Source organism: Flavisolibacter ginsengiterrae DSM 18136 (genome assembly GCF_059568575.1).
In genome coordinates this window covers 1-42,051 of record NZ_JCANTR010000027.1, presented here as the reverse complement: position 1 = coordinate 42,051, position 42,051 = coordinate 1, and the positions used below count along the sequence as shown (strand labels likewise).

The 42,051-nt window shown below is 42.4% G+C and carries 41 protein-coding genes; 14 read left to right on the top strand and 27 right to left on the bottom strand.

Annotated elements, in window-relative coordinates; all coding sequences use genetic code 11:
• Nucleotides 1-705 precede the first annotated feature (705 nt).
• Nucleotides 706-951 carry a hypothetical protein gene (locus BP74_RS19850; RefSeq protein ID WP_496376972.1) on the top strand — a complete coding sequence of 82 codons (246 nt, stop codon included), beginning with the start codon at nt 706-708 and terminating at the stop codon, nt 949-951.
• Here the strand turns inward: BP74_RS19850 and uvrA are convergent.
• On the bottom strand, nt 932-3,514 hold the full coding sequence (gene uvrA / locus BP74_RS19845) for an excinuclease ABC subunit UvrA (protein WP_496376970.1): 2,583 nt from the start codon (nt 3,512-3,514) through the stop codon (nt 932-934). The genes BP74_RS19850 and uvrA overlap by 20 nt on opposite strands.
• Nucleotides 3,515-3,826: 312 nt before the next feature.
• On the opposite strand from uvrA, the gene BP74_RS19840 reads away from it, so the two are divergent.
• Complete coding sequence (locus BP74_RS19840; RefSeq protein ID WP_496376968.1) at nt 3,827-4,072, top strand: hypothetical protein; 246 nt, start codon at nt 3,827-3,829, stop codon at nt 4,070-4,072.
• A gap of 25 nt (nt 4,073-4,097) precedes the next feature.
• Nucleotides 4,098-4,331 (top strand): hypothetical protein, encoded by a 234-nt coding sequence (locus BP74_RS19835; RefSeq protein WP_496376966.1) that lies wholly within the window; start codon nt 4,098-4,100, stop codon nt 4,329-4,331.
• Between the two features lie 136 nt (nt 4,332-4,467).
• On the opposite strand, the gene pepE is transcribed toward BP74_RS19835, so the two are convergent.
• Both pepE and BP74_RS19825 read right to left on the bottom strand, forming a co-directional pair.
• Nucleotides 4,468-5,193: a dipeptidase PepE gene (gene pepE / locus BP74_RS19830; RefSeq protein ID WP_496376964.1), complete on the bottom strand. Its 726-nt coding sequence runs from the start codon at nt 5,191-5,193 to the stop codon at nt 4,468-4,470.
• Between the two features lie 62 nt (nt 5,194-5,255).
• Entirely contained in the window at nt 5,256-5,660 is a 405-nt protein-coding gene (locus BP74_RS19825; protein ID WP_496376962.1) for a tetratricopeptide repeat protein, read from the bottom strand.
• Between the two features lie 275 nt (nt 5,661-5,935).
• On the opposite strand from BP74_RS19825, the gene BP74_RS19820 reads away from it, so the two are divergent.
• Nucleotides 5,936-7,147, top strand: a complete 1,212-nt coding sequence (locus tag BP74_RS19820) for a hypothetical protein (protein WP_496376960.1) — start codon at nt 5,936-5,938, stop codon at nt 7,145-7,147.
• A 43-nt stretch (nt 7,148-7,190) separates the two neighbouring features.
• Here the strand turns inward: BP74_RS19820 and BP74_RS19815 are convergent, their stop codons facing one another.
• The 4 genes from BP74_RS19815 to BP74_RS19800 form a co-directional block, all read right to left on the bottom strand.
• Nucleotides 7,191-8,147 (bottom strand): ABC transporter ATP-binding protein, encoded by a 957-nt coding sequence (locus tag BP74_RS19815; RefSeq protein ID WP_496376959.1) that lies wholly within the window; start codon nt 8,145-8,147, stop codon nt 7,191-7,193.
• A gap of 130 nt (nt 8,148-8,277) precedes the next feature.
• Nucleotides 8,278-9,057 carry a LytR/AlgR family response regulator transcription factor gene (locus tag BP74_RS19810; protein ID WP_496376957.1) on the bottom strand — a complete coding sequence of 260 codons (780 nt, stop codon included), beginning with the start codon at nt 9,055-9,057 and terminating at the stop codon, nt 8,278-8,280.
• Complete coding sequence (locus tag BP74_RS19805; RefSeq protein WP_496376955.1) at nt 9,038-10,102, bottom strand: sensor histidine kinase; 1,065 nt, start codon at nt 10,100-10,102, stop codon at nt 9,038-9,040. The genes BP74_RS19810 and BP74_RS19805 overlap by 20 nt, the downstream gene beginning before the upstream one ends.
• A 31-nt stretch (nt 10,103-10,133) precedes the next feature.
• Nucleotides 10,134-10,559 (bottom strand): hypothetical protein, encoded by a 426-nt coding sequence (locus tag BP74_RS19800; protein WP_496376953.1) that lies wholly within the window; start codon nt 10,557-10,559, stop codon nt 10,134-10,136.
• Nucleotides 10,560-10,760: 201 nt separating this feature from the next.
• Between BP74_RS19800 and BP74_RS19795 the strand changes: the two genes are divergently transcribed.
• Nucleotides 10,761-11,402: a cytochrome b/b6 domain-containing protein gene (locus BP74_RS19795; protein WP_496376951.1), complete on the top strand. Its 642-nt coding sequence runs from the start codon at nt 10,761-10,763 to the stop codon at nt 11,400-11,402.
• A gap of 629 nt (nt 11,403-12,031) precedes the next feature.
• Nucleotides 12,032-13,009: an SDR family oxidoreductase gene (locus BP74_RS19790; RefSeq protein ID WP_496376949.1), complete on the top strand. Its 978-nt coding sequence runs from the start codon at nt 12,032-12,034 to the stop codon at nt 13,007-13,009.
• Nucleotides 13,010-13,109: 100 nt separating this feature from the next.
• Here BP74_RS19790 and BP74_RS19785 read toward each other — a convergent pair whose 3' ends face one another.
• The 5 genes from BP74_RS19785 to BP74_RS19765 all read right to left on the bottom strand — a co-directional run bounded on the left by BP74_RS19785 (nt 13,110) and on the right by BP74_RS19765 (nt 16,624).
• Nucleotides 13,110-13,331: a hypothetical protein gene (locus tag BP74_RS19785; RefSeq protein WP_496376947.1), complete on the bottom strand. Its 222-nt coding sequence runs from the start codon at nt 13,329-13,331 to the stop codon at nt 13,110-13,112.
• Between the two features lie 164 nt (nt 13,332-13,495).
• On the bottom strand, nt 13,496-13,711 hold the full coding sequence (locus BP74_RS19780) for a hypothetical protein (RefSeq protein ID WP_496376945.1): 216 nt from the start codon (nt 13,709-13,711) through the stop codon (nt 13,496-13,498).
• 189 nt (nt 13,712-13,900) lie between these two features.
• Nucleotides 13,901-14,491 carry a hypothetical protein gene (locus BP74_RS19775; protein WP_496376943.1) on the bottom strand — a complete coding sequence of 197 codons (591 nt, stop codon included), beginning with the start codon at nt 14,489-14,491 and terminating at the stop codon, nt 13,901-13,903.
• 80 nt (nt 14,492-14,571) lie between these two features.
• Nucleotides 14,572-15,957 carry a hypothetical protein gene (locus tag BP74_RS19770; RefSeq protein ID WP_496376941.1) on the bottom strand — a complete coding sequence of 462 codons (1,386 nt, stop codon included), beginning with the start codon at nt 15,955-15,957 and terminating at the stop codon, nt 14,572-14,574.
• Between the two features lie 64 nt (nt 15,958-16,021).
• Nucleotides 16,022-16,624, bottom strand: a complete 603-nt coding sequence (locus tag BP74_RS19765; protein WP_496376939.1) for a YceI family protein — start codon at nt 16,622-16,624, stop codon at nt 16,022-16,024.
• 638 nt (nt 16,625-17,262) lie between these two features.
• Here BP74_RS19765 and BP74_RS19760 point away from each other — a divergent pair.
• Nucleotides 17,263-17,541 carry a hypothetical protein gene (locus BP74_RS19760; RefSeq protein ID WP_496376937.1) on the top strand — a complete coding sequence of 93 codons (279 nt, stop codon included), beginning with the start codon at nt 17,263-17,265 and terminating at the stop codon, nt 17,539-17,541.
• 76 nt (nt 17,542-17,617) lie between these two features.
• Here BP74_RS19760 and BP74_RS19755 read toward each other — a convergent pair whose 3' ends face one another.
• Nucleotides 17,618-17,950 carry a hypothetical protein gene (locus BP74_RS19755; RefSeq protein ID WP_496376935.1) on the bottom strand — a complete coding sequence of 111 codons (333 nt, stop codon included), beginning with the start codon at nt 17,948-17,950 and terminating at the stop codon, nt 17,618-17,620.
• A 207-nt stretch (nt 17,951-18,157) separates the two neighbouring features.
• Between BP74_RS19755 and BP74_RS19750 the strand changes: the two genes are divergently transcribed.
• Together BP74_RS19750 and BP74_RS19745 are read left to right on the top strand one after the other, a co-directional pair.
• Nucleotides 18,158-18,643: a hypothetical protein gene (locus tag BP74_RS19750; protein WP_496376933.1), complete on the top strand. Its 486-nt coding sequence runs from the start codon at nt 18,158-18,160 to the stop codon at nt 18,641-18,643.
• A gap of 399 nt (nt 18,644-19,042) precedes the next feature.
• Nucleotides 19,043-19,243: a hypothetical protein gene (locus BP74_RS19745; RefSeq protein ID WP_496376931.1), complete on the top strand. Its 201-nt coding sequence runs from the start codon at nt 19,043-19,045 to the stop codon at nt 19,241-19,243.
• A gap of 34 nt (nt 19,244-19,277) precedes the next feature.
• On the opposite strand, the gene BP74_RS19740 is transcribed toward BP74_RS19745, so the two are convergent.
• From BP74_RS19740 to BP74_RS19730, 3 genes are all read right to left on the bottom strand, one after another.
• Nucleotides 19,278-19,676 carry a response regulator gene (locus BP74_RS19740; protein ID WP_496376929.1) on the bottom strand — a complete coding sequence of 133 codons (399 nt, stop codon included), beginning with the start codon at nt 19,674-19,676 and terminating at the stop codon, nt 19,278-19,280.
• 174 nt (nt 19,677-19,850) lie between these two features.
• Nucleotides 19,851-22,289, bottom strand: coding sequence for an outer membrane beta-barrel protein (locus BP74_RS19735; protein ID WP_496376927.1), 2,439 nt, complete (start codon nt 22,287-22,289; stop codon nt 19,851-19,853).
• Between the two features lie 227 nt (nt 22,290-22,516).
• Nucleotides 22,517-23,503, bottom strand: a complete 987-nt coding sequence (locus BP74_RS19730) for a metallophosphoesterase family protein (protein ID WP_496376925.1) — start codon at nt 23,501-23,503, stop codon at nt 22,517-22,519.
• Nucleotides 23,504-23,922: 419 nt separating this feature from the next.
• Between BP74_RS19730 and BP74_RS19725 the strand changes: the two genes are divergently transcribed.
• Nucleotides 23,923-24,699 (top strand): tetratricopeptide repeat protein, encoded by a 777-nt coding sequence (locus BP74_RS19725; protein ID WP_496376923.1) that lies wholly within the window; start codon nt 23,923-23,925, stop codon nt 24,697-24,699.
• A 90-nt stretch (nt 24,700-24,789) separates the two neighbouring features.
• On the opposite strand, the gene BP74_RS19720 is transcribed toward BP74_RS19725, so the two are convergent.
• Genes BP74_RS19720 through BP74_RS19705 form a run of 4 tightly spaced genes read right to left on the bottom strand, consistent with a single transcriptional unit; the run spans nt 24,790 to nt 27,924 of the window.
• Nucleotides 24,790-25,275: a hypothetical protein gene (locus BP74_RS19720; protein WP_496376922.1), complete on the bottom strand. Its 486-nt coding sequence runs from the start codon at nt 25,273-25,275 to the stop codon at nt 24,790-24,792.
• 57 nt (nt 25,276-25,332) lie between these two features.
• Complete coding sequence (locus tag BP74_RS19715) at nt 25,333-25,944, bottom strand: hypothetical protein (RefSeq protein ID WP_496376920.1); 612 nt, start codon at nt 25,942-25,944, stop codon at nt 25,333-25,335.
• Nucleotides 25,931-27,196, bottom strand: coding sequence for a glycerophosphodiester phosphodiesterase (locus BP74_RS19710; protein WP_496376918.1), 1,266 nt, complete (start codon nt 27,194-27,196; stop codon nt 25,931-25,933). Before BP74_RS19710 ends, BP74_RS19715 begins: the two co-directional genes overlap by 14 nt.
• On the bottom strand, nt 27,193-27,924 hold the full coding sequence (locus tag BP74_RS19705) for a hypothetical protein (RefSeq protein ID WP_496376916.1): 732 nt from the start codon (nt 27,922-27,924) through the stop codon (nt 27,193-27,195). Before BP74_RS19705 ends, BP74_RS19710 begins: the two co-directional genes overlap by 4 nt.
• 443 nt (nt 27,925-28,367) lie before the next feature.
• On the opposite strand from BP74_RS19705, the gene BP74_RS19700 reads away from it, so the two are divergent.
• A complete protein-coding gene (locus tag BP74_RS19700) occupies nt 28,368-29,234 on the top strand; it encodes a YitT family protein (protein WP_496376914.1) in 867 nt (288 codons plus the stop codon).
• A gap of 87 nt (nt 29,235-29,321) precedes the next feature.
• Entirely contained in the window at nt 29,322-29,663 is a 342-nt protein-coding gene (locus tag BP74_RS19695; protein WP_072835225.1) for an RNA recognition motif domain-containing protein, read from the top strand.
• 68 nt (nt 29,664-29,731) lie between these two features.
• Here BP74_RS19695 and BP74_RS19690 read toward each other — a convergent pair whose 3' ends face one another.
• On the bottom strand, nt 29,732-30,685 hold the full coding sequence (locus BP74_RS19690; RefSeq protein WP_496376912.1) for an alpha/beta fold hydrolase: 954 nt from the start codon (nt 30,683-30,685) through the stop codon (nt 29,732-29,734).
• 52 nt (nt 30,686-30,737) lie between these two features.
• Complete coding sequence (locus BP74_RS19685; RefSeq protein ID WP_496376910.1) at nt 30,738-31,463, bottom strand: hypothetical protein; 726 nt, start codon at nt 31,461-31,463, stop codon at nt 30,738-30,740.
• Nucleotides 31,464-31,574: 111 nt separating this feature from the next.
• Here BP74_RS19685 and BP74_RS19680 point away from each other — a divergent pair, with 111 nt between their 5' ends.
• The gene (locus BP74_RS19680; RefSeq protein ID WP_496376908.1) at nt 31,575-33,527 is read left to right on the top strand and encodes a beta-N-acetylhexosaminidase; all 1,953 of its coding nucleotides are present in this window, start codon (nt 31,575-31,577) and stop codon (nt 33,525-33,527) included.
• A gap of 305 nt (nt 33,528-33,832) precedes the next feature.
• On the opposite strand, the gene tnpA is transcribed toward BP74_RS19680, so the two are convergent.
• The 5 genes from tnpA to BP74_RS19655 all read right to left on the bottom strand — a co-directional run bounded on the left by tnpA (nt 33,833) and on the right by BP74_RS19655 (nt 41,321).
• Nucleotides 33,833-34,291: an IS200/IS605 family transposase gene (tnpA, locus tag BP74_RS19675; protein ID WP_496376906.1), complete on the bottom strand. Its 459-nt coding sequence runs from the start codon at nt 34,289-34,291 to the stop codon at nt 33,833-33,835.
• A gap of 773 nt (nt 34,292-35,064) precedes the next feature.
• A complete protein-coding gene (locus BP74_RS19670; protein WP_496376904.1) occupies nt 35,065-38,304 on the bottom strand; it encodes a WD40/YVTN/BNR-like repeat-containing protein in 3,240 nt (1,079 codons plus the stop codon).
• 93 nt (nt 38,305-38,397) lie between these two features.
• A complete protein-coding gene (locus BP74_RS19665; RefSeq protein ID WP_496376902.1) occupies nt 38,398-39,345 on the bottom strand; it encodes a DNRLRE domain-containing protein in 948 nt (315 codons plus the stop codon).
• 101 nt (nt 39,346-39,446) lie between these two features.
• Nucleotides 39,447-40,340 (bottom strand): hypothetical protein, encoded by an 894-nt coding sequence (locus tag BP74_RS19660; RefSeq protein WP_496376900.1) that lies wholly within the window; start codon nt 40,338-40,340, stop codon nt 39,447-39,449.
• An 84-nt stretch (nt 40,341-40,424) separates the two neighbouring features.
• Nucleotides 40,425-41,321 carry a hypothetical protein gene (locus BP74_RS19655; protein WP_496376898.1) on the bottom strand — a complete coding sequence of 299 codons (897 nt, stop codon included), beginning with the start codon at nt 41,319-41,321 and terminating at the stop codon, nt 40,425-40,427.
• Nucleotides 41,322-41,766: 445 nt separating this feature from the next.
• Here BP74_RS19655 and BP74_RS19650 point away from each other — a divergent pair.
• On the top strand, nt 41,767-42,051 hold a 285-nt coding region (locus tag BP74_RS19650), incomplete at its 3' end, for a hypothetical protein (protein WP_496376896.1).

Below are 42,051 nucleotides of genomic sequence, written 5' to 3'. Positions count from 1 at the left end.
GGTATCCACACCTGGCTTTTCCCTTGCCAGGTAATCTCCTTTTTCCTGGTAGAAGTTAATACCGTCAACGGTGCCTATGGCTTTAATGGAGCTTATTTGTCTTGGCATAAGATATCGGATTTAGAAAGGCAAAATACTAAAATAATTAGCATTGCAAAAGCCCCCTTGTGAAATATTTATCCACAGTCATCCCTATGCGCTTCCATGTCTTAGCCATAGCTAAAGCATAACAACGGTATAGCAACTCCCTATCTACGGTATGGATACTCCGTGCGGGTACGGAGTATGGTGGGCTTAAGTAGGGCTTTCCCAGGGCTTTGATAGGGAGTAGCTATAAGGTATGCAGGAAGGAGAACCAGGTAGAACTAAGATTTATAGGATTTGAAGGATTATGGAGGAGGTGGGAATTAGTCGGAAGTACGGAGTTCGGAGTCCAGAGTCTGCAGTCTGGAGTCGAGCCCGTTCAGGATGGAGAAACTGTATGTGGTTCTGGCATATTATAGATTAATGGAAATGAATGGTCAACACTTAATTTTCAATTTTCAGAGTAAGAAAAGTTAGGATCTAAAGGGTTAAGAGATGTAAGTGTTGAGCTTTCAATTGGTTGCCTGGTCAGGCAAAGTACCTGGGAGAGGAATGCGGCTTTAATTGCAGTTAACATTTAAAACCGGTTAACAATGGTACCTTACAAAGAAATTCACCCTCATGCTCCTGAATCTCTCCAAAGCTTTTAGTTTCGATAATGATAATGACAATTTTAAGGTCGATTATATTTTCATAAAGAACACTTCTGAAGCAACTCCACAATTATGGCTGGTATTTAATGTTTCTATGAATGATTCGGAAAAAAGAGAATACCGCCTGGGAATGACCCAATCCACATTGTATCAAAATAATGAGACCATTGAAGCCATGATCAAAAAGGAAACACTTATGACGCAGGCTGTTTAAACCTGGTGTCTGTAATTTCCTTTACTTGTTTATGATTTCCCATAAAACGGGATAAATACATGGCTGTACGGCTTTCCTTAGAACTTTTAATTTTTGCAGGAGGCCCCTCGGCAACGATACGACCACCCTCTTCCCCGGCACCCGGACCCATATCTATTATCCAATCGCTAGCAGCTACTACGGCCATATCATGTTCAACCACTATTACAGTATTACCGGCATCAACCAAACGGTTCAGCTGGGTGATCAGTTTTTCTACATCAGAGGGATGCAGCCCTGTAGTAGGTTCATCAAGAATATAAAGGGTATTGCCACGGCCAGCCCTTTGCAGTTCAGTAGCCAGCTTGATGCGCTGTGCTTCGCCACCTGATAATTCAGTTGCTGGTTGCCCTAACCGCAGGTAACCCAAACCAACTTCATGTAAAACCGATAAAGACCTGCTCACCGTTGCATCTTCAGCAAAAAAATCAATTGCTTCATCCACTGTAAGGCCCAGTACCTCCGCAATATTCTTATCCCTGTATCTGATCTCCAATGTTTTTGCATTATACCGGGTTCCTCCGCAAACAGGGCAAGGCGCATATACGCTGGGAAGAAAAAGCAGTTCCACCATTACAAAACCTTCTCCTTCACAATTCTCACACCTTCCTTTTCCCACATTAAAAGAGAATCGTCCGGCATCATAATGACGGGCACGGGCAGATTTGGTGGCGGTAAAAAGTTTCCGCACATGATCAAAAAGACCGGTATAAGTTGCCAGGTTGGATCTTGGCGTTCGCCCGATAGGCTTCTGGTCAACCCTTACCAGGCGTTTGATATTTTCCATACCAGAGATAATATGTCCTCCGGCAGTTGCAGGTTCCTCAGCAAGCGGAAGTTCTCCTTCCTCCTCCTCCGCAGGCAACTCATGTCCCAAATGTTCGGCTACCAGTTCTACCAGCACCTGGCTAACAAGGGTTGATTTTCCTGATCCGGACACACCTGTAATGGCTGTTAAAACAGAAAGGGGGAAAGAAGCATCGAGGTTCCCGAGATTGTTACGTGTTACGCCTCCCAGTTTCAACCACCCTGAAGGCGTTCGGGGTTCAGCACTGTAAACTCCATTGTATTGAAATAAATGGCGGCGTGTTTGAGAAAACTCCACCTTTTCCAATCCTGCAGGAGGTCCGCTGTATAAGATCTGCCCTCCTTTTTCTCCAGCTGCCGGACCTACATCTACGATCCAGTCCGCATGCCGGATCACATCGATTTCGTGCTCAACAACAAAAAGTGAATTACCGGAAGCTTTTAGCCGGTCCAGTGCTCTCAATAAAGCTTCTGTATCTGCAGGATGCAAGCCGGCCGATGGTTCATCCAGCACATACACTACCCCAAAAAGATTGGAGCGTACCTGTGTTGCCAGGCGAAGTCTTTGCAATTCTCCAGGTGATAGTGTGGGTGTACTTCTTTCCAGGGATAAGTAGCCAAGTCCCAGGTCAAGGAGGATATTCAACCGGGCAACTAGGTCTTCAGCAATACGTTGAGTCACCATTACTTTTTCCTGGTGATCCTTTGCCAGCTTTGTCAATTCCAGTGCACTTCCATCGGCATATGGCTGGAATATCTTCAGCAAACGGGCAAGGGGCAGGCGTGACAGCTCAGTGATGTCAAGGCCTGCAAACTTCACGGATAGAGATTCCCTCCTCAGCCTTTTTCCCCCGCAGGTAGGACATTCACTGCTCAACATATATTGCGCTACCCTTTTTTTCATCAGGGCGCTTTGTGTATTGGCAAAGGTGTGCATCACATAACGGCGGGCACCTGTAAAAGTTCCCATGTAACTGGGTTCTTCTTTTCTTTTGATCGCTCTTTTTACCTCTTCCCTGCTGAAGCCTGCATACACGGGAACAGTAGGTTGTTCATCCGTAAATAATATCCAATCCCTGTCTTTCTTTGGCAGGTCTTTCCAGGGAATGTCCACGTCATATCCCAGTGTAGTTAAAATGTCCCTGAGATTTTGACCCTGCCATGCTGAAGGCCAGGCAGCAATAGCCCGCTCCCTGATTGTAAGCGAATCATCAGCCACCATTGATTTTTCCGTAACCTCGTATACCCTTCCCAAACCATGACATTGAGGACATGCTCCTTCCGGCGTGTTGGCAGAAAAAGATTCAGCATATAACAATGGCTGGTTTTTTGGATAGGTGCCCGCCCTGGAATACAACATCCTTAGAAGATTGGACAATGTGGTCACACTTCCCACTGAAGAACGGGTGGTGGGTGAACCCCTCTGTTGCTGCAAGGCCACAGCAGGCGGCAGGCCATCAATTTCATCTACTACAGGCACAGGCATCTGGTGAAACAACCGGCGTGCATAAGGTGATACCGACTCAAGATACCGCCTCTGCGCTTCCGCATACAGGGTACCGAAGGCAAGGGAGGATTTACCTGACCCCGAGACACCCGTAAATACTACCAATGCATCGCGGGGAATCTCTAAACTGACATTTTTTAAATTGTGTTCCCTGGCTCCCCGAACGCGGACAAATCCTTCTTTGTTTTCTTGCTTACCTTTCAGCGACATAGTCCATGCTAATTCAAACTCTATGCCCTGTGCAATATAAAATCCAGGCTGAAGAGATTAATTTCATCGCTTCATAACTTGCCAACAACGTAATTATGAGTGCATTAGGCTATTATTCTGTAGATTATAACAGAACATTGCACCGGGTTGTGCAAATTGAAATAAAATAAACCTATCTTCACAGCATACGTTGAGCTCCGCATTTAGTTAAGTCAATTAATCTGTTAAGTTATCTTTTCCTGTTAGTTCCCTTCTCTTGTATTGCCTGCTTCAATATTCTGATGGTACAAAAAACCACTTTAATAAGAAACCATGGAGAGATTTAATAAAGAAATCGTAGTTGGCACTGAAAACAAAAGGTTCCAATTTACAAGGATCGACAACATTGATGGTGTAAAATTCTTCATTACCACCGTTGATGAAAATGGCAAACCCCTTTCATTCAGCATGAAAAAAAACAAATTAGGCGACTGGGCGCTAACCCCGGGTTCTTTACGCTGGCTGTACACCATTTCAGAAGAACTTTCTGAAGCCATTTTAGAGACAAGACCAGTTTAGACATTCCATTATAACAATAACACCAATGAACGATTTTAAAAAAACCATAGACCGTATTGACTTCAATTTCAAATTTATCAAGGAAGGCGCAGACGAGGTTTTCATGGTAACTTATGATAACCAAAGCTTCAGGATGATCACTGACCAGGATGGCGTTTGGGGCATCTGGCAACAAGTACCAGGATGGATCAAAGGCATGGAAGAAAGTCTTGCCAGTGCTATTGAAGAAAACTACAAGGCAGACAAAGTAACTGGCTAATACGGCACTAAATAGTTACAAAAACTCTTGCTTCTTCCCGCTTCACCACTTCAACTTATTAGAAGAATTATAGTATTGACCAGGAATAATTGCACTGTTGAAACAGGGCAGCTATTCCTGGCATTATAATACCCTATCATTTGCTTGCTTGCTGTAATAGGTAACTCAGGTCAGCACCGGGGGGTATTGAGGTTTTAGGACTATCCGTCCCTGGAAAAAGGACTCCGCTATTTTCTCCCATATATCGAAGCTTTTCATTTTCCAGCCAAAGAGCGCTGCCTTCCGGCAGGCCAACAACCGGTATGCCCGGGTTAAGAGCAACAAATTCCAATAACCGCTGATCCCTTGTTTCACCATTAAATCCTTCCTTTACTTCATTCAGGTAATGTGGGTTGAGCTGAAAAGGAAGAAAATTCAGCGCTTGAAAACTTTTAGGCTGAATGACAGGCATATCATTGGTGGTGCTGATAGTGCGGCCGGCGATGTTTGAACCTGCACTCCACCCAATATAGGGTGAGCCATTCCTTACCTTGTCTCTTATCAATTCCAAAAGATCTAGTTCGTAAATATCATGAAGTAGCATGAAGGTATTGCCTCCCCCCACCATGATGGCAGATGCTGATGCAATGATTTCATTCGCATTTCCTGGTTCTACTACATTTATGGATAAAGAATGAGATGCGAAAGCTTGACGCACCATGGATCCATATTCCTGGTAATCTTTTGTAACGGAAGCAAAAGGAATAAAAGCAATGGAACCGGCATACCTGCCCAGGAATTCAGTGATCAAAGGAAGGGCTGCCTCCAAAAAACCTCCACTACCTACCCTGGAACTACTTAAGGCTAACATTTTTATACTCATAGGGAATACATATTCTTTATGCTCACAAAGATTAGAATCATTTCCATTGAAATACATTCAAATTATTTCTTTTTGCTGTCGATCTTTTTTTCAACTGCCTTTTTTCTTAATGTCCACCGGGGAATGGGTTCCGGATAGGAAGTATAGCTGGTCTTTTTCGTACTCCCCGTAACGGATTTCAACAGGGCTTTGCTCAACTGGCCAATTTTTGTATTGGTAGTATAGGGTTTCAGTTTTTTATCGTAGTAGGAAACATATACCTCCAGTGCTTTATTGATCACGCGGTATTCATTTTTGGGTTGCTTAAATTTCCGGTAAATGATCATCAACCTGTTATATGGAAATTCATCCATTGGGTCCTGTCTGATGGCTTCTTCATAAATGGAAGCAGCCTTTTCAAGTTCACCTTCCGCCTCAACCATCCTGGCTTGTTCAATCAATTCTGTATAATGTTTCTTCACCGCCATACCCTAACAGTGGAAGATAAAATTATGCCATGCCTTATAGTCAATCATTTGATTGCGCTCCGATTGCAGTAAACATACAATAATAAAATCAGCAGAATTAAATCCCCGGTAGCTACCTGTCACACTTTCACTATTATTGATTATTGCCACCCTGCTTTATATCTTTTCCCGTCATATATTTTAACGGAATAAATACATGCCTTTTGAATTAACTTTAAAGACACTGTTAGATACATCCTTTAGTTATTGACATCAATGTTTTTCCAGATTGTACCATGAATTATTGTAAGGGCTGCATATTACTGGTCTTTTTCCTTTCATCTATTTCGCTGCAGGCGCAGCAAAGCGATTGTATACTCAAAGATCCCCCTGTCTTTCATATGCACTTTGGACATGGACAGGTGAAAGATGTCAATGCCAGTCCACCCCCCAACTATACAAGGGCAGATGGGGATTGTCCGCGTGATGGAGAATATACCTATAGCTCTTCCACACCAGGTTGTAATAATGGCGACTGGTTTGTTTTGAATGAAGACCATACCCCAGGAGACAGCGAAGGCAATATGATGCTGGTGAATGCCTACCCGGGAGGGGGTGTATTTTTACAATATCCAATAACAGGGTTAAAGGAAAATACAAGCTATGAATTTGCCTTATGGCTGATCAATGTTTGCCGGCTCTATATCTGTTGCTCCAATCTATCTCCCAATATTTTAGTGGATCTAAGAACGGTATCAGGAAAAAGCATCGCCAAATTTCTTGTCAATAGCCTGGGACAGACGGAAACCGCCCAATGGGTAAGGCAGAAAGCATTCTTTACAATGCCGGCAGGTGAAACGCAACTTATCATGACCATGGAAGATATAACCATAGGTGGTTGTGGTAATGATTTCGCATTGGATGATATTACATTAAGGGAATGTATAAAACCTGAACCGCCTGTTACCCAAAAACCTAAGGACCTGCCACCAACTGTTGCAAAAACCCAGGCTCCCAAGGTTAAAAAACCGGCTAAAAAAGAAGTGCCCGAAATCAATAACCAACCGTCAGTTCAAAAGACCACAATTACCACAGAAGAAAAGGAGACATCACAACCCACAGTAACTATTGCCAATGTGCAGGCACCCATACCTCTTGTGCTTCGAACCAGGGAAAATCCATTGGTCAGGCAGATACAGATCCCCGCTGGTGAAATAAAGATCGACCTGTATGACAATGGTGAAATAGATGGAGATACAGTTACCATCTATCATAATAATGAGCTGGTGGTTTCCAAAGCGCGGCTTTCGCAAAAACCTGTTACCATTCAGATAAAGCTGGACAAGTCGCACCCGCATCATGAATTAGTGATGGTGGCGGACAACCTTGGATCCATCCCACCGAACACTTCTTTAATGATCGTAACGGCAAAGGATAAACGTTACGAGGTATTTATCTCTTCCACCGAACAAAAGAACGCAAGGGTAAATATTGATCTTAAGGAATGAGGAAGTGGGTTTTTTAAACCCCTTTTAAAAAATCCCAATGGAGTTATAAAGAGATATAGACCAGGTCTCCAGCTTCGGGCGTTACATCATGCAGTAGAATAATGATAGGCTGTGACTGCACCCTTACGATAACTTCCCATGCATATCCACAAAAACGGGTTGATTCAACTATTGCTTTTACACCTTTGCCTTCTCCAGTCCTTTTAAATTCTTCCGGACGTATAAAGCTGTTAATGCGATTGAGCTCAAGGTCAGTATACGCTGAGAAGGCCAGTGCCAGTGCAGGTGTCAAAATATTATACTTGCCAAACAGGGCTGCTACATATTCATTCACGGGTTCCCTGTAAATTTTCACAGGAACGCCCTGCTGGACAATACTTCCCTCTTTCAATACATAGATCATATCAGCCCAGGAAAGCGTATCCAGAGGATCATGAGAAATAAGCAGGCAGGTGATGTCAAGGTGTTCTCCAATATCATGGATCACTGATTTCAGGATATTCTTATGAATGCCATCAAGATTGGAAAAAGGTTCATCCAGCAACAAAAAAGAAGGTGCCGCTACTAATACAAGGGCAAGGGCTATACGTTGCTTTTCACCTCCTGATAATTGATGGGTCCATCGGTGTAACAAATGATCCACACGGCAGACAGCGGCAATGGTATGTACTTCTTCAGCCCCCAGGTGGCTGACCATAGATAATAATTCCTCTACCCTGTAATGATTCCTTAATTCAAAATATTGTGACAGGTATCCAATACCCGGGTGACCTGGTATTAATTTTTCATCAGGGCCATGCACTCTTTTGCCTTCAAAATAAACTGCTCCTGATGTAGGTTGCAAAAGCCCCGCTATCATTTTCAGCAGTGAAGTTTTTCCTGAACCGGTAGCACCTGCAATGGCTATTTTTTGATTGTGTTCCTGGCTAAAGCTTATATTGTTTACAATCAAACTACCTTCCTCTACCCTGCTAAGACCCGACACTGTAAGTAAACTCATTGATAACCTGTTGTTCTCCAATAATTGCCTGTTGCTTGCCAGGCCAGATACAGTGACAAAAATAGAGAAGGAAAATGGAAAGGGATCCGGGATAGTCTTTTAAGCCAGGATGGATAGTTGTAAGTTCCGGCTACTTTCCTACCCATTCTTTAAAGCTTGCAGATCGTTCTCTGCTGATGATGATATCAGAATACTGGGTTTGAGGATGTATTTGAAGCTTTAGCTTACCATTAAAATAGGAATGTATTTCGTCTATGCTTTTTACATGAATGATGCTGCTGCGGTTGGCGCGGAAAAATAACCTGGGATCCAGTTGTGTCTCCAGTTCTTCCAGTGTATAGTCAACGATATATTTATGCTTATCCCAGGTGATCATATAACAAACCCTTCCCTCAGCTACCATATATGCCACCTGGTTTATTTCCACTGTTATCAGGCGCTGCCCCTGCTTAACCAAAAACCTGTCCCTGTATCCACTATGTTGTAGTTGATGCTTCAGGTCATTTACAAGGCTTTTCATGTCTATTAAGGGTAGTACAGTATGGGCATCCCGGTCTGCATATTTATGGTATTTTTCAAGTGCAAGCCTTAGATCTTCCTTTTCAACAGGTTTCAGCAGGTAATCAATGCTGTTGACTTTAAATGCCCTGATGGCATAAGCATCGTAGGAAGTTGTAAATATCACAGGACATTTTACCTCTGTGCGGTTAAATATCTCGAAGCTTAATCCATCTGTAAGTTCAATATCCATTAAGACAAGATCTGGGTGCGGGTTGGTTTCCAACCACCGCACTGTGCTTTGAATACTATGCGTGATTCCGGCAATGACAGCCTTCTCTTCAACTTCCACAACAGTTGTTTTAAGCTTTTCCACAGCCAGGTCCTCATCTTCAACTATTAGTATGTGCATACATTTTGCTTTGAATGAGTGGAATGGTAACCTTGAATTCAGTTTCAGTTTCCAAAACAATAACCTCTGGCTGTCCCAGCAATTTATACCTGGCAATGATATTAGCCAGGCCTATGCGCGTTGATACAACATCTGTAAGTTTTTTCTGCAAATTATTGGTAACAGTCAATTGACCTTTCCCTGAGACCATCGAAATGACCAGAGGAGTTTCTTTCTCCACAATATTATGCTTGATCGCATTTTCAATGAGCAATTGAAGCGTAAGGGCAGGGACCTGGTATTGAAGGACATCATCGTCGATGTGCAGATCAAGAAACAGACCATCTGAAAACCTGGTCTTCAGCAAATGAAAATAAGAATTGATAAATCTAAGTTCCGTTTCCAGGGTCACCAGTTCCTCTTCATTACTTTGAAGAAGATACCGGTACACCTTACTCATTTCAGACAGGAACTTTTGGGCCCTTGCGGGATCTTTAGTAATGAGAGAAGATACCGTATTGATGCTGTTGAAAAGGAAATGAGGGTTCACCTGTTGTTTCAGAGAATCATACTGGCTTTGCAGGTTGATCCTTAGCAATTCCTCCTTTTCTGCCTCAAGCCATCCCAGGCGCCTGGAATATTCCAGGGCTTCATAAATTCCGGCATGCACCGTTGCCAGCACCAGGCTGCAGATGGTTATCACTGGTATTATTTTGTATGGATCGCCCACATGAACACCCCGCACCAGGTGAAAAACATAAAAGCTAATAAGGAAAAGAAAGCTTGTGGAAATAAAACAGGCGAAGGCAGCCAGCCAGAATCTTTTCTTTCTTTTACCAACGGCATCCTGTTGATGAATAGTACGGATCCAGTAACGGTTCAATTCCAGGATGAGTACAATGCTTACCAGGTAATAGAAAACAAAGAACCAGGTGCCATTAACACCGGTGCCATGCCTGTCCAGGTTCAACAGCATGTTGACCGACAATAAGGCAATACCCCCGATCCGGACCCATTTGTCATTGATCTGCTTTGACTGCCTGTCCTTGTAGTTGAACTCTTTCAAAGGTTACTATTTAGGCTGTTTGAAAAATACGTTATTTTTTTATCTGGTAAGTATCTGCCTTAAACCTGATCTTCTGATCCATTCCTTCAATAGCTACCGTAATAAACAATGCACCATCCCGACCTTCAATGGTAAAGCCTGCTCCTCTTTCTTCTCCATTCCCTTTTGCCAGCACAGATGAAAAGATTGTTTTGCCTTTTTTGAAACCATTGGGCCAATGGCAATTCCAACCTATGACAGATCCAGTTACTTCATCTGCACCATTACCATTTTTTTGCAACACAACCTGTGTAGGTGAGATCAGAAGCGTTGACTCTTCAACAACGCTGTTTTCTACAACATCTTTAGAATTCAGGTATTCTGTTTTCGAGGCCTTATACATAACTGTGTTTTGACATTGCGCCCTGGCAACTACGGAAGATGCAATAAAAAGGACGATTAAAAGTATCTTATGCATGTTAAAAAGTTTAGAGCTCAAATCTCCATTTTCAAAGCCTGCATGCAAACATCCATGGTAATGAAGCGTCGGAATAATGCTATGAAGCAACAGGGGTTGTAAGTTCATTACAACTTATGTACGTCTTGATTCTGAATCTCTCAACCTCATGCCCTATTCCATTGCCTGGCGAACAATTTCAATGCAGCTTTATCAAAAAATATGGCACACCAATCAGCAATACGCTATACACCCTATTCAAGGACCCTTCGATTATGGCATTGGAGCAGTTTTATTATCATATGCATGTTGTTGCTTACTATCCTGGTAAGCAAATCATTTTTAAACTGGCTATTTGTCAACAATACCATTTACGAAGGCATGGCAAAAGAAGGCATCCATCTTCTCCCAGGGCAGACAGTAACGACAGCAGGCCTGTTGCGGGAACGTATATGGAGCTGGCATACCTACCTCGGATACATTTTAAGCCTTCTCTTTGTATTCAGGATTGTCCTGGAATACTTTCAGCCCCGTGATCAAAAACTGGCGGGAAAGATCAGGATGGCCTGGTTCCAAAAAAGAAAAGAATCCGCAATGGCCAGGCATTACCTTTTTGTCAGGGTCATATACTTATTTTTTTATATTCTGATAGCTGCAATGTCCGGAACAGGTATCTGGATGGCCTTTCACAAGCAACCATGGTATATGGAAACTTTCCATTCTGTAAAAGAAATCCATGAGAATTGCTTCCTGTTGCTGCTTTTATTTATCGCTATCCACCTGGCTGGCGTCATCAGGTTTGAAAGAAAACACCGCTCCAATCTTATTTCTGCCATGGTGCATGGTGGCAGGCTGCAAACGTAGGAGCAGGAACCAAATCGCGCTTTTTTAAAATACAGGTAGTTTTACTATTGTTTACAATCAAGTGAACCCCTACCTTTGACTTGGTTTTTCATAGGATATTGGATTTTACACGAGGCAGGATTTCTATCCAGCCTTTTTCTTTTTTAAAGCTTTCTTGTTTATGATCCACTACCCATACAATCGTAAAATTTCTATCACCTACATCGTTGATCTACTAACATCTAAGTAATTACCATAATCAAAAATTAGGGCATTATTGCCATTGCACAGGCCGCTAAATGAGGTTAGTTTTGTGTCAGAAGTTGATTGATAAGCATATCAATCCTAATCCAAAAGTCCAGAAAGATCGTCCATAACATAACTAATCCTGATCCTGGAAAAACCAAAAACAAAATCCAATATCAGTCAACTTCTTACTTTATCCTTTGAAAGCCCGTTTATAATCCGTATTCCTAACATTGTCCTGAATCCTTTGAAAACCAAAAGGCGTACCGTTCCGAAAACAAACAAAATTTACAAAACCAACGCCGAATAATTTAGTCCCCTCATCGGAGGGGATTTTTTTATTTGCCTCATTTCTCCATCCTTTCGTGGCGTATTTGTTGATGCTTTCTAATAAAATTCGGTATATGTCAAGCAAGCAAGTATCCGGTAGTGCCAGTGGAAAGGTGGTAGTTATTACAGGTGCCTCCAGCGGTGCAGGAAGGGCCATAGCAGTGGAACTGGCAAAGCAGGGCGCCAGGCTTATTTTAGCCGCCCGGCGGGAGGAAGCATTAAACGAAGTGGCAGAAGAATGCAATGCTTTAGGTGGCACTGCAATTGCTGTCACGGCCGACACAAGGTATACGGATAATATGCAGGAACTGGCAAGGGCTGCATACCTTACAGGAGGCCGCATTGACATGTGGGTGAATAATGCAGGGGTGTTGGCAGCAGGTGAATTTGAACAATTACCCGCCCAGGTTAATGAAGACGTCATTCGTACCAACCTGGTAGGCTATATGAACGGTGCCTATGCCGTACTTCCCTATTTTAAAAACCAGGGCAATGGCATATTGGTGAATAATATATCAGTGGGCGGATGGATCGTCACGCCATATGCTGCAGCCTATACAGCCAGCAAATTCGGTCTGCGTGGATTCTTTGAATCCCTGAAAGGGGAATTAAGAAATTATCCCAATATTCATGTTTGTGACCTATACCCGGGATTTTTAGACACCCCGGGCATGCAGCATGCTGCCAATTATACTGGAAGATCCTTAAAACCAGCTCCGCCGGTTTATGATCCCAGGAGAGTGGGTAGGGCTGTAGCCTCACTTTTTGATTTGCCCGAATCCACTGTAACCATTGGATCTGCATCCGGTTTCCTAAAACTGGCACATGCAGTATGCCCGGTGCTTAGCCGCAATATAACAGCTTCGGTCATACGGGGCTATCTCAAAAAGGCTTCACCATTAGAAAACACTATGGGCAATGTGATCGAACCAGTTGAATTCGGATATAATATTGACGGAGGATGGAGGAATTCACCTTCAAAACACTGGCTGGCGAAAGCATTACTGGTAACTTCTGTTATAGCAGGCCTTGTATTACTTCAACGTAAATAACCATTGTTCCAGGTAAACCGGTCGATAGAAATCATTACACCATTGGGAACTGCAAGCTATATAGGTCCTGTTACCTGCCCGGTTTTGGTTTCCCGGCTTTTTATGCATCCAGCAACTGCTGGAAGGTAGCTATGGCTTCATTTTGCCATTCATTGAACCTGGTCTCATAACTTTCTTCAATAACTCCGTTTATCCACATGAAATTGTGACGTTCACTATTTAACCGAGTAAGGAAAAAGTCATAATTGTCCTCAGCTTTCTTGTGCACAATAACATGGGTTCCATCTTTCAACCGGAAATCAAAAGGGAATGTAAGGTCCATACCAGATTGTTTACGGGATACGCATGCAAATACCATACAAGCATCTCATAGTTTCCAATTGCTTTATTTCGGTGTATCCTGTTTACAGGAACAGGCTACCAGTCACCTAATTATTAAGCTATTAAATAACATAGATGGATTGCCCGGGTAAATAAGTAACACAACTATCTTTTACCCCTGGTTGAATGTTCTGCAGGATTTGTAAAATGTTGGGGATTTAATTTCTTATAAATGATCGTGGATAATTGGGCAACTCTCTTTCTTTGTTCAAAAACTTCTTCCCAGGGAGTACCATTCAGAAGGCGTTGTTGCAACTCATCGGATTCCCGCTCATACAACTGGTTAAGCCGGTCTATATCCAATGCCCACAGATCTTTCATAACTCACTGGTTTAAAAAAGATACTGTCACAAAAACTAAGCCCTTTCGGTTTTTCCCCTAGAAATATTTCTTTGATATTTTTCCACAATACAAGCTCTTCAATAAAAACCAAGATAGGAATAGCATGGTTATCTAAAAAAGTAAAGGCCCTACCCAGGACCTAAACTGCTTTTCATAGGACGATATTTTTTAAGGAACGATGTTGACCTTTAGTTTAAAATCTACCAGGAATTCATCCTTTACCTGCACAATGCCAGCCAGTTTGCGGGGAGGTGTGAGGCTAAAATCGGAAAAATAAAATGTTTTGGTACCATTTAACAGGTATCCGGAAGTGCCATTATTGACAAAAACATAGGGTATCTGGAGAACCTTGCGAACACCCGCCAGCTCCACTTCTACCATGCCTTTAATGCATTGAGCAGTAAATTGAGGTTCGGGTAAATGTTCAAGGGAAAGAAAACGGATCCTGAGCCTGGGATACTGATCTGCCTTAAGGGTTTTTCTAAGGTCTTTGGTGATCATTTTGCTATGACAATCGAATTTGAATACATCCACTTCAAGGTCACCTGAAAGTCTTACATCTTTACTGCTGGAAAGCTGGGATACAAAGATGGTATCTGTCTGGTAGTACCCGGGCACCTGGCAATTGAATTCGTTCACATTGCTTTTGCCTGTCACAGTAATGGTACTGCTTTTTTCAATCGTCCATTTGGCAGGAGGATTTACCGGATTGGTAGAAATGAAAAGGGCCAGGATTGGAAATAATTTGAGAGAAAACATACAACCATTTTTATAGGAATCAGAAAAAAGGATGGGCCAGTTTATTGACCCATCCTTTACCTTATGATGAAGGTCAGAGGTTAGAAACCTACTACTGCTTCAACTACATAACCATTGAATTTACCACCATTACGATAATCAGATGTTGGGAAATCTTTGTATTTCTGTTGAACTAATTCTGCTTTTAAAAGAACGTTTCTTGTTAAGAACCAGCCAGCTGCACCAGCGATGCGATCAACTTTTACATCGTTGTTGATACCAGTTAATTGTGCTGTTACTGTGTTGTAACGGCCACCGATGAACAGGTTCTCATTAGTTCCGAATCTGTAGATCACTTCACCAGCCAATTGATTCATTTTCCTGTTGGAAGTTTCAGTTTTAGTGCGGCCTTTTGCTGTTTCATAAGTACCAAACAGTTCCAGTCCTTTCACTTTAAGGAAACCATTCAACATAATGGCATCAACTTTTTTGCTGAATCCTGGGTTTAACCTGCCAGAGAAAGCTGCTGCTGTAGAAGCTACTGCTGCACCACTGGCAACCCATTTTTCAACTACATTCTGATAGTTAGAACCGGTACGGTCGCCACCATATAATGTCAAACCACTTCCGGCATTGCTTGAGTTGTGATAATAGCTACCAGCTAAACGGATTCTTGCAACATCACCGATAGATTTATCGATACCACCTTTCAGGTAAATAGAAGGAGACCTGTTGGTGTTGGCATCTACTACGGAACCATTTACTTTACCTTCTGTGGCAGAGTCAATGTTTCCTTTGATCATACCATTGGTAACGCCCAGCATTCCAAACAAACCATTCTTTTGCAGGTAAACCTCACCACCGATTTCTGTTGCGAAAGCGTCAGCAATGTAACCATCCATGAAAGGATTGTACAATGTTTGACCACCATCTGAGCGGCGGAAATGCTCATCACCATAGTTGATTTCCATGTGACCAACTTTAATGGTTGCTATCTTCATCAGGTTTGTCCAGAACTCACCTTTGAATGGAAGTTTATCAAATTGGATATATCCACCTTTTACCCATGCTTCATTGTGGTGACGGGCAGAAAGGTAAGTTACCACGTTCAAACGGATACCATCGGCCAGTTGCACATCCAGGTTCAGGTTAGCTTGTGCTGTCATGAAACCGGGAGCCAAAGGATATAATTTATTAGCACCTGCTGTTGCAATGGTGTTACCACCATTATTCAATGCGGTGTTTTCATGTTTCAGGTTTTGAAATTGTTGTGTGAAACCAGCTCCAAAACGTACCCTTGGTCCTTCAAAAGGAATGCTGTCAGGCACTTTAGTTGTTTCAAACACATTGATACCTCTTTGATCATAAGGACGCCAGTAGGATGGTCTTAGGTAAAACTCTTTATCCTGGGCTTTAGATGTTAGTGGCAATAATCCAATAAGAACAACCAGCACTTGTAGGATGTATTGCAGATTTGACTTTTTCATAAATTTTAATTTTTGTAGTTAGTGGTTGGATAGTAGTTACAGTTTTAAAAAATTTGTTTAGTTCTTATTTGGTGATTTTGGCATTGTAAGTAATGGAAATACCGTTACCAGTTTTGATTGTTCCGAACAGAGCTGTTGGAGGTTCAACATTATAGTCTGTCATGTTCATTTTCTTCACACCTGATAAGGTAAAGCTTTGATCAGCTGCATTGTATTTTACATTAGCCAGCAATTCTGTTTCTTTTGTAGTTCCGGCTATTGACAATTTACCAACTGCTTTGATTTTGTAGTTAGCAGCATCTACCGGGGTAACAGTGCCAGAGGTTAATGTAAATGTGATGTTTTTGTAGTTTTTAGATTTTAAGGCTTTGAAAGTGTTATTGTCCATAGATCCATGTCCACTTTTCAAAGTTTCCACAGGAACAGAGAAATTAAGGGAGGAAATACCGGTTAATTTGTCACCAGTAAGAACCAGGTTCATATCACACTGGCCTTTTTCTGATTTAATAGTCCATTCGTGCAGTGAAGATGTACCATCTACAGCAATACTTAAATTGTTGGTGCGATACAGTAATGAGTTATTGCTTTCTTTTATAGTGAAAGAAAACATGGTCGTTAAGATAAGTACGAGTGCGGGAAGAACGCTAAAGCGTCGAATAGAAGTCATTGTTTCAAGATTTTTCAGTGTTATAAAATTTGCTTTGTTTTTTGTTAATAGCATGACACAAAAGTATTCCCAACCAATATCGTTATAGCTGACCCTTATAAGTCTGCTACATGATTATACTCACCTTTGATATGGATGCAGGTTAGGTTTCTGATAAAGGACAGAAAGGTATTATTTGCCCGGAGCTGGTTGCAGCAATACCATTATATATATACACCTGTTATGACGGCAAAGCATACTGGATGAGGATCTGCGGGGTAACACACATTCAAGCAGCGTCTGATTGATGCACTCTTTTATTATACATGCATAATTGCATATCGGGATTGTAACATCACCAGTCACTTGATGTCAACGTCACAAAAAAAGACCCGCATATACTTTATAGTTGGACAACAATCAAAAAAGACAAGCGTGTATATTAATCTAACAGTAAAAGAACAATTAATGCTTTACAGGGCCTTGCAGCATGGTAAATAGGAATGTTATTTTTTCAACTTTTCCTGGTACTAATTATACAGTTTCAGGAAGAACTGATGAAAGTCATAAAGTAAACTTAACTACATCATACTATTTCATTTGCATTATGGCTTGTTTTGCATTCAGAGATAATGAGTGAATAATAAAATGCGAATGCTATGAAATTGAAATTACAATACGAGAAAACGATCAGCGAGGTAAAGAAAGAATTCACCCAGGTATTCCCGCATTTGAAAGTTGAATTTTGTACAACAGAAAATCAAAATCTGGTTGCCACGCACGCTTTACCTGATACCACAGCACTTGGAGACATCACCGGTGTGCTAAAAGAAGGGTTTGTTGATATAGCTTCAACTACGCCTTTAAAGGAAATTGAAAAAGTACTACAACAACAATATTGCCTGCCTGTTCAGATTTGTTACAGGCCAGCACAATGATTTGGTCTTAGCAGAGTGTCGATGAAGGGGAACTTAAGCAGTGGGTTCCCCTTTCAATTTTTAATAACTGAAGCAATTATTTCTTTTCTCCGGCAGTTTCCTTACATTTTTCAGCCAGGCTGGCTACATACTTCACATCCATCAGGGCGGGCGCCGCACTATCCATACTGGGATATCCAGATTTCAATTGTTCCAGGATGCATTTACATTGCACATAGGCAGCAGGTTCCCCTATTTTGACCTTCGCACTGTCCACACAACCAGACATGAATTCATTTTCTTCCTCCTTTGGCCAGGTATAAGTCTTTGAGCTGGCAGATCCTTTATCAATTGATACAGGTGTCTTTGGTCCATTCTTGCAAGCTGTTAACAAGGCTAAGGCAAACATGGGAACGATGAACTTTTTCATATTGATGGGTTAAGGGTTCTGACTAAAGCTTTCATGAATGTATCAAAAATTAAGATAACCGGTGTCATTTAAGATAAAAGGAACAGGATACCTTAAGCTCATGCATTTCTGGCATTTTTTATGCTTATGAGTTCCGATCTCAAAAAATCAGGGAAACTACCGAACCAAATTCCCTGCTTTATTTCTTTACCCCTTATAAAAAACATTATGACCAGCACCATCTCCTATCCATGGACAAAGGAAAAAGCAGTTCAATTGGGCATTTCTGAAGAAATTCTAACCTGCGCCCTCGATATTCTTTTCCAAAACCGCAACCTGGTTAATGCCATAGATAATAAGGTTGAAATGGATGACTACATCTACAGAGCCATCTTAAAACAGGCATTTTCCCAATATAAAGAACAGGCACAATTGGCCCTGGAAGATGGTGACGTATCTGAAAGACTGCAGGCAGAAAAAGAATTATCGGTCATTAGCCGAGAAGAATTGGTTACCGACCCTTTTTACAGGGCTGTTCTCCCTCTATTGATCAAAGTTGTAAGTCCTGACCCTATTTTAAGGATGCATGCGGAATTAACTTCTTCCATTGTGCTGGACCTTGCAGACTTTAAGCGAAAACACAGGACCACTTCTGTAACAGAGGTTTTTGTACGCCATTGTGCTGCAGAGCTTCATAGCTCATCAATAAATTGACCTTAAATATTATATATAAATAACTATCTCATACAACCTTTGGGCATTCATTGCCGTCTTTTAGGTATAGGATGTAGGACTTTAAACAAAACTCAGGGGCTGGATTTTTATTCGGCCCCTTTTCTTTTGCCCTTACCTTCTACTTTAATAGAATTTTTTACACCCATTAAACCCTGGGATTGTTTTACAGTCTTAGTTAACGAACAAATGATCCGTTATTAAATGTTCGGCCCGTTGACAAGTACCCTGGAACGTTGTTAACCCATATGAAAACTCCCTAAGGAAAACACCACACCCTATCTATGTGAAACCGGTATCTATATACCGGTTTTTTCTTTTCCCTTCTTTAATGGCATAAAAATTACAGCAGTACACTTACTAACCTTCAATTTTACAATTATGGCACCCAAAAACGGACCTAAGAACAAAGGCACAAATAAGGCTGCTGAAGAAGAAGGAGAAATATCAAAAGTTAATAGAAAAGAAACCAGGGAAGAACAGGAAAATGTCACTATAGATAAAGATGCCCAACATTATTTTGATGCCCAGGACGAAGACCAGGAGCTAAATACCGATGACAACAAGGAGATCCCTCTTTAACAGTAAAAGACTATAGTGTACACCGGTAGCAGTATCAGGCGTAAAGACCCAGCATTTTTTCCGTCAGTTCTTCCAGCTCACGCATATTGTTGGGTTTAACAAAGTATTCGGTAGCTCCATTTTTAAGACATTCCTTCATATGAATATGGGCATTTGAAGTGCTTAAAATAAGCTTAGGAATGGGTCTGTACCTGGGTTGCTCTGCCATTTGAGAGAGTACTTCAGATCCTGTAAGTTCAGGCATATTATAATCGAGGATGATCAGCCCGGGCAGCGATTCGTCTGTACAGGATGCAAGGTATTCCATTACCTGTTTTCCATTAGATACCGAATGAACCGATACATCCGGTTCCTTACTCAGGATCACTTCCTGCAATAACTCTACATCTTCAATATCATCATCGGCCACCAGGATGGTACGTTTTTCAGGCATATTCTTGATCTTTTCCAGCCAAAATTTTAATGCTGGGAACGGCGTCAAAAGTAATATAAGAAAAATTATAGTTGAACTTAATTAACACTCCGGAATAGTAAAGCAATATTAAAATATGGCCCGCATCATACAGGCTGATTTTGCCTGGCCCCGAATAGTATTGATTCAACAAGTCTATCCGTTGCCTACTCTTTGGATTTCCTCACCTGCAGCTCTTTCTGCAGGCTTTGCAGCTTTAAATGTCTTACCAAAACGGTAGGTAAAGGATAGCGTCACTACCCTTGTATCCCTCGTGAGCTTGAATGTTTCTGTGGCACTGTAAAAGGAAGTGAACCCTTTCATCCATTGGGTATAAAACAGGTCCCGGGCCGCCAGTTTCAGGTTGCCCTTATTTTTCATTACTGATTTTGAAACACCTAATGATAACTGCCCGGCCGGATCTACTACTTCCTGTATATCATTTTTGCTTTTTGAAGTATAAAATCCGGATAGCTCCCCTCCCCATCCTTTTTTAAAGCGGAATTGCTGGTTCATATTCAAGCTCCACTGTGTAAACCGGGCATTATAGTTTTTCTCAATAAACCCTTCCATATTCCGCCGGTTTACCACTCCCTGCATTGTCATACTCCACCAGGAGCTAACCGGGAGTTGCAAGGAAACAGATAACCCAAGGTTTTGCAACCGGGTAAGATTACCCTCCGTATAGATCACCAATCCATTGCTATCTACAGGAAATACCTGTGAAAAATAATCTGTTGTAGTGCTATAGGATAGTGAGGTGACCAACAGGTTTTTATAACTATGCGAAAGATTGATATTCCAGGTGTATTGTGGACGGAAATACGGGTTGCCTTGTTGGTAAGTATATTTATTGATAATGAAAACAAATGGATTGAGCTTTTGAAATGCAGGTCTGTCAATGCGCCTGCCAGCACTTAATGAAAAGCTATTGGCAGAATCCGCATCTATGGCAAATGAAAAATTAGGGAACAGGCTGTTATAGCTTCGCGAGAAAGAGGAATCTTTTACAATGGAATTTCCCAACTGGTTGGCTATATAAGCAGTCCTTTCAAAACGCAATCCACCCTGTATATGTAACGCTGCCAGGTCTTTTTTACCTGATAGGTACAGTGCATGTATATCCTCGGTATATAAAAAATGGTTGCTTTTCCCTTCATCTGGATACCAGCTATTGCCATCAAGCCATTCATAGGCAGCCAGGTTGTCTGTTGTGATATGGGCTGTTTTAATACCTGTTTCCCATTTCAATCCTTTCCAGGCATCAGCATAATCTGCCCTGCCTGATAGTATTTTGATAGTAGAAGGAAGGGAAGCCCTTGTTGCTTCCTGGTAAACAGCAGGGTAAAGGCCACCATTAATAAAATGCTGGGAAGCTTTTATGGTATATCCAACCAGGTCGATAGCACTGCTGAAGGTTCGGGAGGCCGAAGCATAATGGTTAAAACTTAAACTGGCACCGCCACTTTCCCAGTGATTATTGTTGTTACTGATGGTTTGTATGATCGAGTCAGTTCCTCCTCCCGGGGCCAGCCACCGTGCTTCATTATTCCCACCGCTTTTCCGATTCAAAACCAGGCCGGTAAATACCAATCCAATGGTTGACCGTGCATTAAGGTTATAATCAAGCCCTGTTCTCAGGTTATGAACTGATCCCCGCCCGTCAAGAAAACTCGGTTGTTCCAGGATTGAAGCAAGGGTTATGTCATCCTGCCTGTAGTACCTGCGGGTGGCTTCTATTCTTGTAAAATTCCTGTTACTGTTCAAACTGTAATTAAGGAAGGTATTGAAGGCCCCAGACCTATAGTTCAATTGCAGATTGTTGTTATACTTGGCATATCGACCCTGGGAATAAGCAGTGGTCAGTGAACTATTGAAGCCTTTTTGATTGGTCTTTTTGGTTTTGATATTGATCACGCCTGCATTACCTGCTGCATCAAAAGATGCGGGTGGAGCATCCATGATTTCCACCTGGCTGATCTGCGATGCGCTCATTCCGCCCAGCAATGTGGAAAGTTGTGCACCATCAAGGTAGGTTTGCTTACCATCTACCAGTATGGTCACACCACTTCTACCTTTTAAAAGCACATTACCCTCCTTATCCATGGTTATGCCCGGGAGCTTTTCCAAAGCTTCCATTGCCGTTGTCCCTGCCGATGAAAAACCCGCTTCCATATTAACCACTGTTTTCCCTGGCTTTATTTCAATAAAAGGCTTATGCGCTGTAACGGTTACTCCAGCTAAGGATTTATTTCCGGTTTGGAGTTGTACATCAGGCAATTGTAAATAATCAGATCCCGGAAATTCAAATAACCCTCCCAGGCGACCGGCAAAACCTACCCTGCTTGCCCTGGTGAAATAAGAACCTGGCTTTAGGTTGGAAAACCAGGCAATACCCGAAGAGTCGGTCAATCGGGCCATTACAAAGGAAGAATCACTTGCTTTTAGTAATTCGATGGTGACATCTGGTAACCCCTGGCCATTTTCATCCAATACTTTTTGACGGATTACCGGTACCTGCTGGGCCATTAAAGGTAAAAGGCCTCGCAAAAACAGGATCAGTCCCATTATTAATATCCTATGCTGCTTTCTCATTCAGCTTCCAATATAGGAATGCAGTTTCCGGCCGATGCAGATTTTTATGGGAGTGGTAAAATAATAAGATGAAAAAGATAGCTTTCCCGTATCCTTAAAAGGAAATGGGAATAATTCAAACAGTTGGGCCTTGTCGCATTATTACATGGAATATCACAGGAAAGAACCTGCTATAAACAAAAAGCTCCTTTCCGGGGAAAGAAGCATTTGGTATAGCAGCAAATTATTTAATGAACCAGTTCAGGCTTTCCCGTCCTTGTATTGGCATACTGAACTGAAGGTTGATTGGGATTCTGGATGTCAAACTGCAGTCCTACATCAAACTGGCTGAAATCATTTTTGAGTTCATAGGAAGTCACCTGCAAACCTTCCGCAGATCGGCGAACCGTGAGGTAATGAAACAGGGGCTTATAATTTTTGCACAGGTCGGGCAGGCAATTCCCATCCTCTTTTAAGGGTTGGTGCAAACCGCCGCCACCTCCAATAACCATAAAATCCTTGCCTTTGATATTGTAATGCTCAAATCCATGGCAATGTCCTGAAAGGAACAGTTTGCTCTTTTTGGATTCAAAGAACGGAGTTACAAACCTGTTCTGAACCGCTGTTGATGGACCTACTATTTTGCTGTTTGTATAAGGTGAATGGTGGCAGGTGGTAATGATGTACTGAATGGAAGAATCCGCATCGAGTTTTTCCAAAGTGCTTTTATACCAGTTCACCTGTTCTGAATCCTCTTTAGGAGTAAGAGATTTAAAATTTGAATTCAATAATACAATGGCAACAGAATCCCGGATTTCAAGATATCCTGTGTGTTTATGTTTAGGGAAGCGTTGCTGAAATTTTGCCTGTCCTTTTTTGGAAAAACCCATCACTTCATGGTTCCCAAGAATAGCATATACATCTATTTTTCGGTTGCGGAGCTCTTTCAGGTAAGCATCAATAGGTTTCCATTGTTTATTACTGTAACCAAGATTTACCACGTCACCTAATAAAAAAAGAGAACCAGGGCGGCGTGATCCTATATCAGTGAAAACCTTTTTAGTCGCCAACCTATTGTTATTGGCTTTTAACCATAATGTTTCCACCCACATAGGCGCCTGCGTGTCACTGGCAAAAGCAATTAATGTACTGTCATTGGGCAAATCTGGTTGCCCTGATAAAATTGGTTTTTCAGTTGGTTGGCTGTTTAAAAGTCCGCCAGGGAAGTTTAACATACAGAAGATAATGAGTTTTAAATACATGCCTGTTTTTAAATTAGCTGTTTGCCGAAAGTAATGTTGGGAAATATATATTGATGGTTGGAGGTTTTCTTAAGGTCGGAAAGAAATAGGAAAAGGTAAATGGAACAGTGAAAATTACCCGGCCTGTTAACAATGCATCGTCTGTAAAATCTTTTTCAAATATCGGAATGTTTGAGCCAAATCAATCCCAATGGATTGCTATAAATTTCCTAATATCAATCCGGCATACCAGGCTCATGTATTGATGAGTTTGACAAAAATGAGCGCAATAATCAATGAGCGATCTCATTAAATTAATGTAACTTTTAGAAAGTATTTCTTCACCTGGTATCCTCGGATTCTACCCCTTCCGCACCCCGGATCTAGATTATTAACTATTAACTTAAAAATTTATGAAACAGATCATTGCTGGTGTACTCAGCTTGTTCCTCCTTGTTGGCAGCATCCAGGGGATTGCTCAAAAAAAAGTTAGCGGTAAAAAAACCATGACCTGGACCACCAAGTCAGAAGAGGCTAAAAAGCTGGCTTCACAGGGGGTGGACCATTTTCTGAATATCGAATTCCCACAAGCCTACCAGGAATTTACCGCTGCTTTAAAGCTGGACCCCGAGTTTACGATACCGCTGGTATTTATGGCCAACCTGAGCACAGGCGACGTAAAAAAAATGTATATCCAGAAAGCCATAAAAAGTGCAGCTAATAAAACAGAAGGAGAAAAATTATTTGCTTCTGTTGTGGCTGAAGGAAATACTCCTGCAGAGAACAGGGCTACCTGGGCCAAACTTCATGAAATGTTTCCTGATGGAGGCATGATAGGGGCCTTCTATGTTAATACCAGGGAGACGCCGGAAGAACGCTTTGCAGCCGCAGAAGAATACATACAGCAGTTCCCCGACAATGGATTCATGTACAATACCATCGCTTACATGTATATGATGGAAAAGAAGGATATGGCAATGGCCAAAAAGAATTTTGAGAAATATATTGAGCTCTATCCCGAAGGATCCAATCCTTACGATTCCATGGGCGAATATTACCTGAATGTTGGTGATAAAGAGAATGCTAAAAAGTATTATTCCATGGCTCTCGAAAAATATCCATTTACCAACAGCTCCATTACAGCTCTTCAAAAATTGAATGAAGAGGGAAAAACGCAGGTTAAAAACTAAGGCATACCATAGTTCATTAAAAACAGGATCACAGAGGTCCTGTTTTTAATGATTACTCTTCCTTCTATTTAATATCTCCAGGTAAAAGATTTAAAAGCTGGCTTCATAGGTAATACTGAAATTCACGTTCTGAAGGCCACCATTAAAAGTTACCGGGTTGATCCCGCTATGACCATCTGAAATATTGGAATATAGCTTGCCATCTTCCATTACTACCATTGTATATTTTCCCGGTGACAGCGCTACCTGGAAAAACCCGTTCTCATCGGTTTCAATTTCTTTTACCAGGTTTGTAGAGAAGCTGCTAAAAAAATCACTGTACACACCTGCTTTAACTGCCTGGCTCATTAGTGTGTATTCATAAAAACGAACCGTTCTCCTGGCAGGACAGTTACTGCATCCTGAAGAACCGGGCATGCAATTACCTTTCATGAACGAAACGGTTCCCCATACACCCTCTGCAATTGTAACTTTAGCAGCATTAGTTGTATAAACCTTTTGAAGATTACAATCGGAGAAAGGATTTCGATGACAGGAGGCCAACAATAGCACCAGGATAAGTAAGGAAAATTTCATACGCATATGGACAAACCATTCTATCCCAACGTTGCATGAGCTGCAAACTTTATGGACCTACCATTTTAAAAACCGCCATATCCATTGCAGTTGCAGGCATATGGTTCCATCCCTTGATTCCGCAGCATCCAGCCATTTCACCTCTGCGCCCAGGCCCATATTTTTTGATAACGGTTGTATATAGGAAGCTGCCGCCATCCATCCCACACTTATTTTCTTTGACCTTGTTTTGCCATTATAATCCAGGTTGGTGGTTAAAAAATAAACTCCCGATCCTGCAAAAACATTGAAACGCTTAGTTAGAGCCATGGTCCATTCCACCAACAGTGGCGTTGCATTCAAAACGACCCTACCTTTTTGGCCAGCAGAATCCTTCAGGGTATAATTGAGGAAGGTCATATAACCTGTTTCCAATCCCACCTTTACCAAATGATCGGGGTGCCACATGATCCTGATGGTTGAAACAGGATTCACATTTTGTATGGTAGGATCCAGGTAGGCAAGATCTTTGGAATAAGCAGGATAATGCCCCAAACCACCACTTACATACACTACAAAAGAATAATCCCCTCTTCTCACGGGCTCCGAAGTGAAACCTCCCGGTTGTGCATATGCGCAAATGCTCCACAAACAAGCAGTGATCAATAATATTTTTTTACTGTTTTGCATAGTAGTAATAAGCAACAATGGAAGGATAGTTTGACAATATGCCATCAAAGTCCCCCTGGTTCATGTATTCAAATACGTTTTCCGGCACATCAAGGGTCCATACAAAAGCCCTGCGGCCCTGTGCATGCACCTGCTGCACCTGTTCATTCTGCAGCCCCAGTGTCCATCGGGGTGCCCATATCCTTGAATTAGCTGCCACCACATCCTCAGGCGTCAATTCACAAACAGAAGGAATATTATTATGATCAGGCAAAGCCAGGAAATTATTCAATACCTGCTGGTCGGGAATACCTATGGTTATTTCCAGCTTTCTGCCAATGGCTGCCGCTTCCTCCATATATTGTTTCTGCACTTTCACCAATTCATCTATGGGCCCTGTAAATTTTGTATCCAGCCATACATACTGAAGGGCAGTATTATACACTACGGTATGCAAGGCTTCCTTCAGCGTAGGTATCCGTTCACCTTTCTTCAAACGTACCAGTGTAAATAACTGGTCATAGCTATAATTTTCTATAGGCCCCAGTAAACCATTTTTTTGAATCAACCGTTCGTTCAGGGTTGCATCATGAAACAATACAAATACTTTATCACTGGTTTTACGCACATCTATTTCAATTCCCGTCGCCCCAAACCTGGAAGCCAGGTTGATCATGGCCACAGAATTTTCAGAAGCGGGCAACAGGTCAGTGGTGCTTCCTCCACCCCTATGTGCCACTATCTGCAATGGCTTTGATTTGTATAATGGCCTGTTATACTTTAGCCGAAGTGGTTGATCAGGCATGGCCGGTCCATTGCCATAAACGCCATCAAGCACTATACTATCCGCAGATCCTAAAGGGATGCCATTTAAAAGTTGACGGGCTCCATTGGAAGCGGCGATGGTAAACCGTGCAATACCTGTCTCGGTATTGACCATCTTTCTCCAGTAGCCGTTCAGCAAAATATCATCCCCGCTTTTTTTCCCTTCCAGAATAAAATAGGAAACCTCTTTTTCGCAAAACAGGGAAAGATGGTAAACGGTGTCGGCTCCATTGGCAGTATAGCTCCATTTGGCTGCAGCTGCAGGTCCAAATATTTCACTGCCTTCCTGGAATTTATACATTCCTTCAATGCCTAGCCTGGCCAGCGAAGGCAATTTTTCAGCTGATTCAAAAACATCCCAGCGTGTATCGGGTACCGGCGCTTCAAAATTCCTTTTACAGGAAAAAGCGATCATGCCGAACAGGAGTAAGGTGATACTGTTTTTCATAAGATGATACCAACAATTACCTGTGGAAAGAATAAGTTACGGTCATAAGGTTCAAACAGTGTCCATGTTTGCCAGTAGAAATTCGTATACATGGCGCGGAAAGCCAGGGTCAGGCTTTTTTTACCATAAAATGGCTGTTCAAGTGCCACCGTGTAGGCCGAACCGCTGAATAACCTGTAATCAGTAGTTACTTTAATATCCCCGGCGTGCGTATTGATCCCGATGTTCATCATGCTTTCTGCTTTAAGCGTTAACAGGATACGTTTGTTGAATCGGTAACCCAGTGAAAGGTTCGGATAGTTTTGCCAGCCGGTCCCCTTGGTTTTTACCCCCTGCACATTGATGAAACCAAACCAGAATCCAATATCATTTCCTGCAGCAATGGAAAAGCGGTCACTAACAGGAACGGCTATCCTGGGACCCAGCGTTGCCAGGTTTTGCAATCCCTGCAGGGATAAGTGACCATCCAGGTACCATTTATTATGTAGGCGGCGCAATACATGCACATCACCGGCAGGCATCCTAAAATGCAGTTCCTCCGTGATCTCGTATGGCATGGTAGTAACGGTGAAACCAACAGAAGTGCTCCACTTGCGATCCATTGGGTATGGGAAAAAAATACGCTTCTGGTGATCGATAGGTACATCCTGTGCTTTTACCACAGCCTGAACGGCCAGTAATAAAAACAATAGCACCAGTTGAATACCTTGCCTGCAACTATGATTCATATAATGAAATAACCGGTAAAAGATTAAAGTGGTTCAGGATAAAATAGAGGATTTGAATCATCCATGTCAACCATTCAGGCCAACCCTGCAGTAGTTATACAATTAATGGGCCGCAGGTAAAAGGAAGTAAATGGGGAATTGATACCAGGAAGGCCTTAAAAAAAATAGACCCCTGTGGAAACAGGGGTCGCAACCAAAACTAACTGCTTATGAGAAAAATTTTCTGCTTTGTAGAATACAAAATTACTCATGACAATGATAATATCTTGTTATCGCAATGTTAGTAGAGGATTAAAATTCCATTATAATATTGATGGTGATCAATGATATGTGCATGATATAATATCATATCGTAATACTAATTGCCAAACAATGGAAAATGAAAAATGAAAATGCACAGTAAAGCCCTTTGCGTTTTCTTTATTATTTTTAGCCGGATGCCAATGAAAAGATTTGTACTACGCGAGATCAAAAGCTACTTCCTCATCATCATTGCCATCCTTTCCGCCGGCATGGGCATTAAAGGATACCTGCTCTCCAGTCATTTTATCGATGGAGGAGTTACCGGCATTTCCATGTTGCTGAATAATATATTTGGCTGGCCTTTGTATATTCTCATACCCCTGATCAATCTTCCATTTATCATCCTTGCCTATTACCAGATGGGTCTCAAGTTTGCCCTGAAAAGCTCTCTGGCCATAGCAGGCCTTGCGCTTTGCCTGGCCTTTGTTCCCTACCCTGATGTGACTCCTGATAAATTACTGACTGCCGTTTTCGGGGGATTCTTTATTGGCCTGGGTATAGGCTTAGCCATCAGGGCAGAGTCGGTACTGGACGGCACCGAGATTGCCGCCCTCCTGGTAAGCAAAAATACCAGTGTACTGAAAGTAGCTGATGTGATCCTGCTGCTTAACGTGGTCATTTTTGCTACCGCTCTTTTCTTCCTGGGTGTGGAACCTGCCTCCTACTCCATCCTTACCTATTTTGCGGCTTCCAAAACCATAGAATTCCTTTTGTACGGACTGGAGGAATATACGGGTGTGACAATTGTTTCTCCCCACAGCGATATCATCAGGGATCACATTACAGAAGAAATGGGAAGAGGTGTGACCGTATATAGTGGGAAAAAAGGTTATGGAAAACGCGGTGAAAGTGATGCGGAAAATGATATTCTTTTTACTGTGGTCACCCGGCTCGAAGTTGGAAGATTGAAGACCATTGTGGATGCCATTGACCAAAATGCCTTTATCATCCAGCACAGTATCAATGATATCCAGGGCGGAATGGTAAAGCAAAGAGGCCTTCATTGACAGCAATTATTTTTTTCCTTGATCATGATATTGGTGGGTAGTAATACCAAAATAAGTTATGTACATTTACCGCCTAAAATATCCTACATGAAACTTTTTGTAGCTGGCCTCCCTTACGATCTTTATGATGATGAATTGATGGAGATCTTCGAAAAATTTGGCACTATTGCTTCTGCCAAAGTTACCATGGATAAAGAAACAGGTAAAAGCAGGGGTTTTGGTTTTGTGGACATGCCCAATGATGAAGAGGCTAAAGAAGCTATTGAACACCTGAATGACATTTCTCTTGGCAAAAAACCATTAGTGGTAAAACAGGCTGATGACCGTGGTGGTTCCGGTGGCGGACAAGGCGGTGGCGGTGGTTTCCGTGGCGGCCAGGGTGGTGGCGGATTTAATAAAAGAGACGACAGGGGCGGCAGGCGATATTAATCAACTCAAACCTTATAATTAATAAAGAGCAGCATTTTAAATGCTGCTTTTGTTGTTGTAACAGGTCCTTACTCTTTTAAAAAACCGAGCACCATTTCTTTAAATAGCCCTGGCACCTGGATGTGAGGGATATGCCCAACTCCTTTAAGTTCAATAAGCTTTGACCCCCTGACCTGTTGCTGCAGGTACTTTCCCAATAAGGGATACTGGCCGTGCTGCTGGATAGTCACTTTGTCCAGCAGGTTCTTTCCAACAATAGTTCTGTCGGCCTGGCCAATAATAGCCAATGTAGGCACCCTGATATTTTTTAATTCGTATACCACCGGCTGTTCATAGATCATCTGGTAGGTTAGCGCACTGGCCCAGGTAGCTTTTTTAAAATCCGGAAATTGCAGTGCGGCATATTGCGCATCCACATAAGGTTCATAAGCTTCTTTCCATTCCGGGTAGTAGGATTGCTGGTATTTTTTCAGCGATTCCCTGGTAGCCTTCAATTCACTGGCATATTGTTCATCTACGGAATGATAAGGCACAAAAGTTTTGTAATCTTCAAGACCTATCGGGTTTTCGTATATCAGCTTATCCACCATTGTGGGGTACATCAACACAAACCGGGTACCCAGCATGCCACCCATGGAATGGACAAGCAGCGATACTTTTTTCACGCCCAGGGTATCGAGCAATTGTTTGGTATTGGCAGCCAGCAAATGAAAACTGTAATGAATACCAGGCTTGTCCGAATATCCCCAGCCTACCTGGTCGGGCACAATGACCCTGTAGCCTGCCGCAGATAAAAAGGAGATCACATCCTTCCAGTAAAAGCCATTAAAATTTTTGCCGTGCAACAACAAGACTGTTCTCCCATTTCCCTTTACGGGACTGACATCCATATAGGCCATACGCACAGGCTGTTGCTCTATGGTAAGACCGAGATAGTGTACCGGGTAAGGATATTCCGTTTTTTGGGCTCTTGTTATAAGTAAGCCGTGTATGAATAAAATAGTTACAAGGATATTTTTCATGGTTAAAGGGTGTTGGTTAAAAAAGCAAAATGCAAAGAAACAAAACAGTGGCTTAGTGCAGCCTGGCAGCTTCCCGCTGATGGTACAATTTTAACCGGTCATTCATATAGTAGATCACTTCTTCGTTGGTTTGATGCTGCCGCAGCCATTGATAGGAAGGTGTATTTTCATACAGGAACTGCCTTAAAGTGTCGCCCCTGAAGCCGGTATAAAAAGCCACCATCGCTGCAGGATAACGGTAATTGACATAGGCTATTCTTTCAGTTTCTTCAAACAACTTTTCTTTTTTGCGTTGATCCTGGTATTTACGTTTGGTGAACTTATCCAGGTTCAACACGATACCAAAACCTTCATGACGCCTGTTGGAAATTGTTGAGAGTTCTTTCCCCCGCATCAGGTCAAATGTGGAGCGGCGGTCTATACTGTCTGACTGGTATTTGTTATAGCGTGCACTTACCGTGACATTGGGTAGAATATCACCTGTGGGAGAGAGATAAAGTGTAAGCGTATCCGTTGATAAAAAGGAATACCGAAGCGTGTCGCTATGGTACCCGGGAGCAGCCGCCAGGACCAGGTCGCCGGGTGATAATTTGAGCGTAAATAAACCATTGCCATCAGTTTGAAATACAACCCTTTTTTTTTCATTCAACAGGGTACCGTTGCTGACAGGAAAATGAGTGATGCTATCCTTCAACAACCCACTTACCGTTACTGTTTGTGCCTGGCAACAATATCCCAGGCAAAACAGGAAACTAAAAAAACAAATGGCTTTGTACATAGTGCAGGTTGACTATGAAATTAAACCAACTACCCATCGCAAATGGTTAAGGGCAGGTTAATAGAAACAGATGCAGGCCCTTTCTTTTGAGCATTTTCAAATATCTTGCAGATGAGCAAACTAACCATCATCATGAAATCTATAGGCTATATGAAAATCCCTGGAACCCTGTTCGTACTATTTATTGCAGTTACCATGCACGCTCAAACTTCATCGACCTCGCTGGCTCTTATACCAGAACCGGTATCCGTTCGCACCGGTAAAGGCCAGTTCACACTACCCTCACAGGTCATCATAGCCGCACCAAATGTTGTGGATATGAAGGAGGTAACAGGTACACTGGTGCGCCGCCTTTCAACCGCCACAGGATCAAAGATCACCACCACTGTTTCATCGCCCGATGCCGTCATTCAACTGGAATTGAATAAGGTGAAGGATAATAAGATTTGTGCGGAAGGTTACAATCTTTCTGTTACACCAAAAAAAATACTGGTAAAGTCTAACAATCCTGCCGGGCTGTTTTATGGTGTTCAAACGCTGCTTCAATTATTCCCTAAAGAAATAGAAAGCGATTCATTGGTTCGCCACATATCATGGAATGTTCCAGCGGTGGAGATCACTGATTACCCGCGCTTTGGCTGGAGAGGGTTGATGTTTGATGTAACAAGACATTGGTTTACCAAGGATGAAGTAAAGCAGTTCATTGATGACATGGTGCGCTATAAGTACAACCTGTTGCACCTGACCTTATCCAATGATGAAGGCTGGCGCATTGAAATAAAAGGATTGCCTAAATTGACAGAAGTAGGTGCATGGCGCGTGAAGAAGGAAGGATATTTTGGAACGTTTTCTCCACCTACACCTGATGAACCACGAAACTATGGTGGCTTCTATACACAGGAAGATATCAAAGACCTGGTGCAATATGCAAAGGCACGCTTTGTCAATATTCTGCCAGAAATAGATGTGCCCGGGCACAGCCTGGCGGCAGTCGTCTCCTACCCCGAACTATCCTGCACGCCCGATGCAAAGAATTACGTGGTTCGTTCAGGCGAGCAGATCATGGACTGGTCGCACGGAGCGCCACCTATTGCACTTGTTGACAATACGCTTTGCCCGGCCAATGAAAGAGTGTATGGATTCCTGGATACCGTCATCACACAGGTAGCTCAATTATTTCCTTTTGAATACATACATATGGGTGGTGATGAAACACCGCAAAACTTCTGGAAGAAAACACCCGAGATACTGGAGCTGATGAAAAGGGAAGGATTAAAAGACATGCACCAGGTACAGGGATATTTTGAAAAACGGGTAGAGAAGATCGTGCAATCCAAAGGTAAAAAGTTCATGGGCTGGGACGAGATAGTAGAAGCTGGCGTCACACCCACAGCAGGGGTAATGAGCTGGAGAGGCATGAAAGGTGGAATAGAAGCTGCCCAATCAGGTCATGAAGTGGTAATGAGCCCAACCACGTATGCATACCTCGATTACATGCAGGGAGATCCCATCACTGAGCCTAAAGTATATGCCTCTTTACGATTGAATAAAGCCTATGAATTTGAGCCGCTGCCTGATGGTGTCAATGCTAAATATGTGAAAGGCGGGCAGGGTAATTTATGGACAGAGCAGATCGCCAACATGCGGACAGTACAATATATGTTATGGCCCCGGGCATTGGCCATAGCAGAATCAGTTTGGAGCCCTAAGGAAAAGAAGAATTGGAACAACTTCTTTCCAAGGGTGGAACAACATTTCGCAAGGTTTGATATTGCCGACAGGAAATACTCACCTGCAGTGTATGACCCCATTTTTGAAGTAAGCCGTAATGCGGACAAAAGCCTGAAGATCACCCTTAGCACGGAAGTGCAAGGCCTGGACATCCATTATAGTTTCGACAATTCTTTTCCCGATCATCATTACCCGGTATATAAAGGACCACTTACGCCACCAAAGGATGCAGCGATGTTAAAACTGATCACCTATAGAGGAAACAAGGCAATGGGTAGAATGATCACCTTGCCAATTGAGGAGTTGAATAACAGGGCGGATAAAAAGAAATAAAACATGAAGCAACTACAATTAGCCATTAAATAAGTCTGGTAAACAAACTAATTCAATAAATAAAAGAGGCTATCTCAAATGTTTGAGATGGCTTCTTTTATTTCAGATAGGTAATGAAAATAATTTTCGGTAAGCAATTCTCTGCAAAATCATTTTAAAGGACTGGCACATATAGGTACTTTTCCATAGTTGTCAGATCGATTCACAAAACCAACATTAGCAGTAAAGGGTTATTAAATTCTGAGGATTCAAAAATGGCTTTAAGTGATTACAGCTAGCTATTTATTTCTTATATGAACCTGATATCAAACTGGTTCTTTAAAAATATATTGGTCATCATATTCGATTGCGAAAGCATTTAACATGTGCTGGTATTCTTCAAGAAAACTTTGTTTTTTATGATGCGCCTCCTGGTTTTCAATATAGTGGATCACATCAGGAACATGAGTCCTGGAATAGGAAAACGCACCATAGCCTTCCTGCCAGGCGAAATTTGGAGAATGCCCATGATTTTTAATCCACCTGCTACTTTCTGTTTTTACATTTTGAATTAAAGAAGAAACGGCCTGGTGCGGGCGCATGCCTATAAAAATATGGATATGATCAGGCATACTGTTGATCCGCAGCATTTTGTGATTGTTTGATTGAAATATGCCCGTGATATATTGATGCAGTTCTTCCTTCCATCTTGATTGAATTAGTGCTGCACGGTATTTTACTGCAAATACAAATTGGAGATGTACCTGGGTATAGGTATTTGCCATCTAAATGTTTTTACACAATATAAAATAATTCACAAGGCGTTCCTAAGGAACGCTAAATCGTTTTTCAAAATCATGGCTACCAACAAGATGTCCCTACGGGACATTTTGCAGGGATATTCATTTACCAATAGAGGATTGATTTACAAATCTCGAAGTGCCCCATGAATTCTGCAGGTAATGGCTAGATAGGAAAAGACAACGCCTTTGCCTATTAATGTCTAGTACTTTAACCAACGTTGCTTATGGTTATTAATAATTCCCCGCAAGGTCAAATCTCTTCATTTCCTCTAAGGACATCTTGTTCGTAGAAATGCAAGGAAAAGTGTTAAAAGGATTCCGTAGGTATGCGTTGTGATTGTATCCAACCAAGGAAAAATAATTAATAGTGTTAGCATGATTACCTGTTCATTGGTCTGTAGGGGACATCTTGTCGGTAGCAATAAGACAGGAAAAGATGACAGCGTTCCTTGATAGAAGTTATTAATAATTGTTAGCATTGATTACCTCCCATTGTCCCGTAGGGACATCTTGTCGGTAGCACCACAAGAAAATGATAAACAGCGTTCCATAGGAACGCCTTGTGCTCTCAATACCCAATATCAATGGGGTTATCATAATTGTTAGTCATGATTAACCTTACCATTAATACATTTAAAAGAGCAGAGGCTATCTCGATTCTGAGATAGCCTCTGCTTAATCATATTACTGAAAGAGATCGTTTAACCAATTCCCAACCTATTCATTGGCTTCTATTCTATCTTATAGCTTCTCCATCAATCAATAGGCTTGTAATCTGTGAACAGGTCGATCTTTGTATGCTCCACCTGCGAACGGTAATTGTTCCACTGGCTGGCATAAAAACTATTGATCCGTTTAACAGCCGCGGCTATCATAGCCTCTGCGTTTTTCACCAGTTGCTCTTCCTGTGTTCCGGGTGCTACACTTTTCGACATGATGTAATTCTGCGCCTCTTGCATGGTATTCATTACATTGATCGTGGGTGGACGGGACAATCCCTGGCGGTCAGATGTTTTTCCACTGATATACTCGCGTATGGCCTTGATACTATCCTTTGTAGCTGTTGTTAACTTTTGCAAAGAATCTATGTCCCTACCCGTTAGACCCTGCAGGTTAGTAGTGAGCTTTGACAATACCTCCTCAGATTCAGCCAGGCGGTCCATACCTGTCAATAATTTATCAGAGCTTTTACGCAGGCGCTCCAGCATGGCACGTTGCGCTGTCTTCACAGTTTCTGATTTATTCAGTCTCGGATCATCTTTAATAGTAACATGCGTGGAGTCAGCTTCCTTTCCGTAGGTCATCACCACTTTATATGTTCCCGGGAATACCTGCAGGCCCCCTGGCTCATTGGTTGTGACACTGCCACCCTTCGTAGCACGGCTGCCTGGCTGACGGAAACCTTTTTCTTCCATGCCCCACCATTGACGGTTTAATCCTGTATCGGCTTTCCACTTCAGGTTGCGGATCACTTCATTTTTGTCATTGTATATTTTAACAACTACACTATCCAAGGTGGCCTTGTCCTTTCCCTTCTTCATCGAGGTATCCGCATTTGCAGGGGCCATAACTATTTTAGCGGCCTGCGTTTTTCCTTTTTGCCCACTACTTACCGGCGAAGAAACAATTTTGTTATTGATATAATAAGAGATCTCTGCACCGCGTCTCCTGTTGGGGGCGCCCCATAATCCATAGGTGCTCCATTCATAGCCCGGCGCATCTTTAAAGCTGGCCTGGTAGGCCACCGGAGTTTCAAAAGCTGTAATGGATTTATCAAAGACCTGCCCTTTATTGGCTGCTATGCGCCGCAGTGGCCTGATATCATCCATCACCCACAAAGTACGCCCGAATGTGGCGATCACCAGGTCTGCTTCTCTTTCCTGTATAGCAAGGTCAAAAGTGGAAACCGCGGGAAAATCATCATTCTTCCAGTGCTGAAAACTATTGCCATTGTCAAAGCTTACCCAAAGGCCATGCTCACTGCCTGCAAATATCAAATTAGGTTCTGCAGGATCCTGTATCATGCACAAGGCATAACCATCTATATTCTTTCCTGCCAGCATGTTGGTCCATGTTTTTCCATAATCTTTAGTGCGGAAAATATAGGGCTTAAAATCACCACGACGGTAATCATTGGCTACCACGAAAGCTTCAGCCGCATTATAGCGCGAAGCCCTGACCTGGGGCACCCAGGCACCTACAGGCATACCGGGGATCTTTCCGCGAAAAGAGGTCCATGATTTCCCGCCATCACGGGTCAGTTGCACATTACCGTCATCTGTTCCTACCCATATCACGCCTTGTTCTTTGGCAGAAGGTTCTATGGCAAGAATGGTACAATAATTCTCTGCACCTGTTATATCAAGCGTCAACCCTCCGTTTTCCGACTGGTCAATTTTGGCCGTATCATTTGTTGTCAGATCAGGTGAAATGGTCTGCCAGCTCGCACCCTTGTCAGTACTCTTGTGTACAAACTGGCTACCGTAATAGATCGTGCTTTTATCAAAAGAATCCTGTGCTATAGCGCTGTTCCAGTTGAAGCGAAGCTTGACCGAAGTGTCAAGAGCCGGTGGCTTTAAAAACCAGCTCTCTCCTGTTTTATAATTCAGTCGCTGCAGGTTGCCTCCCTGGCTCATGGAATATACCCAATCCGGATCTCCTGCATCAGGCATGGCATCAAAACCATCACCGCCACCGATATTGTTCCAGTAAAAATTGCGCAGTCCCCCGTTGATCCAGGTATAGGCTGGTCCATGCCAGGTGCCATTGTCCTGCATGCCACCCATTACATTGTAGGGAAGCTGGTTATCTACATTGATATGATAGAACTGCCCTACGGGAAGGTTCTCGTTAAAGTTCCATGACTTGCCCCTGTCGCGGGTAATACCCATACCACCATCATTACCATCAAGGATAAAATCAGGATCCTGGGGCGATATCCACCATGCATGGTGATCGGGATGAATGCCACCATACGGTAGCAGGGTGCGAAATGTCTTGCCTCCATCTTCACTGATGTCTATTACATCATGAATGCTGTATAAACGGTTTTCGTTCTTTGTGTCCACCGCAATGTCCTGGAAATAAAAAGGACGGTTGGTCACCCATTTGGGATCACTGTTCACCAGTTCCCATTTAGCGCCACCATCATCGCTTTTGTATAAGCCATTCTTTGTGGCTTCCACCATGGCATATACCCGCGAAGGCATACTTTGGGAAAAGGCAATGCCGATGCGGCCATAATTGCCCTCGGGCAAGCCATCATCCTTTCCCAGCTTCTTCCAGTTTTTTCCACCATCATAGGTAATGTATAAGCCACTGCCAGGACCACCGCTTTTAAAGCTCCATGGGGTGCGGCGGTGCTGCCACATATTCGCTATTAGTTTATTCGGATTGGATGGATCAATCGCCAGGTCGGCACAGCCACTGGTATCGTTGGTATAGAGTAGACGGTTCCATGTAGCTCCTCCATCGGTGGTCTTATAAACGCCACGCTCCGGATGCTCCGCATAAGGATTACCAATAGCGGCTGCATAGACCACATCCGGGTTGACCGGATCAATAATAATACGGTGCAGGTTGCGTGTCTTTTCCAGGCCCATGCGCTTCCATGTCTTGCCTGCATCCATGCTTTTATAAATGCCCTCGCCAATATTCAATGAATTTCGTGGGTTGCCTTCACCAGTACCTACCCATACTACCGCAGGATTACTTTGTTGCACGGCCACCGAGCCTATATTGAGCGTGGGTTGCTGGTCAAATACGGAGGTCCAGGAGGCGCCAGCATTGGTGGTTTTCCATACACCTCCCGAGGCTGAACCAACATACCAGGTATTGGGATCTTTTTCCACTACATCAATAGAGGTTATACGCCCGCTCATGCCTGAAGGCCCGATATTGCGTGGCTTCAGGTTCTTAAGCCGGCTGATGTCAATGTTTTGAGCAATAAGAGTAAGAGAGAAGAATGTAAATACAACGAAAAAGAGTGGTCTCATCAGTCAATTTTTAAAACAGGGCTAAACTTACTGATAAGTTACGACAGTAGGAAGATAACAAGCTTCAGGTAGCACTTTACAGAGACTAAGGCATTACTGTTTCGTATATAGTATTACCAATTTAGGATGTTTGGAAACTATAGCATGCTTGCTTGAACAAAAGATCCTTGATGTATAGATTACTTCATTTTGAAGCCTGATCATAAAGCCGTAGTTACCAAATTGCTGCATAGCTTTCATTTGGGAGGTAACATCCAGGTCAGTAATATCCAGCATAGACTGAGAAGTATGAGGTATCACGATCTGTGTGGCAGCATCTGTTGAGGGCTGTGTTTGCCAGGTAAATGAAGTATTCCAGTTGCTGGTAACCCGCTGCAATAACAAGGTATTATCTATTCCATAGTTCGCATCAATAAGATTACCATTTAAAGGAGTTGGATTAGAGTAAAGTGATAGCCGCGCGGATGTAATTATTGCATTGGCGGGAAGCTGGCTTAGATCAAATTTTACCAACCCCCTTACATAAGCTGGGACACTGTTGATTGTCCAGGCAGCTGCGCCTATCTCAGGGGCTGTGGGGTCGCTATTACTTGTATTACCCACGAGTTGGAAATGCAGATCATATGGGTTTTGCGCAGGTTGCAGGGTTAGGGTAAAAACTTCAGGGGCCTTTATAGTAATGCTTACAGACTTTACACCTGTAGCTCCTTTATCATCTGTAGCCATTAATTGAAAAACATATACTCCGGAAACAAACCCACTTATATAGGTGGTTGATGAACCGTTATTATGGATGATGGCTGTTGTTGGACCAGATACCTGGCTCCATAGATAAGCCACTACGCTTCCATCCGCATCTGCAGCTGTCCCTGTCAGTTGCAGGCTGTCTGTTGCATTCTTTAGCTGCACGGTAACATCATTTCCAGCATTTACTGAAGGTGGTTTATTTTCAATTTGCTCCTTTTGGCAGCTGCAAAGAAAAAGAGCTAAGAATAAGCAATAACAAATGGCGGCTTTCATTTCAAATAAATGAAGGGACAAAATAACCAATAATTTTAATTAATAAAAGTTCTCCCAATAGGTTTTAAACAAGAGTTCCCCATGCCCCTTCTTAACGAATGCTGCGAAAAAAAAGTTGCGGATCATCTGAAACAGGTCCAGTCTATCTGCCAGTTTTCTGTTCTTTCCTGGGCGGTGGGGAATGAGGAATGCTGGGTATAGGAAACCAGTTTTCCCCCGGCATCGAGGATGTGATTGGAATATTGCCTTTCAAAAGAAGCAGGATAATGACTTGTGCCCTCACCACCAAATGAAGAACTGGCTAGCAGGTTCTCAGGCTGCAATTCAGGCATTACGTTCAGGTACTTCAGGAAAAAATAAAACATGTGGTAATCACCCAGCATATCATCAGGATACACCTGCGCCTTTGCTTTCCTGGAATGGTCATAACTGTAGTCTATCCAGGCTTTGTCAGAGCTCCTGTAAATACCTCCGAATGTAAGTCTTGAAACATTTTTATTTCCATTATCATAGGCCAGTTGGATATATGGAATCCATTGTCCTGCATCCGAAGAATGAACTTCACCGTTTATTTGTATCTCTCGCAGTACATTGCCCGCATAGATAAAATTGTACTCACGCCTGTGACTCCAGTCCAGGTAGAAAGGAGTAGCGGCTTTAGCACTTGTCAACCTGCCGTTTGCACTAAAATTTAAAACAGCTGTGGTATCACCATTATTTCTGGTAAAGACCATCGTTCCGGGCAGGTAAGAGACAGCAAGGTTAAAACTGTCACGGATACCAGTGGCCACATTCCTAAAGCGGCTATAAATTGATTGCAGCCTTGATGATGCATCGTAGGTTTTCGTAAATAAAGCAATGGGTCCCGTGGTTTCGGGAATGATCCCAGGTGCAGACGCCTGCACATAATCGCATTTGTTTTTATTGAAAATGCCATTCAGGCCTTTCAAGTCATTCTTTTTACAACTAGATGCTGTAAGAATAAGTAAGAAGCAGGCCAAATAAACTTTTCTCATAAAATGATGATTAAGGTGTTATATAATACCAACTCATCGGTTGGAAGCAATTGTTTGAATAATTATATCCAAATGTTCCATTGTTTATTCCTTTAAACATTTCCATTCAATGGTCCAGTTTTCCGTTTGATCCAGGTGTCCGCTCGTTGAATGTTGGGTATAGGTAACCAACCTTCCCTCAGCATCAAACTGATGATTGGAATATTGCCTCTCATAACTACCTGGATAATCATGAGGATTATCGCTACCAGATAAAGAACTGCTAAGAATATTTTCAGGCTGAATTCCAGGTATCACATTCAAATATTTAAGGAAGAAGTAAAACATGTGGTAGTCACCCAGCATATCATCCGGGTATACCTGCGCCCTGGCTTTCCTGGAATAATCATAGCGATAGTCGATCCATGATTTGTCAGAACTCCTTGAAATTCCATTGAAAGTAAGCTTGGTCATATTCTTATTTCCATTATCATAGGCCAGTTGGATGTATGGGATCAAATGACCAGGGTCTCCTGAATATTTACTTCCAGTGATTTGAATCTCCCTCAGCTTATTACCATTATAGATAAAGTTGTAGTTGCCCGTACCACCCCAATCGGGATAGAATGGGAAGGCCGCAGAAGCCCTTATCAACCGACCATTTGAACCAAAATTTAAAACAGCAGTTGTATCACCATTATTCCTGGTAAAGATTATTTGCCCTGGTTGGTAGAAAACGGAAAGGTTGAAACTGTATTGGATTCCAGTAGCTACATTTCTAAATTGGCAATATATGGATTGCAATTGTAAAGAGGCATCGTAGGTCTTGGTAAACAAAACAATGGGACCAAATAATTGTGGCCTTGTATAAAGAAAAGTAGCCTGTACATAATCGCATTTGTTTTTATTGAAACTGCCATTCAGGCCTTTCAGGTCATTCTTTTTACAACTATTAATTCCTGTTAGAATAAGGAGCAGCCAAATGAAGTATGCTTTTCTCATAAGCATAAAGTTTAAGGGTGACTAACAAATTAGCAGTAACAACATGGCCCTAGCTTATTATGAAAGCTATGATATTTATATCATTTAAAATATGACCATTATTAGCTATCCCCAATGATGAGCTTATTACCTGGTCCTCTCATTCTTCCGCTAATCCTTTGACCTCTCCTCACCAATCCTTTTAATCCTGTCAATCTTAGTTCTTTCTGCTTACCCTATAGCTACTCCCTATCAAAGCCCTGGGAAAGCCCTACCTAAGCCCACCATACTCCGTACCCGCACGGAGTATCCATACTGTAGATAGGGAGTTGCTATACCGTTGCTATGCTGTAGCTATGGCTAAAACCCGGAAGCGCATAGGGATGACTGTGGATAAATATTTCATCAGGGTAGCTTTTGCAATGCTAATTATTTTAGTATTTTGCCTTTCTAAATCCGATATCATATGCCAAGACAAATAAGCTCCATTAAAGCCATAGGCACCGTTGACGGTATTAACTTCTACCAGGAAAAAGGAGATTACCTGGCAAGGGAAAAGCCAGGTGTGGATACCAAACGCTTCTACAAGGATGATGCCTTTGCAGGCTCCAGGGCCAGTTCCGGCCGCTTTGGAAGAGGCAATACCCTTTGGTCGCTGGTGTACCGTTATGTGCTGCCTGGTTATAAGCGAAGGACCCTTGCCAATCTATGCAGGAAAAAAGGCATTGCCTATGCCCATGAACGGATAGGC

Bases quoted from the DNA above. Each gene is read 5' to 3' on its own strand.
- BP74_RS19700 (WP_496376914.1), top strand. From the start codon at position 28,368: ATGAAAAGATTTGTACTACGCGAGATCAAAAGCTACTTCCTCATCATC.
- BP74_RS19655 (WP_496376898.1), bottom strand. From the start codon at position 41,321: ATGAGAAAAGCATACTTCATTTGGCTGCTCCTTATTCTAACAGGAATT.
- BP74_RS19750 (WP_496376933.1), top strand. From the start codon at position 18,158: ATGACCAGCACCATCTCCTATCCATGGACAAAGGAAAAAGCAGTTCAA.
- BP74_RS19825 (WP_496376962.1), bottom strand. From the start codon at position 5,660: ATGGCGGTGAAGAAACATTATACAGAATTGATTGAACAAGCCAGGATG.
- BP74_RS19850 (WP_496376972.1), top strand. From the start codon at position 706: ATGCTCCTGAATCTCTCCAAAGCTTTTAGTTTCGATAATGATAATGAC.
- BP74_RS19790 (WP_496376949.1), top strand. From the start codon at position 12,032: ATGTCAAGCAAGCAAGTATCCGGTAGTGCCAGTGGAAAGGTGGTAGTT.
- BP74_RS19660 (WP_496376900.1), bottom strand. From the start codon at position 40,340: ATGAGAAAAGTTTATTTGGCCTGCTTCTTACTTATTCTTACAGCATCT.
- BP74_RS19730 (WP_496376925.1), bottom strand. From the start codon at position 23,503: ATGTTAAACTTCCCTGGCGGACTTTTAAACAGCCAACCAACTGAAAAA.
- BP74_RS19740 (WP_496376929.1), bottom strand. From the start codon at position 19,676: ATGCCTGAAAAACGTACCATCCTGGTGGCCGATGATGATATTGAAGAT.
- BP74_RS19705 (WP_496376916.1), bottom strand. From the start codon at position 27,924: ATGAATCATAGTTGCAGGCAAGGTATTCAACTGGTGCTATTGTTTTTA.
- BP74_RS19725 (WP_496376923.1), top strand. From the start codon at position 23,923: ATGAAACAGATCATTGCTGGTGTACTCAGCTTGTTCCTCCTTGTTGGC.
- BP74_RS19735 (WP_496376927.1), bottom strand. From the start codon at position 22,289: ATGAGAAAGCAGCATAGGATATTAATAATGGGACTGATCCTGTTTTTG.
- BP74_RS19685 (WP_496376910.1), bottom strand. From the start codon at position 31,463: ATGTACAAAGCCATTTGTTTTTTTAGTTTCCTGTTTTGCCTGGGATAT.
- BP74_RS19795 (WP_496376951.1), top strand. From the start codon at position 10,761: ATGGCACACCAATCAGCAATACGCTATACACCCTATTCAAGGACCCTT.
- BP74_RS19800 (WP_496376953.1), bottom strand. From the start codon at position 10,559: ATGCATAAGATACTTTTAATCGTCCTTTTTATTGCATCTTCCGTAGTT.
- BP74_RS19775 (WP_496376943.1), bottom strand. From the start codon at position 14,491: ATGTTTTCTCTCAAATTATTTCCAATCCTGGCCCTTTTCATTTCTACC.
- BP74_RS19760 (WP_496376937.1), top strand. From the start codon at position 17,263: ATGAAATTGAAATTACAATACGAGAAAACGATCAGCGAGGTAAAGAAA.
- BP74_RS19715 (WP_496376920.1), bottom strand. From the start codon at position 25,944: ATGCAAAACAGTAAAAAAATATTATTGATCACTGCTTGTTTGTGGAGC.
- BP74_RS19670 (WP_496376904.1), bottom strand. From the start codon at position 38,304: ATGAGACCACTCTTTTTCGTTGTATTTACATTCTTCTCTCTTACTCTT.
- BP74_RS19755 (WP_496376935.1), bottom strand. From the start codon at position 17,950: ATGAAAAAGTTCATCGTTCCCATGTTTGCCTTAGCCTTGTTAACAGCT.
- BP74_RS19720 (WP_496376922.1), bottom strand. From the start codon at position 25,275: ATGAAATTTTCCTTACTTATCCTGGTGCTATTGTTGGCCTCCTGTCAT.
- BP74_RS19820 (WP_496376960.1), top strand. From the start codon at position 5,936: ATGAATTATTGTAAGGGCTGCATATTACTGGTCTTTTTCCTTTCATCT.
- BP74_RS19780 (WP_496376945.1), bottom strand. From the start codon at position 13,711: ATGAAAGATCTGTGGGCATTGGATATAGACCGGCTTAACCAGTTGTAT.
- uvrA (WP_496376970.1), bottom strand. From the start codon at position 3,514: ATGTCGCTGAAAGGTAAGCAAGAAAACAAAGAAGGATTTGTCCGCGTT.
- BP74_RS19835 (WP_496376966.1), top strand. From the start codon at position 4,098: ATGAACGATTTTAAAAAAACCATAGACCGTATTGACTTCAATTTCAAA.
- tnpA (WP_496376906.1), bottom strand. From the start codon at position 34,291: ATGGCAAATACCTATACCCAGGTACATCTCCAATTTGTATTTGCAGTA.
- BP74_RS19815 (WP_496376959.1), bottom strand. From the start codon at position 8,147: ATGAGTTTACTTACAGTGTCGGGTCTTAGCAGGGTAGAGGAAGGTAGT.
- BP74_RS19680 (WP_496376908.1), top strand. From the start codon at position 31,575: ATGAGCAAACTAACCATCATCATGAAATCTATAGGCTATATGAAAATC.
- pepE (WP_496376964.1), bottom strand. From the start codon at position 5,193: ATGAGTATAAAAATGTTAGCCTTAAGTAGTTCCAGGGTAGGTAGTGGA.
- BP74_RS19770 (WP_496376941.1), bottom strand. From the start codon at position 15,957: ATGAAAAAGTCAAATCTGCAATACATCCTACAAGTGCTGGTTGTTCTT.
- BP74_RS19765 (WP_496376939.1), bottom strand. From the start codon at position 16,624: ATGACTTCTATTCGACGCTTTAGCGTTCTTCCCGCACTCGTACTTATC.
- BP74_RS19840 (WP_496376968.1), top strand. From the start codon at position 3,827: ATGGAGAGATTTAATAAAGAAATCGTAGTTGGCACTGAAAACAAAAGG.
- BP74_RS19745 (WP_496376931.1), top strand. From the start codon at position 19,043: ATGGCACCCAAAAACGGACCTAAGAACAAAGGCACAAATAAGGCTGCT.
- BP74_RS19695 (WP_072835225.1), top strand. From the start codon at position 29,322: ATGAAACTTTTTGTAGCTGGCCTCCCTTACGATCTTTATGATGATGAA.
- BP74_RS19690 (WP_496376912.1), bottom strand. From the start codon at position 30,685: ATGAAAAATATCCTTGTAACTATTTTATTCATACACGGCTTACTTATA.
- BP74_RS19785 (WP_496376947.1), bottom strand. From the start codon at position 13,331: ATGGACCTTACATTCCCTTTTGATTTCCGGTTGAAAGATGGAACCCAT.
- BP74_RS19810 (WP_496376957.1), bottom strand. From the start codon at position 9,057: ATGCACATACTAATAGTTGAAGATGAGGACCTGGCTGTGGAAAAGCTT.
- BP74_RS19710 (WP_496376918.1), bottom strand. From the start codon at position 27,196: ATGAAAAACAGTATCACCTTACTCCTGTTCGGCATGATCGCTTTTTCC.